The following is a 42,923-nucleotide window of genomic DNA, read 5'->3' as shown; positions in this document are numbered from 1 at the left end:
GCTTTAATATCAAGGCAGAAATACTTCAAAATTCCTTAAATTATATCTGCGAAATTCGGGAACGAATTATATACTTGTTTTTCATCGCTGTAATCATAAACTTGAAGCTCCTTTATTAGAGCTTAAGTTGTCTTGAGCCTTTAAAAATATACTTTTAAATTCAGGTTAAAATTTTTCATTCCTTGAAAAACTCTCTTAAATCATTAGCTATCTTATCGATAGCCTCAGTTGCACTTAGCTCATAGCATTTATCAAAATACAAAGCTAACTTAGCTTCAATTTCAAGATTATTCAAAATGCTTTTTTCACACCTTCTTGCAAAATGCCCCACAGGCAAAACATAGCCACTTGTGCCTATGCAAACAAAAAGCCCTGTCTCGTTTAAAGCCTCATAAAGTGTAGAGTATTCAGGGGCTTGCTCCTCAAACATAACTATGTTATGTCTTAAAAAGGGCTGCTTGCACTTAGGGCAAATTGTGCTTTCTTGCCTTTTATATCCTATGTTTTGCTTATAAGCACAATTTGTGCAATAAAGTTCAAGCAAGTAGCCATGCAAATGAATGACATCCTCACAACCAGCCCTTTCAAGCAGATCATCAACATTTTGCGTTATGATGAAAAGCCTTTCTTTAAATTCAGCCTTCAGCCTTGCTATGACCTCGTGGGCGTGATTTGGCTTTACATTTTTAAGCTGAATGCGTCTTTGGTTATAAAATTCAAGCACCTTGCTAGGATTTTTAGCAAAGCCAGAAGCAGAACAAACCTCCATCACATCATAATCTTCCCAAAGTCCTCCACTATCTCTAAAGGTTTTTAGCCCACTCTCAGCTGAAAGCCCAGCCCCGCTTAAGATCATAGCCTTTTTTATCACCCAAAGTTCCTTTTTATGAATTTCTAAGGCACAAAAGCTAGAATTAAAAGCTAAATGTGCCTCTTTAAAAATTAATTTTGTCTTAAATTTTAGCTTAAAAACAGTAATTTTTTTGAATTTACTGTAAAATTTGAAGTTTTAATTTTTACAAGTTTTAAAATCTTAAGGATTAAGCAAGACAAAGCGAACAAGACTTTAAAAGGCAAAATTTAAAGAAAAAATTCAAGCAAATTTAACTGTAAATTACTTGCAAAGAGAAAAAAATGAAAAAGGCACACAAAATGGTGAAGCCTGCATTGACATTGCAGTATTTTACAGCACGGATAGAAGAAGTTTGTATGAAGATAAAAGATACATAAAGCCCTTTAAGGATGCAGCACAAAAAGTTTGTGATTTAGGAAATCCGCAAAGCTGCTACGCATTAGCTGAGTATTTTTACTTACACGAGGACGGTAAAAACTTAAAGCTAGCAAGAGAGTATGGAAAAATGGCGTGCGAGACACTAAAAGGTATTCATCAATGCGTGCAGCTCGCCAAGCTTGAAGAGGACATTGAGGAGAAAGAATAGATTAAAACCTTGCTTTATTATCTTAAAACGGGTTGTGATTTGGGAGGTGCAAATGCGTGCAAGACACTTGCCGAGCGTTATGATAAGGGGCTTGATAGATGAAACGAGCATAGGCAAGAGTTAATCAACCACAAACAAGCCTTGCACTACTACAACAAAGCGTGCGAGCTAGGCGAAGCGGTTTGGGGCAAATCTACCTTTGGGGCGAGGATGTGGGCGACAAAAGAGCAAAGCCAAATCTCAAAAAATCAAGATGGTGCTTTGCCAAGGATTGCGAATATAACTGCAAGAAAGATTGCACAGAAAATGGGGTTTTAAACGAGGCTTGCAAGCAAGAATGCCAAGATAATATAAACGGCGACACCTTCTGCTACATAAAAAGCCTTAGTTTAAAGGATTTAGAGAATTTAGATGAGAGTATATTTAATTGATTAAGTGGATTTTTGTGGGTTTTGGGGCGTTTTGTGAATTTTTTAGAAAATACTTGAAATTTTAGAAAATCCTTGAATTTTTGGTTTAAATTCAACAAAAAATTCACACCCTTGCATAAAAAGCGTGAATTTTGGCTTTGGCATTTTGTGAATGTGGCTTTTGAGTTTTGTTTGTGAATTTTGGGCGAAAATTTGCTGAATTTGCGTGAATTTTTGGGGAAATTTTGCTGAATTTTTGGCTTAAAATTCACGCAAAACCTCCGAAATTCGTCATTCTGAGCGTAGCGAAGAATCCACAGCCTTAAAGTCGCCTTTAAATTTAGCGTAAAAAATTCAAAATGGATTCTTCGCCTGCTTTCGCAAGGCTCGCAATGACGGCAAGGCGTGAATTTTGGGCGAAAATTTGCTAAATTTGCGTGAATTTTTTGGATTTTAGATAAAAAATTTACGAAATTTAAGAATTTTTTGGCTTTTAAAGACTAAAATTTGGCGTTTAATTTTAAACATCAAATTAAGGACTAACGATGGCATTTACGACAAAATGTGAAGTTTGCGGAGAGCATATAAACAAATTTGAGACACTCTCTGTGTATCAAAGCGTTATTAGTGGTGGGATTATTGAGTGTAAACATTGCAAAACACGATATAAATCCAAATTCAAAACAACGTGGTGCAATGGGATAGTGGGCTTAGAGAGCATCGTAGCTGTGTGTGTCGCGGTGCTAGGATTTGCCCTTTATCTCTTGTGGCAGTGGATTAGCACACCTACTCCAAGAGAGATAAGCATTTGGGATAAAGCATTAAGGCGCGATGAAGATCTTATGAATATGGAGCTATTATTGCAAATGAATCGAATACAAAATGAGCTAAGTAGTATAGATCCTTTTTGGTTTGTCATTTTGGGCGCGGTTATTTTTTTGATACTTTTTCGGATTGTGATGATTTATTATATTCCACTACGCAAGATTGAAAGCAAAGATGAGAATTTTTTTGACATTAGACAAAAAGATGATTTTTAAATTTTAATGACAAAACAAATGAAAAATTTAAGCAAAATTTTAGGCTTTGTGTGGCTTGTTTTGTGTGTAAATATGTATGCAAATTCCACGCAAACAAAGCAAACAAACCAAGAAAAGAAAGAAAGCGAGCAAAGCATTATAAGTCCTAGCCTTGATTGTAAAAAAGCAAGGACAAACACCGAAAAGCTCATTTGCAGCGATGAAGAGCTTGCCGCGTTAGACAAACAAATGGCACAGACATATGGCAAGGGCTAGCCTTGATAAGGCAGGCAAAGAAAGGCTTTTGAAAGAGCAAAGGCAGTGGCTTGCAAATTTACGCCAAAAAAGCGAGCAGAATTTAGGCGAAAGAAGCATAAAAAGCGGTTTAGAGCTTATGCTCTCTTTTCGCATTTATACACTCTCACATTATGCACTAAAAGAACACACAAAAAATGCCTACTTTTAAACGCTTCGCTACGATACAAACAATCTCACAACAGACGCAGGCTCACTTCAAGTGGGCGGAAAGAAATTTATCACCGTGGTGCTTAGAAACTGGAAGGATAAAGAGGGCACTGGCTAAGGATTACAACTGCGCAAATATCTTTGATGAAAAAGGCGATTCACAAGGCTTTTGCTGGGGCAACTTAATAGGCGAAGTGAAGGATGAGTATTTTACCATCACTTCTGCCAAAGAGCCAAAGGGTGAGGGCAAAAACAGCCTTGAATACCTTAGCTTTAAGCTGATTAAGGGCAAATTTATCTGCATCAATTCAGCAAACAGCTGCTTGATGATGAGCTTGATGAAGTGGGCGAGCCGTTTATTTTTTACCGAGCCTTGCTTGATGAAAATGACAAAAAGCACAAAATCAAACTTGAAGCCGTAAATGACGCACTTTTGGAGGATTTTGTTGAAAAATATATAAAGAGACACTCTTTAGAATAAATAGATGAGTAGCCTAGTTTGATAGAAAAATCAGCAATTTTGTTTTTGAAGGTTTTGAATTTTTTGTAAAATTCAAGGACTTAATTTTTTTTAAAGTAAAATTCAAAAAAGGACAAAAGCAAATGGCAAATTTAAGCAAGCTACTGAATTTAGCAGTTTTTAGCATAGCTTTATTATTTATGTTTAACGCTTGCGAAAGTAAAGAAAAGCTTTATCAGCAGTGTTATTATAGCCTTTTTAACGATGATAATAGAACCGTTGAGCAAATACAAAAAGATGATGAGCAATGCTTTAAACTCGCACAGCTAGAGGAAAAAGATGAGAATTTTAAACAAGCGATATTTCACTATGTCAGGGCGTGTGAGATAAATACGCCCGATAATGCTTGCGAGCATTTGACTTTGAGTGCTACAAAGCTAGCAGACCGTGGTATTGGTATGGTATTTAAAGAGTGTAAAGAATATGAAAATGGTACCTTTTGTGAAAAACACGACATAGATGATTTTTTTGAAAGATTATGTCAGCAGGGCAACAAAAATGCTTGTATTGAGCTGAAAAAAGCTAAATTGAGCAAGACAAAAGAGTATTATAGTGGGGAATTTATAGATGATATGGATAAAATGTGTAAAGAAAATTTAGCCAAAGCTTGCAATGAGCGCGACAAAGAAATCGAAAAATCTATAAATGATGATTTGCAAGAGTGGAGAAAGCATAAGCAAAGCGATTTTTATTACATCGGACATTTGGATAAGTTTTGTCGCTGGGAAGGCTTAAATTCACAACTTTCACACCGTGCTTGTGCGGGGCGAGATGAGATTATAAACGCACACGAAAAATTATGCGATGAAAACAATGCCACAAGCTGCGAGGTGCTTACTTTGGCTTATTATGATTTTTTTCACAAAGATAAATTTGACAAAGACAGTTATGAAAGCGAGGATGATAAAATCTATCCACCCAAATTCAAAAAAGCAGCACAAAAGGCTTGTGATTTGGGCGAGATTACAGGCTGTGAATATCTTGCGTATTTTTATTATGATTATAAGCCAGAGTTAAATTACACACTCGCAAGGCAGTATGGCAAAAAGGTGGCTTTAATGCTTCAAAACGCCAAAAAACGAAGCGATTATCTTAACTCAAATCCCCTTGTTCTTTTTGCGTATGCAGAAGCAAGGGCTGATGATGAGCTTAGAAAACAATTCATTTTAGATTATTTTAAGCTAGCTTGTGATGAGTTGCAAATTGCTAAGCATTGTTTGAGTTTTGGACATTTTTATGATGGGGAAACGAACTTTGGTATGAGCGAGCTTATCAGCCAAAAACAAGCCTTGCATTACTATGATAAGGCTTGTGCTTTGGGTGAGGACTGTATGCACTTGGGGCAAATATATCTTTTTGGCAAGGCTGTGGGCGGAAAAAAAGTGAAAAAGGATATAGCAAAGGCAAGGCATTACTTTGCCAAGGATTGCGAAAATATAGGAGGTTTTTGCTCTGATGCGTGTAGCGACACTGATGATACAAGCTGTCATTTAAAGCAAATGAGTTTGAAAGAGTTGGGAAAGATTAAAGAAATACGAAGTAAATGGGAAGAACTTGAAAGCGGTTGGAATGGGTGGTAGTGGCGCTGAGTGTGAGCGAATCTGGCTTTTTGTTTGTGTTATAATGGCTAGACTTTGTGCGACTTTTTATTTTGTAATGTCTTGTCAAATTTCCTTAAAAGAAATACAATGTCAAAAATAAGGTTGTAAAATGAAAAAAATATTAGCCTTTCTATGTTTTAGCTTTTTGGCAGTATTGGCTGATGAAATAAGTCTAGAAAGATTAGAGCAAATCAAAAAAGAGCAAAATCAATATTGGCTGGAATTTTTAGATGATGCAAGCTCTGACTGTATTCATATTTGTGAAAGAACTAAGAGACCTTATGAGTGTTATACTCATTGTAGCGCACCTATAAAGCAACGGCATATAGCCTTTGTCAAAAAGCATTTTACGCCCATTTGGTATGAAATCACTACAAATGATAAGGGGCAAAAGCTAGCTCAATTAACTTGCTTTGATAATGAAGCCGAGAAGTTTTGCAACTACCGTTTAAAAGCTCCCATTAAGCTAAAAGGAAAGCTTACAATTAAGCCACATTATGGGGGTCTTCAAGGTTGTGATGATCTTCCTATGCAGACCTTGTTTGAAAATGAGAATTTACCGCGTTTTTTAGCTTATGTCCATTTACAGATAAAGCCAAATTCGCACAATCAAAAAGAAGTGCTTGATAAGATTCCTCAATGGGTGCTTGATGGCTTTGCTGGAAAGATAAGCTATGAGGTGGAATTTGAGGTGGCAAATATGAGTGGATATATAAGCGATGTGTGGAGTAAGCATCATCAAGATATAGCCTTGATAGCGGACTCTTCTGCGTGTAGTGCGGGAAGTTATCTTGTCGCAGATAAAATTAAGTTTATCAAAAAATTAAGCGAAAAAATGGATGAAAATGTAAAACCGTATTTGAATGAATACAGCGAGCAAGAAGTATATACATTGTCGCTTAAAACAAAAGATGATTTTGTAAATCTACGAGAATCGCCAAATGGCAACATTGTAGCACGAATCTACAAAAAAGATTTTAGTGATATTTTGGTAGTAAAAATCCAACAAACAAAATTGCTAGGATTTAATCAAAACATAAATAAAAAATGGCATAAGGTGATTTATTTCCCACCAAACACGCGTAAGACAAAGGACGCAAAGGTGGGATTTATCCATCAATCACAGCTTGATGAAAATGAAAATTGGCATTTTGCCTTTTAAAAATGCTTTGTTGGCAGGAAGGATTTTAGCTTGGTAAAAATAAAAAAGGCTATGATTTTAAGTGGGGCTGGACTAAGTGCAAAAAGCAGATTAAAAACCTTTAAAGATAGTGGCGGACCTTGGGAAAATTACGGTGTAATGGAGGTTTGCTCGGCAACAGGGTATGCCAAAAATCCTAGCAAGGTGCTTGAATTCTACAATGAAAGGCGAGTGTATGGACTTTTTACCCTTAATTTTTTGGTTCTTTTTCCTTGGTGCTGGGGCTTGGATACTTTATACACAAGGACTAAGTGCTAAAATCTTGCTTGCGATTTTTTGGAGCTTTTGGCTTTGCGTTTCTGGCTACTCACTTTTTGAGTCCGCTTCGCTTAACGGATTAAATTTAAGGGATTTACTCATCTTGCCTTTTGCTCTAACGCTTTGTGTCTTGGGTTTAGTCAGCCTCATTTTGCATAAAAAATTCCCAAATTTATGGCTTTTTTACCCCTACGCGTGCTTTTTCATAGGCACTGTCTTGTCCAATGCTTTGTGGTTGTTTGGTAACGCTACTTATGTAGATGATGAAAATTATCTTTTGTTCATTTATCTTGCCTTTCTCGTTGTGCTAGGCATAGCAGGGCTTTACACGCTTTTTAAATGTCGCAAACTCGCCTGCACGCTCATTTTCGTAGCTATTTGTTTGCCTCGGCTATGGAGTTTGTCTCATTTTATGACTTGAATTTTTGCTTGAATTTTTTGTAAAATTCACACAATTTCAATTTTTCAAAAGACAAAATTAAATTGAAAAAAGCAAAAAATCAAACACAGCCTATATAATCAGCACATCATTGACACTGCCACAAACGCAGATCTTACCTATATTTACCTCATCGCTCCAAAAAATGAGACTTACAGCAAGAAAATCCGTGCTGATAGTGAATTTATCGCTTAAAACATTGCTTTTTTGGGAGTTTTGGGTTGAATTTTGAGCTAAAATTTCGCTTAAAGTTTCGTGCGAATTTTGGCTTAAATTTGCAAAATTTTGAATTGAATTTTTGTTTGGATTTTCTCTGAAATTTAAGGTATTTTGTGAATTTTTTGTGGAATTTAATCGTTGTTTTTGGTCAAATTTTCTTGTGAATTTTTAATATAATTTCATAAAAAATTCACGCTTTTTTGTGAATTTTCTTTTAAATTGTGAGTGTTTTGTGAATTTTTGGCTGATTTTTGGTTTGAATTTTCGTGTGATTTTAAATCATTATTTTGAGTTGAATTTAAAGCATTTTAAGTGGGATTTAAATTCTCATTTTACATTAAATTTGAATTCTTATTTAAACTTAATTTAACTTTGTATTTTGCACAAAATTTAAAGTTTAACTTTTAATAGAATTTAAATTCACATTTTGTAAAGAATTCAAATTCGCACTTTGCGATAACTTTAAATTTGCGTTCTTGCTTGAATTTAAAGTCTCGCTTTGCAAAAACTGCGAAAAACTCACAATCGCCGCTCATTTGCATCCCTTAAAATACTATTGTCAAGCACCTTAAAAATTGCAAAAACTCGTTTATTTGCCCCCGTGAGCTAGTTGAATTTCTTTCATTTTTTACACCTTTTTCTTTTTGATTTAAAGCAAGTTTTTAAAATGGCTCAAGACAACTTAAGCTCAAATAAAAAAGCTTTAAGTTATTATTACATTGATGAAAAACAAGTATATCAATTGTTTCAAAATTTCAGAGGCTAAATTTAAAGAATTGTACAGTATTTTTTTACTTCGTGCTACACATTCGTAACTGCAAGCAAAAGGGGCTTTGCGAAGTTTAGACTTGTCAAATTTAAAGGCTAAGAAAGAAAATTTTATACTTTATTTAAAAGAAACAAAATTTAGATATGATACGAAAATTTTGAGACAAAATTCTTATCAAAATTTATTAAAGTTGATAAGCCAAAATCTGCTTAAGTTATCTTAAGCCTAATCTTGTATCAAATCAAAATATTTTTAGTCTTAAAATTCAAGGCATAAACTAAGAGCTAGCAAAGCCCTAAATACTCTTTAAAAAAGTATCCATTAAAATGGTCTCAAAATAAGCTCAAAAGAGCATCTCATCTGGGTTTTGATAAATACTTTTTTGAGGAAAGGGAGACTTTGGCGTGTAAAACTCGCTTGTGCCGTTATAATTACCCCTACTTACCCCCTCAGGTACCCTAAAATACCTTCTTGTATTAGGAAATTTATCTATATATCTTGTTAAAAACTCCCTAAACACAGGTGCAGCTGTCCTTGCACCGCCCTCAGTAGCCTTCATAGGTTTATTGTTGTCATTTCCAAACCAAATGATTCCTTCTATCTCAGGAGTAAGCCCTACAAACCAAGCATCCTTGCTTTCATTGCTAGTGCCTGTTTTTCCAGCCACTGCTATACCAGCTACGCTAGCATTTCGCCCTGTGCCTCTTGCTACTACATTTTCCATCATAGAAAGGGTTAGATAGATCTGTGCTGCATTTGCAACCTCAGTGGCGTTGTTTTCAAAGCTTAAAACGGTATTGCCCTTTCTATCTTTCACAGTTTTAATCAAAATAGGCTCTTTCATAACCCCATAATCACCAAACATAGTATAAAACTTAGCAAAGTCCAAAGGAGAAATGCCAAAGCTTCCAAGTACTATGGAAAGATCAGCTGGAATTTGATCGCTAAAACCAAGCTCTAAGAGCCTATTATAAACAACATCAAGCCCTATGTCTAAGGCTAGGTTTATGGTGGCTAAATTTCTTGATCGAGTGAGGGCATCTTTTAGGGTAACAAGCCCTTTTATGCCTCCTCCTAAATTCTTAGGTCTCCAGCTACCAAAGGTCCTTGAAATGTCAGCTACCTCACTCACAGGTGAATAGCCAAGATCAATGGCGATTTGATACAAAAAGGGCTTGAAAGAACTTCCTGGCTGTCTTAGACTTTGAGTGGCTCTATTGAAATTACTTTTATTATAATCCACCCCACCAACCAAGGCCAAAAGATCCCCATTTTGATGATCAACTACCACCATAGCCCCGTTTAAGGTGCTTAAATTCGCATCCTTATCCCTTTTAACTATCTCATCATAGCCAAAGCGAAGGGCTGTTTCTGCCATATTTTGCACATCAAGATCAAGGGCTAACTCCACCTTATAGCCCCCACTTTTTAAATTACTAAGCACTGGCTCTAATCTTTTAATCACCTCATCCACCACATAGGGTGCTACATTTTTTGTTAAAGTGTCATCATAAATTTGTGGCATAAATTTAACAGCTTGTATATACTCAGCCTCTGAGATCCAACCTATGCTAAACATCCTATGAAGGACATTGTTTGCCCTTGAAATGCACAAATTTAAATTTCTTGTAGGATCATAGGTGCTTGGAGCCTTAGGCATACCAACAAGCATAGCTATTTCTTTTAAATTTAACTCGTTTAATTCTTTGCGAAAATACCCCAAAGAAGCGGTTTTAATCCCGTAATATCCGTGCCCAAAAAAGATATGATTTAAATACCTTTCTAAGATCTCCTCCTTTGAGAGCTTTAATTCAAGCTGATAGGCAAGTAATACCTCTTTTATCTTGCGTGAGATGGTTTTTTCTGGGGTAAGTTCTGTGTTTTTGATTAGTTGTTGGGTTAGGGTTGATCCTCCTTCTACTGCCTTTCCAGCACGAAACATCTTAAATGCGGCTCGCATTATGGCGTCTAAATTTACTCCACTGTGCTCAAAAAAAGCGGTGTCCTCTATGGCTATTAAGGCTTCTATCAAGCGAGGTGGGATGTCTTTATACTCTACATAAAAGCGGTGTTCTTTGTCGAAGATATTGGCTACTAATTTGCCATTTCTATCAAAAATTTGAGTGCTAAGCGGAGGCTTAAATTCCTTAAAGGTGTAATTTTCAACCCCAGAATTTGAAAAAAGATAAAGCCCATAAATAACACCACTTAGCCCAACAAGAAAGATCAAAGAAAAAATAAAGCTTAAAATTCGCATAAAACAGTCCTTGATCTTGCTATATTTAAGCCTTTGTATAAAGAAAATTCAAGGCTATTTAAAGACTTGTTTTTTAAATTTGCTTTAAGCCTTGATAAAAACTGTTTGATTTTTGTATCTTTTTGTAAGCTTGTCAGTCTTAAATTTAAAAAAGCTTTTATTTTTTTAAACCTAGCTTTTATCAAATTTAAAGGCTGAATTTTTTCTCTAAGCTTAGTTAAAATATACATTATAAACTATCCTCAATGAGCTTTAAGCCAAGCATCATAGCCTCTTCAAGCTTGTTTATATCCTTACCTCCTGCTGTAGCAAAATCAGCTCGTCCGCCCCCACTGCCTCCAAGTATTAAAGCCACTTGCTTTACAAGCTCATCGGCTCTCAAAGAGGCATTTTTAACCCCACAAGCAAGGGTGATCTTTTCTTCTTTTAGCTGAAAGAGTAAGATAATAGCTTTTGCATAGGCATTTTTAAACTCATCTATTCTGGTTTTTATATCGCCCTCATCAAGCCTTGCTACACAAACTTGCACCCCATTCATATCAAGGCTTGCTAACTCGCTTTTTGAGGCATTTTTAAGCTTGTTTTTAAGCTCGACATTTTCAGCCTTGATCCTTTTTATAGAGGCTAAAAGATCGCTATTTTTTAGCTCGCTTTTCAAGGACTCAATTTGCGTCATAAAGGTCTTTGCATAAGTTAAAGCAGCCTTACTAGCAACTGCTTCAATGCGTCTAATCCCAGCACTAACCCCACCTTCTTTTACCAGATAAAAGCTTCCAATTTGAGCTGTGTTTTTCACATGGGTTCCCCCACAAAGCTCCTTGCTTTTACCAAGCGTTACAACACGCACCATATCCTTATATTTTTCATTAAAAAGGGCTATGGCTCCGCTTTTTTTAGCATCCTCTAAGCTCATAAGCTCTAAGATCAACTCATCATCCCTTGCTATGCACTCATTTACCAAATTTTCTATATTTTCAAGCTCCTCTTCATTTAAGGCCTTTGGATGAGTGAAATCAAAACGAAGCTTGTTAAACTCTACTAAGGAGCCAGCCTGAGCTATATGAGTGCCCAAAATTTCACGCAAGGCATAATGCAAAAGATGAGTGGCGCTGTGATGAGAGGATATTTCTTTTCTTTTTGCTTGATTAACAGTTGCTTTTATGTTATCTTTTACCCTTAAATCCTCGCTTATTTTTACCTCGCTTAAATTTAGCCCAAAGAATTTTTGAGTGCTTAAAACCTCATTTTGCCCTATAAGGCCTGTGTCGCCTACTTGCCCACCGCTGGTGGCGTAAAATGGGGTTTTATCTAGCATCACCCAGCCCGTTGAGCCAAATTTGAGGCTCTTTGTTGAGTTGAAATTTGCATCTAAGAGTGCTAAAACCTTGCTTTTGCTCTCTAAAAATTCATAGCCTATAAACTCATTTTCTCCAAATTCCTCTAAAAGCTCCTTAAAATCGCCATTTACAGCCTTATCCCCACTGCCTTTCCAGCTAGCCTTTGAGCGCGATTTTTGCTCACTCATACATTTTTCAAAGCCCTCTAAATCCACTTCCATTTTTACATCATCGCTGCTATAATCTCTTAACATATCCTGAGTTAGATCTAGCGGAAAGCCGTAGGTATCATAAAGCTTAAAGGCTATTTCTCCACTAAATTTCAACACTTTTTTTCCATCGCTAGATTTGAACTCTCTTTTTTTAAGCATTTTACTATGAGCCTCCTTGAAAAGCGTCATTCCAGCCTCAATGGTATCAAAAAATCTTGCCTCCTCATCTTTGCACTGTTTCATAATGGTATTTTTTCTCTCTAACAAATAGCCATAATGCCCGCCCATACTCTCGCACACAGCACCTACCACCTCGCACAAAAAGGGCTTTTTAAGCCCTAGCAAATAGCCATGTCTAACGGCTCTGCGTAAAATTCGCCTTAAAACATAGCCCCTTCCTTCTTTATCAAAGCTAAGCCCTTGTGCTAGCAAAAAAGCCACGCTTCTAGCGTGATCAGCAATTACCCTAAAATGTGCTTGATTGTTTTTAATTTCAGTTAATTTCAATCTTTTTGTATCTAAAATTTCCTCTCTTTTGCCTTTCATTTGCTTATTAAATTCAGCCTCTTTTTCTAAATAATCCTCATCGCTATAATATTTTTCCTTTGTGATCTTTTCAATGCAGCTCATAAGGGGTGCAAAAAGCGAGGTGTCAAAATTGTTAATCTTTTTTTCTTTTAGAGCATAAACCCTCTCTAAGCCCATACCTGTGTCTATTGATGGCTTTGGCAGAGGAGTTAATGTGCCATCCTTACTTCTTTCATACTGCATAAAAACAAGATTCCAAATCTCTAAAAATCTATCTCCCTCTCCTCCAAAATAATCCTCACTGCCATTAAAATACCTCTCTCCCTGATCCACATAAATTTCACTACAAGGTCCACAAGGACCAGTTTCTCCCATTTGCCAGAAATTATCCTTATCTCCCATTTTTTTAATCTTGCTAGGATTTACATATTTTTTCCAAAGCTCTAAGGCCTCATCATCGCTTTCATGCACTGTTATATAAAGTAAATCCTCATCAAATCCTAGCACCTTTGTTACAAATTCCCAGGCCAAATCAATCGCTTCTTTTTTGAAATAATCCCCAAAGCTGAAATTTCCAAGCATTTCAAAAAAGGTGTGATGCCTTGCTGTGTAGCCGACATTGTCTAAGTCGTTGTGCTTGCCACCTGCTCTTATGCAGGTTTGACAACTTGTCGCTCGTGGGGGCTTTGGGCGAGGTATTTCTCCTGTGAAGATGCTTTTAAAAGGAACCATTCCAGCATTTGTAAAAAGCAAGCTCGCATCATCGGGCACTAGCGGAGATGAGGACACTATGCTATGGGTTTTACTTGCGAAAAAATCTAAAAACTCTTTTCTTATATCCATTAAAAATCCTTTGTTTAATAATATCAAATTTATGTTTAAGGAAGAATAAACACTTCCTTATAGCTTAAGCCCTTTAAAAGCTTAATAAGATTTTACTTTAATACACTTTAACTTAATCGGCTTTTTGTTCTTAAAATTAACACAAGTAGCTTAATTAAAAGAATCTAGCTAATTTTATCTTAAATTCATATGTCAAAACAGCCTTACAAGCCCTTTTTAAGCCTTCTTATTAAAAATCTTGCAGGATGGATCTGTGAGATGAATTTTTTAGGGATAAAAAGAGGCTCATTGCAGATCAAAGCACACAAATACCTAGCCGCAATTACCGCACTAGCAAAGCCACGAGAACCATGTGCTAGGCTAAAATACAAAGGAAGAGTGCTTTTAGGATAAATTTGAGGCTTATTTTTGCTCCAAAGCAAGTCTTTGTAGGCATTCTTATAAAAGCACTCATCATAAAAGCTCCCACAAATCATAAATCTATCGCTAGAATAAGAACGAAGGCTTGCCCTTGAGCCTATTATTTCAGGCTCAGCTTGTAAAAACTCCTTTATGTTTGCTATATTTGCTAAATCATCTTTTAAGCTAGGCTCTAAGCTAGTATTTAGCCTGTCATAGCTTGCTCCTATTACTTGTAAGCTTGAAAGTGCGGGACAAATATAACCCTTAGCCAAAAGAGGATAAGGGGTTTTTAAACAAGGCTTTATGTGAGTTAGCTGTCCTCTTACCGTGCTTAATTTCATAGCCTCATAGCGCAAAAAATCCTCACTCTTAGCCCCCATAGCATAAATTAACACGCCAAAGCCCTTTTGATCAGCCTTGTCTTTGAATTTCAAACAAAATTCATTGTTTTCGTAACTGTACCTTGTAAATTCATAGTTGAAATTCAAGTTAGCATTTTTAAAGAGTGAGGATAAAATTTGCTTAGGTCTTAGATGCACGGCATCTTTTATGAAGGCTGTGTCGTCTTTGATCTCAAATAAGACACTGTCTTTTTGTGCCTTAAATCTTTCTTTAATCTCTTGAGTGTGAGCTTTTTGAATCGCACCGCTAGGCACAATGCCTAAAATTTGCCTATAAAAACGACTTGCCTCATAAAAGGCAAACTCACTAAACTCACCCAGCAAGGCTTCTTTTTTTAAGATCAAGGGGCTTAAAATGGCACTTTCATTCCCACTTGCTCCGCTTGCAAAGCTGTCGTTTTTTTCAAAAACAGTTACTTCAAAAGCTCGCAAAGAAAGCTCATAAGCAAGGCAGGCAGAGGCTATGCCTGAGCCTATGATGGCAACTTTTTTATTTGAGTAAGGGGTGCAAACCCTTGCATAATAAGCCTCTTTGTCTTTTGGATTAGCTTTAAATTCAAGCTCTTTTTTTATATTAGCCTTAAATTCAAGCCCTTCTTTACACTTAGCTTGAATTTCAGCCTTAAATTCAGGCTTTACATTTAATGTAGCTTGAATTTTAGCCTCTTCTTTGAATTTTTTTTCAGCACTTGCCTTAATTTCATCTTTATTGTTTAATGCATTTTTAAATTCAAGCTCTTCTTTACACTTAGCTTGAATTTCAGCCTTAAATTCAGGCTTTACATTTAATGTGGCTTGAATTTTAGTCTCTTCTTTGAATTTTGCATCAACACTAGCCTTAAATTCAAGCTCTTCACCAAAAACAGCCCTTATCATCTCCCTTTTTTTAAAGCCCTTGATCTTTTCAACAAAAAAGCCATTTGCTCTTAAAGCCCTTTGAAAGCTACTTGCTGAGGAAAAGCTAAGCAAACAAGCACCCTTTTTACAAAGTCTAGCTACTTCTTTTAGTATATTCTCATCAAAGAGCCTTGAATTTACGCTTGGTTTAAAGCCGTCTAAATACCACAGATCAGCCTTGAAATCAAGCTCCTTAATGCTTTTTGTAGCCTCGCCAAAGACAAGATCCAAAAAGGCATCCTCAAAATAAAAACGGTAGATCCCATCCTTACATCTTGGATATGCCTTCAAAAAAGGCTCTAAAAAAGGCTTAAACTCATCATAAAAGTCAAATTTTTTATAAAATTCAAGTAAAAGCTCTTTTTCAATGTAAAAGCCCTCTAAACTCACATAAAAAAGCCTTTTGGGTCTGTTTTTTGTGTTTAAAAAACGTTGCAGGGTGAGAAAAAAATTTAGCCCCATTCCAAAGCCAAGCTCAGCTATGATAAAATGCTCATGTTGGCTAAATTTAAAGTTCTTGCTATATGTAAAACTAGCCTCTTCTAAGCTGTCAAAATAAATATCGTTAAAATCAAGAGAATAAAGCTTCTTGTCCTTAAATTCAAGCCTTGCCTTAGTCATCTGAGTTGTTGCGGAAATAATTTTGTATGCCAAGGGCTATGCCTTTGGCTAAGAGCTCTTGATAAGCCTTGCTTTGAAGCCTTTTGCCCTCCTCAGGATGTGAAATATAGCCTATTTCTATTAGCACGGCTGGCATATCCTGAGCTCCAACTAGCACCCAAAAGGGTGCTTCTCTAACCCCACCGTCTGTAACCTTGAATTTAGCACGAACAGAGCTTAAAAGATTTTTTTGAATGTCTATGGCAAGGCGGTTTGAGGCTATGATCTTTTCTCTGCTTAAAGAGTGTAAGAAATTTTGCTTGGAAAAATAATTTGCCTCCTCTAAATCTGCCTTATTTTCAAGGGCTGCAACTTCTTTGCTTCTTTCGCTTCTAGCTGGGCTTAAAAAGAAGGTTTCAATGCCTTGCATAGTCTTTGCCTTGTTTTTATTTGGTGCTGCGTTTGCGTGGATTGAGATGAAGAGATTTGCCTTTTTGTCATTTGCAAGCTTTGTGCGATCTCTAAGATTTATATATACATCCTTTGTGCGAGTGTAAAAGACCTTATAGCCCATTTTTTTAAGCTCCTCGCCTATTTTAAGCGAGCTTGCAAGGACTATTTCCTTTTCGATCAACTTGCCATTTACAGCCCCTCCGTCCTTGCCTCCGTGTCCTGCGTCTATGACTATGATCTTATTTTTGGTATTTACCTTTTTTGTGTTGTTTTGAGGAGTTGTGGTTTGTTTTTTTGCTGGAGTTGCGGACTTTTTGTTTGCAGAACTTTGAGCTTGTTTGCTAGCTTTTTGTCCTTCTTTTTCAAAGCTTAAAATCAAGCTTTTGCCTTCATTTTCTTTGATGAGCTTGAATTTATCCTGAGAGCTAAACACCACCCTGACAACCTGTGGGGTATATTGCGTTAAAATGACAGTATCTTTTCCAAAGGAGAAGTTTTTTCTCCCACCCTCCAATGCTGCTTCAAAGCTCAAAACTATGCGGTTTAAGTTTTTATCACGCATTGAAAACTGCTTAATCTCGCTATCTTTAAGCTCAGTGCTTAGACTAAGCCTTATGCTATCATCTTCTTTTGTGCTTTTTAAAACATAAAGGGGTTCTTTTTTGGCAGTGGCTGAATTTGAGGGCTTTTGTGCTTGCTGGGTGTTTTGGGACGTTTTTGTTGGTGAATTTGTCGTTTTGGCTGAATTTGTAGTGCTTTTAGCTTGGGGGGGTTCTTGTTTTTTGCTGTTTTGAGCTACTGTTTTTGGCAGTTTAATCCTTAAACTCTTGCCTTCAATTTCAAGCTTATAAGCCATTTCTTTTGTAGAGTGAAGGACTAGGCGGGTTGTTTGGGGGTTAAACTGTGCTACTGTTATCTTAGCGTCTTTAAATTCAAAGTCCTTTCTGCCACCGTCTAAGGAGGCTTCAAAGTCAAATATATAGCGGTAATTATCCTTTTCTTTAAGCTCTATTTTTTTAAGATCCTCATTTTTTAAGCTCTCATTAAGCCTTAAAACAAGCTCATCTTCGTTTTGATGAATGCCTAAAACAAAAACCGTGTTCTTTTTTGGCTCAGTTTTTACTGAAAGCTCTTTAAGCTCGGCTACATAGCTTTTGCTGTCAAGTTTTAGGGCATCTGAGCTGATGATTAGTCTTTTTAAGGCTTCGATTTTGGCATTTGAATCTTCGTTGATTACAGTTTGTATGTATATGCTTTTAAGCTGGTGATGAAAGATTAATTTATCATCTGAGTTTGCAAAATTTTGATCAAAATTGGCAAATTCCTTCTCATAAGCACAAAAAGCAAGGCTTACAAAAAGTAAGCTTAGATAAATAGCCCTAAGACTCTTCGCCATTTACAAGTTTATCCATAAGCTCTTTTACTGATATAAGCTTATCTAGCCTATATCCGTTTGCCCCTGTAAAGAAAAGCCCTGTTTCTTTTCGTCCAAAATAGGCATCAAAGAGCCTATCTGCTATACAGTATCCTACCTCATTTGCCCCCTTGCCCCTTTCACAAGGTGCTACGCAGTTGCTAATGCAGTGAATTTTAGGACCCATTCTTTTATCTACAAGATTTAGTAAATTCGTACGAACCCCCCGTGCAGGGTAGCCAACAGGTGAGTGAATTAGCTCAATGTCTTCTTTTTTGCATCCTAAAAGCACGGATTTAAACTCATCGCTTGCATCGCATTCAAAGGTGCCTATGAAGCGAGTGCCCATTTGAACCCCACTAGCTCCTAGGCTAATCATCTTTTCAATGTCCTTTTTGTCCCACACCCCACCTGCTGCTATTAGTGGGAAATTTCCCCAATTTTTCGCCTCAGCTGCAACAGTGGGCAAAACAGCTTCAAGCTGGTAGTTTGGATCAAGGCATTGTTCATAAGTAAAGCCTTGATGTCCTCCGCTCTTTGGTCCTTCAACCACCACAGCATCAGGAAGTCTATTGTAACGGCCCTGCCATCTTTTGCATATAATCTTTAAAGCCTTTGGGGATGATACTATGGGGATTAGGGCTACTTCTGGAAAGTCTTGGGTGAATTCTGGCAAATTCGTAGGAAGCCCTGCACCTGAGATGATGACATTAAAGCCTACCTCGCAAGCATCTCTTGCTATTCTGGCATAGTCATTGCTAGCACAGAGTATGTTACAGCCAAGAGGGAGATCTCCGCATACCTTGCGAGCATTTGTTATAACGGCTTTTAAGCCCTCTTTTGAGTAGAAATTTTCGCTACCATATGGGCGGGTGTTGAATTCTTTTTTGATGTGAGAGCGGTTTTCGTAATATCCTGTGCCAACAGAGGAGATGATGCCAAGTCCGCCGTTTAAGGATACAGCAGAGGCTAAACGGTCCCAGCTAATGCCAAGTCCCATTCCACCTTGTATGATGGGATATTTAATGCTGTGTTTGCCAATTTTTAAAGACCCTAAACTCATCATCTTACCTTTAATCTAGCTTAATTTTATGCAAGCTCAAACTTGCAAAACTCAACTTTAAAACTAAAAATTGCTTTGAATTTTAGCTAAAATTTACAATGCTTTACTTACATAATGCAATTTTATAACTGTATTTTATCAAAAACTGCATAAATTTAATTTGCTTTTATAAAAAAGTGCTTATTTTTGTTCTTTTTGAAAAAGGATGAGTTGGAGTATTATTAAATTCAAATGTCAAGTTAAAAGGCTTTAAGGGTTGTTTTATAAAATGTCATCATATTAGCTCTAAAGCTTTTGATAAATTTAGCTAACCTCATCAAGGATGTTTAAAAAGCTTAAAGGCAAGATTTTAGGGCTTTGAATTTAGGCTCAATTAAACTTAAACCAAAGGGTTTTTAAGCTAAGTCCTATGAAAAACAAAGTGTCGTTTGCGAATTTCGTCAAATGTAAGGGAAATTTTGAAGTATTTTTTACTTCGTGCTACTAATCTTGCAACCACAAGCAAAAGATTTGCTAAAACGCAAGGGCTGTGTTTATATGTAAATCGTTAAACATTGCTTTGACAAAGAGTTGCCACCTATCATAAAGGACTTTGCAGGGTTTAACGAGTGCGAGATTTACAGGAAAGCTTCAAAGCCTACGGTGCCTTGGTGGATTTTTTACTTCGTTTTGTCTTGCAACTTTGCAAGAAGAAGCAAAGGCACATTACAAAGTAAAACACGCCAAATTCGAGTTTGCAAATGGACTAAACCACATAAACGAAATTGTGAATTTTTTTGCTTCGTGTTACACGTCTTGCAAGTGCAAACAGAAGAGGCTTTGCAAGGTTTCGTCTAGCTAAATTTAAAGGCTAAAAAAGAAAATTTTGTCCTTCATTTAAAGAAAACAAAATTAAGACAAAAATTTTAAGGCAATATCCTCATCAAAATTTGCTGAAATTAATAAGAGAAAATTCTATTAAGTTTAAGTGAGCTTGAATTTAATTTTTTCTAAAAGTGTTAATCTTTGTTTATTTTGAGTATTTAACATAGCTTATTTAAAAAACAAGATTTCTAAGTTAAGACTACAAAACTGTACACAAACACCCTTTAAGGCAAAAATTCACTTAAATCAGCCTTAATCTTGCAAATTTTCTCTTACCCACCTGCAAGATAAACTCACCCTTTTCAAGCTGCATTTGATCATCTTTTATTTTTTGTGAATTTACACGAACCGCACCTGCTAGAATTTGCCTTCTTGCATTGCTTGTTGAGGCTTCAAGCTTACAAAGCACCAAAGCCTTTGCTAGCCAAAGCTTGGCCTCACCTTCAAAGGAAGGCAACTCACTTGGAAGCTCGCCACTACTATGAACTCTATTAAATTCAAGCCTTGCATTTAATGCCTCTTCTTTTGAGTGAAATCTTTCTACAAGCTCTAAGGCAAGATCTTCTTTTGCAGCTTTTGGATGAGTTTTACCTAGCCTTAAATTTTCTTTTAAGCTTTCAAATTCTTTAGCTGAGATCTGGCTTAAAAGCTCGTAGTAGCGAAGCATTAATTCATCGCTAATGCTTAGAATTTTGCCGTAAATGGAGTTTGCATCCTCGCTTATTCCTATATAATTTCCAAGGCTCTTACTCATCTTTTGCACCCCATCAAGCCCCTCAAGCAAGGGCATCATAATGACAACTTGCTCCTTGCCTACCTGATAAATTCTTTGCAAATGTCTGCCCATTAGGAGATTAAACTTTTGATCGGTCCCGCCCATTTCAATGTCGCATTTTAAAGCCACGCTGTCATAGCCTTGCAAGAGAGGGTAAAGAAATTCGCACACAGAAATGGGGCTTTGCTCCTTAAATCTTTTCGCAAAATCATCCCTTTCAAGCATCCTAGCTACATTAAAATGAGAGCTAAGCTCGGCTAATCCAACACTACCTAGCTCATTTAGCCACTGTGAGTTAAATTTAAGCTGGGTTTTGTCTTTATCAAGTATGCGAAAAACCTGTTCCTCGTAGGTCTTGGCATTTTGCAAGACCTGATCCTTATCTAGCTTTTTGCGGGTAGTGCTTTTGCCACTTGGATCCCCAATTTGCCCTGTGAAATCCCCTATTAAAAACTGCACTATACCTCCGTGTTTTTGCAAAAGCGCCATTTTATTTAAAACCACTGAGTGTCCTAAGTGAAGATCTGGTGCAGTTGGATCAAAGCCAGCCTTTACAAAAAAATTTTCTCCTCTTTCATAAAAGTTTTTCACCAAAATCTCAAGCCTCTCCTCATCTATGATCTCGGCTACTCCTTGTTTTATGTCCTCAATTATCTCTTTTATATTCATACACTTTTTTCCTTAAAGGCATCATTTAATGAAGTAAAATCTAAAATTTTATACTGAGACTGTAATCTTTCTTTTACCTCATCTATCTTGATGTTATGTGGAAACTCCATACTTGCTTCAAAGTACTCTGAGTTTAATTCTTTAGATCTAGAAGAGTGTATGCTTAAAATATTAGCTTGCATCTTTGAAAGCGTGGTTAAAAATTCAGCCAAGGCTCCTTTTTTATTCTCCAAAGAAAAGATAAGCTTGTAGCCTTGTTTGGTTACATTACTCCACTCCACAAAAACAGTAGCCTTCTTTTGAGCAAGCATGGCATCAGCCTTGTTGCAAAATTTATGATGCAAGATGATGTTACCATTCTCCACAAAGGCTATGATCTCATCTCCTTTTTTTGGATGGCAGCAGTAATTAAAGTCCATATTTGCGATTTTGTGGTTGCTATGCACTGTGATATTTTCAAATCTTTGCTCTTTAAGCTCGTATTTATCAAAAAGATAGGATTTTTTGGCGTATTTTTTCAAAGCAGCTACTATTTCTTTGAAATATGTTAAATTTGTGCTAAGCGATCTTAGTTTTTTATTTAATCCTTCCCTTTCTACCCACTCTAAAACCGTGCTTTCTTCTTCTTTAAAAACCGAGCTTAATATATTAAGAGAGGCTTGTAGATTTACTTCCTTGATCTTTTGTCTGCAAAATTCTCTAATGCTAGCCTTTGCCTTTCCTGTTTTAACGCTATCTATCCAAGAACAACGGTAGATTTTTTCATTAGAGGTAACTATGCGAACTATGTCTCCGTTTTTAAGTCTTGTTAAAAGAGGAACCCTAACTCTGTTTACATAAGCAGCCTTTGCATAAAGTCCTATTCTAGTATGCACCTCGTAGGCAAAATCAAGCACGGTTGCCCCTCTTGGCAAGGTAAAGATCTCACCCTTTGGAGAATAAACAGCAATGTCTTCTATATAAAGGCTTTCTTTGGCGTATTCATAAAGCTCCACGGCGTTGTAGTTTTCTGAATTTTCTATGTTTGTTCTCATTGAGATGTCATGAAGCCAGTCAAGCTTTGGGGTGGCTAGGTTTTGATCTGATCCGTCTTTATATCTCCAATGTGCTGCCACTCCAAGCTCGGCGATCTTGTGCATATCAAAGGTGCGAATTTGAGCCTCGATGATGTTTTTAGAATCAAAAAGCGTTGTGTGTATGGTCTGATAGCCATTTTGCTTTGGCAAGGCTATGTAGTCTTTAAAGCGAGAAACTAGGGGATTGAAATTTGTGTGCAAGATACCAAGTGCCATATAGCACCTTGATACATCCTCAACCAAGATGCGAATTCCAAGCAGATCAAGCACCTCATCGATGCCAATGCCCTTTCTTTGCATTTTAAGATACACCGAGTAATTATGCTTTACCCTTTTGTGAATTTCAAAGCTAGTTCTTGTAAAGCCATTTTTTTGAAACAAAAGCTCTATTTTGTCTATGAATTCATTAAGTCCTAATTGGATCTTTTGATCATTTGAGTTAATAAATCTTTCAATTTGCATATACTCATCAGGCATCAGATGAAAAAAGCTTAGATCTTCAAGATAGTTTTTAAGGCTTGAAATTCCAAGTCTATGGGCTATGGGTGCATAAACGACTAGGGTTTCCTCGCTAATTCTTTTTCTTTTTTCTTCCATTAAGCTATCAAGGGTAAGCATATTGTGAAATCTATCGCAAAGCTTGATGATTAAAACGCTTGCATCCTCTATGCTAGCTAGTAGCATATTACGAAAGCTAAGGGCTGACTTTGTAAGCTTTTTTCCAGCCTTTTTGATAAACTCATCCTCTCTTAGCTCTGTGATCTTAGTAAGTCCTCTAACCAGCCTTGCTACCTCGCTGTCAAATTCATCCCTTAACTCATCCTCGCTGTGAGGGGTATCTTCTATGACATCGTGCAAGAGTGCTGCTAGGATCATGGCCTCATTTTGGCTTAAAAAGCCAACCAAGGAGGCTACTAGTATGGGATGAACTGAGTAGGGCTCACCGCTTTTTCTTTTTTGCCCCTCGTGTGCTTTTATACAAAAATCAACCGCCCTTTGCAAACGCTCACTTGGGGCTTGAATTTCATATAACAAAGCCTTAGCCTTGTCTAGATCCTTGCACTCTTTGATTCTTTCAATGAGCCTTTCAAGGCTTAACTCCTCTTTAAGTTCTCTCAATGCCATCATCCAAGCTAAGTTTATTTTCAGCTACTTCTATGAGTGCTATGTCGGCAAGTTTGATCCTGCTTTTATCAAGATCCACAAGAGGTGTTGCACCGTTTGCTAGTTCCTCAGCCCTCTTTGCAATGGCTAAGGAGAGCTTGTAGCGATCATTATTCATATTTGCAAGGGCTCTTGCTGCGATTTTTTCCATTCTTTCTTCCATTTAGGCTCCTTTTTGGTTCTTTGATAAAAAAATATTTTCTCTATCTTAACACAAGCAAAACATCTCAAAGCAAAATTTTTTAGTAAGGCTTTTTAAAAAATAAGCTCATTTTGTAAAGCAAGGCTTTTTTAAAAAACTAAGCTTATCCTACAAAGCTTTTTTAAAAAACGAAGTTTTTTTGCAAACTGTAAATTCTTTTATAAAAAAGATTTCTTGCTTTGATATTTTAGGACTTGCAAATTATAAAATTTTTTTGATTTCAAGCTAAAAACGATCTTTTGTGTCAAAAGATAAAACCGTGTTATAAATTCAATGCTTTTTAAAAAATAAATTCAACACTTTGTTAAAAATTTCTTTTTAATTTCTAACTTTAATTTCTAACCACAGAGCAAATGCCTGAGTTATCTTGGACTATTTTAAGTAAATTACCTGAATTAAACATATTACACACCACAATGGGTAAGGCATTATCCTTTGCAAGTGCTATGGCTGTGGCATCCATAACCTTAATATCCTCTTTTAAGGCCTCATCGTAGCTTAAAGAATTTAAGAATTTAGCATCTTTGAATTTTTTTGGATCCTTATCATAAACCCCATCAACCTTTGTCGCCTTTACTATCATCTGTGCTTGCATTTCAACTGCTCTTAAAACGGCTGAGGTGTCTGTGGTGAAGAAGGTATTGCCCGTTCCTGCGGCAAAGATTACAACCCTGCCCTTGTCAAGATGTCTTTGAGCCCTTAGCATAATGTAGGTTTCGCAAAATGCTTCCATAGTGATGGCTGATTGCACTCTGGCTTCAAGTCCTAGGCTTTCAAGGGCTTCACGCATCGCTATGGCGTTAATGACAGTAGCAAGCATACCCATATGATCCCCACTTGTTCTTTTGATAAGACCGTCCTTAGAAGCAGTAACCCCTCTAATGATATTACCCCCTCCTATGACTATGCCAACTTCTATTTCATTTTTTACTAGCTCCTTAATCTCACAGGCTATGTATTTAAGCACTGAATTTTCAATGCCAAAGCCACTATCACCTGCTAGTGCCTCGCCTGAGAATTTAACTAGTATTCTTTTATGCTCACTCATTTTGTGCCTTTATTTTCCATTTTTTAAAACTGTTGATTTTTACGCAATTTCGTTTTTTTATAAAAAGCTTATTTGTAAAAGAATTTACTGTTTTTAAAAAAAACTTCTTTTGCGGTTTTATTTCAGCTACCAAGCACACACTCATAGTGCTAAAATTCAACATTTTTTAAAGTACCTAAAAATTATATATTAAAAGTATTTAAAAATGATTAATCTAGCTTGAAAGCTGCTTAAATTTAAAAGGCTAATTTTATCAAGCCTTGTTTGAATTTTATAAAAGATCAAGTTAGCTTTTGCTTAATAAATTCAAGCCTCAATTTAAAAGGCTAATTTCATCAAATCTTTTTTGAATTCTACAAAAAGATCAGATTAAATCAACTGTAATAAATTAAAGCCTCTTAGTTTAAACTAATTAACTCCAAGGGATTTATGTGAAATTTTTCCTGGGTTACCTCAAAGCTTAGATCATTTTTAACCCTGCCTATGACCTCTCCTTTTTTGACATTTTTTCCTACCTTCACTGTGGGTGCTATTTGACTAAGATGTGCGTATATGGTGTGAAGTCCGTTTGAATGCTCTACAATGACCACCTTTTGTAATAAATTTGTCTGCTTAGCAAAGACCACCTTGCCATCAAAGACAGTTTTAACCCTAGCGTCTTGATTTTTACTTCTTAAAATGACATTTTCATTAAAGAGCTTGATATTATAAATAGGATCAGTGAAGTTTCCAAATTTTTGTTTGACAGTGAAGGCTTCAAGAGGGGCTATGGTTTTTTTGCCTAGATATTTTTTCACAGAGCTTTTTTGATAGCCTGAGCCAAGCTGCTTTACATCCTTGCTTACAGTAGCACCTTTTTCATCCTTTGACTTGCTTACTATATTTAGATCTGCTAGAGTTTTTCTTAGCTCAGCTTGTTGCTTTTGCAAATCATCAAGCTTTTTTGCATAAAGGGCTCTGTCTGCTTTTTGCTGCTTGATCTCGTTTAGCTGCCTTTGTTTTAACTCTTCAAGCTTGGTAAGCTGGGCTGTGTATTGCTTTAAATTCACATTTATGCTATCTATCTTTCCTTGCTTTTCATCTATGAGTTTTGAATTTTTTTCATAGTCCTTAGAAAGCTTGTAAAACTCCTCTTTTAAAATTCCATCCAAAGAATGCAAAACCTCAACAGCCATAAAGCTCTCATCGCTTTCTAAATACCCACTTGGCACAGTTAAATCATAAGCAAAGTCCTGAGCTATCAAAGAAACAAGCCTTGTTTCCATAAGATTTCTATCCTTTAACAAGCCTTGATTTTGCGAATTTAAAAGCCTTAATTCTTGGCTTTGAATTTTAGCACTTTGTTCTAGCTTTGAATTTTCTTGAGTTAATTTGCTTATTTGCTGGGCTAAATTTTTGAGATTCTTCTCGCTATTTGTGATGTCATTTGCTAGATCTTCAAGCTTTTTATTAAGCTGTTTGCTTAATCTTTCATTTTCTTTGAGATCTTGATTTTTTTTGTTTAGCTCATTGGCAAAAAAAAGATTAATAAACATTAAAATTAAGAAAAAAGCTCTCACTTTTTAACCTTAAACATAACAAAATGCACACAAATTAAGCTTATGGCTAGGGTGATGATAAAGATTAAACTAAGCTGGTTTAAAAAATTAATGCTAGGCAAGGAGATATTAATGAGATCTAAGCTTTTTTGTATAAAAGTTGAGGAATAAATTTGGGTAAAAAAGCCAAGCAAGAGTAAAAATGCAAGCAAGCAGTCTATAAAGACTATCCTATAAAGCATTAAGGATCTAAACCAAAAGGATGCTCCAAACAAGCACATAATCTCAACCCTTTCAGTATGCTCAAAAAGCCAAATTCTCATCTGTTTTAAAAACAAAACAAAGCTTAACAAAATAATAATAAACAAGAAAAACCAAAGCACAAATTTAATTAATCTCAAAAGATTATCTATCTGATCGTGAGTTTTCAAAAAGACCTCAACCTTGCTAACACCTGTGATCTTTAAAAGCTCTTCTTTTACCTCATTTAGCTCGCCTTGAGTAGGAAAATGATCAAGGCTTAGTCTGTAAAATTTAGGTAGATTTTTTTCTAGGGTTTTAAGATTATTGGCTGAGATATTATCTTTTAGCCTTTGAAGCATTTCCTTTGCCTCTATGTTTTCTAAGCTACTAAAACTTGGAATTTGCACCCTGACAATCTCATCAACAAGCTCCTTTGAGCTTGCTATGATGATGCTGTAATTTTCATTCACCCTTGCCTCATAATGCTTGATGGTTTGATTTATAATGAGTATAAACTCAAAGGCAAACATCATAAACAAAAGGGGCAGGATCAAAGATAGATGCATTCTAAGCCAACTCATTCATTTGTCCGTTTTCTATATTAAATCTTCTATAATTTAGCTTTAAATTTGTGGGAATTCTATGCGTTACCACGACAACACAGGTTTTAAGTAGCTCTCTTGCTGATTTTAAAAGGGTCCAAATGATGTCTGAGGAGTATTCGTCTAAATTTCCTGTGGGCTCGTCGCAAAGCAAGAGCTTGGGATTATGCGCAAGAGCCCTTGCCATAGCCGCTCTTTGTTGCTCACCGCCTGAGAGCTGATCGGGTCTTTTGTCTGCTTTAAAGCTAAGTTCTACATGCTTTAATAATTTTGTAGCCTGGCTTTCACAAACCTTTTTTCCATAGCCTTTGATTACCAAAGGTAACATTATGTTTTTTTTGATGCTGTATTCTTTTATTAGCTTGTAATCTTGAAAGATGATGCCAATTTGCTGTCTTAATCTTAAAAGCTCTAAATTTGAGATCCCATTAAGTAAGGACGCACAAACCTCAAGCCTTCCTGAAAGTGGATCTAAGTCTCCATAAAAGGACTTTAAAAGCGTGGATTTACCGCTTCCGCTTTTTCCCGTGATAAAGATAAAATCATCGTTTTCAAAGCTAAAATTAGCCTTGTTAATCACAAGCTCGTCATATCCTAGGCATAAATTTTGTGCTTGAATGATAGCCATCTTCTTCCTTGTTTTAACTTGATTTTTTTAAAAAACTTCTTTAAGGTGTTGAATTTAGCTAGCCTTCTTCTCATAAGAAACTAACAGTTTGTGAAAAAAATTCACAAAATAGGCCTTAAAATTCAAGTAAAAGTGTGAATTTTTAGCCACTTCGCTTTAATATGCTAAATTAACAACATTTTTTGCAAAAAGTTCTTTATTTTAGCTTAAAAAACTTAATATTAATCACACAAAAACTCTTGCACCCTTTGTAGTGCCTTTATGTTTTCTTTTGTTAAAAAGGGCTTTTTAAACAAAAACTTGCTTTTTTTACCTAAGAGCAAGTAGCTATGATCTGGCTTATTAAAGGCTCCAAAAGCAAGCTTTAAGAGTAGATTTTTTTCATCTATAAAATACAAGGCTTCAAAACGGTAAAAAAAATCCTCCCCCCTAAAAGGCTGATTGCAAAACTTTTTTTGAATTGTGGCTAGTTTTTGAGGCAAAAAGCTTAAATTTTCATTTAAAATTTCTAAGTTTTTATTTAAAACTTCATTTAAAAATTCACTGTTATTTAAAGCGTTTGAATTTTCAGTTTGAGGGCTTAAATTTTCATTTGAATCTTCCTCGTTAGAATTTAGCTCTTCGCAAAGCACAAAAAGATCATATATGTCTTTATTTTGTCTTTTCCATCTTGATTCATATTTGCTAACAATGTCTAAATTCTCATTTTTTGAAAGGCTAAGTTTTGAGTTTAGCTGTGAAAAAAGCGCCCAAGCTTGTTCTAAATAATCCTTGCTATCTGTTCTAAGATTAAACTCACCTCCAATTTTAAGCACCCTTAAACAGTTTTTTGCAAAGTCCTTGCTTATTACCCTTCGTCCTTCTTGTTTGTGCCAAGGAATGGGAAAATGCAAGAAGATCTTGTTTAAGCTTCTAGCAGATAAAACGGCTAAAAGTAGCCTCGCATCGCTTTTTATAAGCAAGACATTGTTTAATGTTTTTGCTAATTTTGCAACCTGTTCTATGGACGGATTATAAATTTCAACCCCAAGCATTAAAATTCTAGGATTTATCCTTGCTTGATAAAGCAAATGCCTACCAGAGCCAAAGCCTATCTCTAAAAACACCCCATCATAAGCCTTGAATTTATCCTCCAAGCCCTCAAGATCCTTTTGTATAATAGAGCTTTTAGTAATTAAGCGGTTTGATTTAAGGGCGAAGGCTTCGCTGATAATTTCCTTACAAAACTCATCCCTAAAAACAAGCAAGGCTTTTTGCAAAACTCCAATTTGCTCTGGCTTTGAGTGCTTTTCTCCTTGGATTACAAACTCGTTTTTATCATTTTTGCTAAGTTGCAAAAAAAAGCCTTGTTGATTAAAGCTTGTATAAATTAGCCAAATTTTTTCATTTTGTGCCATCCACTCAAAGCAAAGCCCCTCTTTTTCAAAGGGCAAACTTAGCTTTTTTAGGTATTTGCACTTGAAATTTGGCATATTTTAAAAGCCGCTTTGTTCTGTGAATATGATCTGAGTTATTTTGGCTGAGGGCTTTGATTCTATGCCGTTTTCATCTATGGCTATTAATTCGTAGCTGTATTTTTCCCCAAAGATCACAGAAGTATCAGTAAAGCTTGTGCCGCTTAGTTCTGTAAAGATAAGCTCTGATTTTCCTGTGTATCTTTTAAGGGTGTATTGAACCGCTCTTTCATCATTACTTATCCACTCAAGCCTAAGTCCGTTTGAGCTTAGATTGGCTGATATTATAGTGGGTGCTTTTGGAGCACCAAGGGTTCTTCCCACAACAGCATTTTTAGGCATAGGGCTTTCAAGTCCGTCCTTATCTACTATGGTTACCTTGTAGGATCTGCTTTGATTTGGGGTATCTATTAGATCCTCGTAGTGATTGTTTGGGATCTTAGCTATGACAGAGTAGGGCAAAAAAGATGAGCTATTTGCATATACCTTAAAATACGCAAAGTCCTCAAAGCTAGGAACCTCCCAGCTTAATGCTATTCTTTTTGGAAGATCCGTGCTAGCTGAAATTTGCTCTACTGTTGGCGGTAAAGCCTTTGTGGTGGCATTTAAGATCTCACTTGCTTCTGAATACACCCCGTCAAAGGTCTTAGCAAAGATGCGGTATTGAAAATTTTGATTAGGCTTTAAATTAGCGTCTATATACTCGGCATTTAATCTAGATTTAAGCTCGGCTAAGAACTTAAAATCCCCATCAGCATTTGCCCTTTCTATGACATAAGCACTAACCCTTTGATCAGGATGAGGTCTCCAAATGAGCTTGATCCTATAAGGAAGTCCTTGTATGCTTTGCACGAAGGGAAGCGGGGCTATCCTCTTAGCTGTTCTAGCCTCAACCACAAGCCCATTTTCTGAGATATAGCCAAGCTCATCATAGCTTTTCATCATATAAAAATACTTGCTGTCAGGTTCTAAATTCTTATCCACATAATGCGTTTGATACTTGTCCTTAATGGTGGCTATTAGCTTCATCTCAGGCTCATCTTCTGTGCTTCTGTACAAAAAAAAGCCCTCTATGTTTTCGCTATACTTTCTATCCCACTCAAAGGCAACAGAGCTCATATCGCTTAGCTGCTTTATGTTTTCTATTCTTGGCAAATTTTCACTTACTTGCAAGGGCTTATTAGATAGCTTGCCCATACCCCCACAAGCATTAAGAAAAAGTGTTAAAAGCGTTGAAAAGATAATCAAATGAAAGTTTTTCATCAAGTTCCTCCTTGTCAAAATCCTCTAAAAGTTGCCAAAAATCCTCAAAAAGCGGCGCCTTAATTAGCATTTGCTTTTGCGTTCTTGGATGAATAAAATACAAAAAATACGAATGAAGCATCACCCTCTCATACTCCTTGCCCTTGTAGCCATAAAGCTTATCGCCTAAGATATGGCGGTTTAGGCTTTCTAAATGAGCCCTTATTTGATGTGTCCTACCTGTGAAAAGCTTTGCTGCTATGAGGTTTATGTTTTTATCTAGGTGCTTTTTTGAGCCCTTTTTAAAACTCACAGTTTCATTGAATTCTTTGCTTGAATTTGTCCTTAAATTCAAAGTATAGTTAAGATCTTTGCTTGAATTTAATCTTAAACTCACAGTTTCATTGAATTCTTTGTTTGAATTTAGCCTTGAATTCACAGCTTCATTAACTTTTTTATTTAAATCTAACTTTAAATTTACAGTCTCGTCAACTTCTTTACTTGAATTTTGTTGCACATTCACAGCTTCGCTCACAGCAAAAGCCTTGTTTGAATTTTTTTGTGAATTTTCCTTTAAATTCACGGCGTTTGAATTTTTTTGTGAGTCTTTGTTTAAATTCAAAGCCTCATTTTTCACAAAAGCCTTGTCTAGCTCTTCTTTGGAGCGTTCTTTTGAATTTAAACCATCATCAGTCCTTGTGCTTGAGTTTTCCTTTAAATTCAAAGTTTCTTCTAAAATAAAAGCCTTGCTTGAATTTTGGCTTAAGCAAGGATTAATATTTAAGCTTTGTTTTAGAGTAGGGCTTGAATTTTCTTTTAAACTCTTTTCTAAATCTGTGTTTGAATTTAAGCTTGAATTTTCTTTTGAATTTAAGTCGTTTTTTAAAACTGTGTCATCATTTAAAGCTTCTTTTAAACTATCCTTTAAGCCTTGTTTTAAATTCAAATCCTTGCTTAAATGGCTATTTAAATTCACAGCCTCAAAATCCTTGCTTAATTTTGTTTGAGGGCTTGAATTTAAATCCTTGCTTAAAAGTTTTTGAGAACTTGAATTTAAGCCCTCGTTAAAATTTGTTTTTGAATTTAAACTTACACTCATACCACTCACATAGGGGCTTGAATTTTCTTTTGCATCCTTACCCAAGCTTTCTTTGCAAGGTATATTTATAAAGGCACTCTTTGCCTTTCTTGCACCCTTAACCATCTCATCAACAGCCATTTTTTTAAGACGGTTTCTAGGACAACGAATGATAGCCTTTTCGTTTATAAGCTTATCATCTTTCAGTGGCAGATCGGTTAAGGCTAGATAAAATCTACCCAAGCTCTTAGTTGCAAGTTGTTTGCTTAAAAGCTCGTGGGTGTGGTTGTTTTTAGCTATGATGATAGCCCCACTTGTCCCCTTATCAAGTCTGTGCACAAGCCCAGCTCTAAGCTCTCCTCCAAGGCTTGAAAGCGCGTAGCCCTTTTCTAAGAGCCAATCCACAACCGTAGCCTCCTTCACACTTGAAGCACTATGCATCACAATGCCAGAAGGCTTGTTTAAAACAAGCAGATCCTCATCCTCGTAAAGCACCTCTATGTCAAAGCTTATAGGGTATTTTTGAGTAAGGCTTTTAGGCAAGAGCTTTATAATTTCTAGCTCATCTCCTATTTTTACCCTAAATGAGGCCTTCAAACAAGGCTGATCATTACATCTTACCCCTCCATTTTTAATGAGGCTTGTGATTTGAGATCTAGTTGTTTTTAGGTATTTAGCCAAAAAAAGATCAAGCCTTAAAGACTGATCTACTAAAATTTTTTGCATCTTATGCTCTTTGTAAAAGCTTTTTTAAAACTGTTAATCTTAGCGTAAAATTTTGTCATTTTATTCGATAAATTTTATTTTAAACTTCTCTAAAAAGTGATTCACTTGGCTTTAATTATTCCTCGCAAAACATTTTTTTAAGAAAAACTTCGTTTTTTAAAGCCACATTTTAAGCTCTTAAAAGAAAACAACCACTTGCAAATGCTAAAACAAAAATTCTCTTTTTATCAAAAAAGATAATTTTGCCAAAAAAACAAGGTTTTAATAGCTAAACTTTCTTTGCCAAAAAAAGCAAGGCTTACTAGCTAAGTTTATTTGCCAAAGAAACTATGCTTTGTTAGATAAACTTTCTTTGCCAAAGAAGCTCCTCCTTACTAGATAGGTTTTCTTTGTCAAAGAAACTACTTTAAAACACTCAGCACTCACTCTTACAAGAAGGATCAAGTTTTTTATAAAAGCACTTTGTAAAATTAACATTTTAGCATATAATAACACAGTTAATCAAGCTTTTACAAGGACTATCTTGCTTAGTATAGACAAAAGAGTATTCATTCATTTTGACTTTATCCAGCCCATACTTGTTTTTCCTATAATCTTAATTTCTTTGATCTTAGTTTGGGAGGTGAGCGATTTTTTGGGTGAAAAACAGCTTATTTATACCCTTGTTGGCTTTGGTGCCTTTGTTTTGTTTTTCATCTTGCCTCTAAGACGGTTAGCCTGGCTTATACCCTTTGCTTACTGGGTTAATATACTCTTGCTTTTAAGCACGGATTTATTTGGGGTTGAGAAATTAGGAGCAAAAAGATGGCTTGAAGTGCCCTTTACTCACTTTACCTTGCAACCTAGCGAGATCTTTAAGCCCTCTTTTATACTAATGCTTGCCTATCTCATCTACTCTAAACCCCCACCTAAGACCGGATACGGGCTAAAAGACTTTTTAAAACTTAGCTTTTACATACTCTTGCCCTTTGTTTTAATAGCAAGTGAGCCAGATCTAGGCACAGCAACAGTGCTTTTCATAGTTGGCTTTGGCACGCTTTTTATCATAGGGGTAAATTATAAAATTTGGCTTAGTATATTTTTGATTCTAGGACTTTCCTCTCCTTTGATTTATACTTATGGACTAAGGCCTTATCAAAAGCAAAGAATTCACGATTTCATAGCTGAAAAGCCAAGCTATCAGGTGCAGCAGTCCATCATAGCCATTGGAAATGGAGGATTAGTGGGCAAAACAGCCCAAGAAGCCACTCAAACGCATTTTAAGTTCTTACCCATCTCAACAAGCGATTTCATCTTTGCTTACACTATAGAGAGATTTGGCTTTGTGGGAGGTGCCTTTGTGATCTTTTTGTATATGCTTTTGATCTTTCATTTATTAAGCTTAAATCAAAAATTAAAGGATGATTATTTTGCAAGGGTTGCCATAAACTGCGTAGCCTTGTTTATTTTTATTTATACAGCTGTAAATATCTCAATGACCATAGGCTTTGCACCTGTTGTTGGCATACCTATGCCCTTTTTTAGCCACGGAGGAAGCTCCTTTGCTACCTTTATGATCTTTTTTGGAATTTTACAGCATCTAATTACCTTTAGATTTTTTTCAGTGAAAGAAAGCATAAAATTTACCGACAAATAAAACTAAATTTAAGGAAAGATTTATTACAATTTTATTTTTAAATGGATTCATAGCTCAGCTTGGTTAGAGCAACCGGCTCATAACCGGTTGGTCGCAGGTTCAAATCCTGCTGAATCCACCACTTAAATTCAACTTCAATCTTCTTTTATTTAAATCCTTTACCCCTTTTGACAAATATGGCATTAAATGAAGCTTCTAGCTTGAATTTTTGCTATTTTTTTCTTGCAACTTGACAATATTTTAAAAACATTTTCCCTTTAAATTTAAGCAAGGCTTTTAACGCAAAGTTAAAGGCAATAAATAAGCACAGTTAGAAATGAAACTGTGAAATATTTTGCTATAATTTAGTCTTTTAAAGGGATACAAATGCCAAAGGTTTCAGCACTAATGCCTGTGTATAACAGCAATCTAGCCTATTTAAAAGACACCATTGAAAGTGTTTTAAATCAAAGTTTTGAGGACTTTGAGTTTTTAATTTTAAATGATTCACCCCAAAATTTAGAGCTTGAAAGCTTCATTTTAGAGTATGCAAAAAAAGATAAAAGAATCAAATACTTCAAAAACGAAAGAAATTTAGGCATTTCGCCCTCTCGCAACAAGCTTGTTGAGTTAGCGCAAGGCGAGTTTTTAGCCGTTATAGACCACGATGATATAAGCGTAAAAGAGCGCTTTGAAAAGCAGGTGGCATTTTTAGAGGCTAATGAGGATGTGGGGGTTGTGGGAGCTTTTGCAAGATTGCTTTCAAATGGCAAGACCGTGAGTTTTCCTACAAACGATAGACAAATTCGCTTACAGCTTATGTTTGTGATGGGAATGTTTCATCCCACCACAATGCTTCGTTCAAGTGTGTTACGCTCAACAAATGTTCGCTATAACGAGCTTTACAGTCCGGGCGAGGACTCAAAGCTTTGGCTTGATTTGATTTCTTACACCAAATTTGCGAATTTAGAGGATATACTCATTTTTTATAGAGATAGCGAAAATACCACAGCAAGAAGCCTACATACACTTCAAGCTGTGTGGTTAGCGTTAATAAAATATAATCAAACAAACCACAGTGAGCTTTTTGAGCTAGCCAAACAGCACACAAAAAAGATTACAAGGATAAGAATTTTAGGCATTTCTTTGATAAAAATTATAGAGCATTTTGACAAAAAAACAATTTTACTTTTCTCTCGTTTGCCAATATACACGGTAAAAACACATAGAATGTTTTAAAGGACAAAAGGTGATTTTTGCTTATGAAAAGATATAAAATTGCAAGTTTTTAAACAAAAGATGATAAGGCGATATAGATTACAGAATACAGATTACAGAAAACAGATTATGGAAATTCGCATAGAATGCGAATTTTTTGAGCGACAAGAAATGTGAAATTGCAAGTCGAACAAAAGTAGATAAGGCGAAGTATTGCGAGACAATTTTTGGGGTTGTGTAGCTTTGAGCGAGCGTAGCGGGCTTGTCGCCCGTAAGCGTTGCGAAAAGCAAACTCCCCAAAAAGTGTCCGCAAGACAAGCCGTTACAACAACAAAGGACAAAAAATGAAAGGCATAATTTTAGCTGGTGGCTCTGGCACCCGCCTTTACCCCATCACAAAGGGCATTAGCAAGCAGCTCTTGCCTGTTTTTGACAAGCCTATGATTTATTATCCGCTCTCAACCCTAATGCTAGCAGGCATTCGAGAGATTTTAATCATCACCACCCCCCAAGACGCTGTAAATTTCAAGGCACTTTTAGGAGATGGCAAGGACTTTGGCGTGAATTTTAGCTATGTAGCACAGCCTAGCCCTGACGGACTTGCACAAGCTTTCATTTTGGGCGAGGAATTTTTGGGGGATAGCCCATCTTGTCTGGTTTTGGGCGATAATATCTTTTATGGAAACGGCTTTACTCCACTTTTAGAAAGCAGCATAAAAAGCGCAAAGCAAGGAGTAGCAACTATCTTTGGCTACAAGGTGAGAGACCCTCAAAGATATGGCATAGCTGAGTTTAACGAAAAAGGCGAGGTTGTGGGCTTAGAGGAAAAGCCAAGCGTACCAAAGAGTGATTATGCAGTAACTGGGCTTTATTTTTATCCAAGTGGGGTAAGCGAGCTAGCCAAAAAAATCCGCCCAAGTGCGAGGGGGGAGCTTGAAATTACTACTTTAAATGAGATGTATTTAAAGCAGAGCAAACTTCGCTGTGAGCTTATGGGGCGAGGCTTTGCCTGGCTTGATACAGGCACGCACGATTCACTTTTAGAGGCAAGCAGTTTCATTCAAACCCTGCAAAAAAGGCAAAATCTCAAAATCGCTTGTTTGGAGGAAATCGCCTTTGAGAAAGGCTGGATAAACGCGGATAAGTTGCAAGAGCTTGGAGAAAAGATGAGTAAGAATGAGTATGGAAAATATCTTTTGAATTTGCTTGAGTGATTTTAAATTTGGAAAGGTTTGAATTTTAGTTTGTGAGATTTAAATGAGGTGTTAATTTGAGCTTTATTTTAAATGAGTGTGAAATTTGGCTTTGTTAAAAATTTTACAAGGCTGGCTCGGCTTTTGGCGATAAATTTAATTTATGGGGCTTGACAGACCGCTACTTCTAGTCTAGTCTGCGCCCCATAAATTAAATTTCTCATCCAAAATTCTGTGCCTTTAACTAAATTTAACGGAAAATCCACGCTTTGTGTGAATTTTCACTTTAGGTGTTTTGAAAGGTGGAGTTTTTGACTTAGCCATATAACTTCACGCTTTGCGTGAATTTTCAATGCGTGTTGTCATTCTTGGCACAGCAAAGAAACTAAAATTCACATTTTGCGTGAATTTTCACTTTAATTTTGAGCTTTTTGATGTGGAAGTTTGTAAAAAATTCAAGCTTTAAGTTTGTGAAACTAAGCTTAAAAGGTGTGAATTTTAATTTTGGCATTTTAAAATGAGATTTTGTGAATTTTTGTTAAAATTCACAAAAAATTTGCAAAACTTGTAAGTTTTTAGAGCTTTTAAAAGGAAGAATTTAATGAATTTTATCAAAACAAAATTAGAAGGCGTTGTGATTTGCGAGCCTAAAATTCACGCTGATGAAAGAGGCTATTTTGTAGAAACCTTCCGGCTTGATGAGCTTGAAAAATTCACGCAAAAAAAATGGAATTTCGTGCAGGATAATGAAAGCCTTTCACAAAAGGGCGTTTTGCGTGGGCTTCATTTTCAATTGCCCCCTTTTGCTCAAAGCAAGCTTTTGCGGGTGATTAAGGGGCGAGTGCTGGATGTGGCTTTGGATATTCGCAAAAACTCGCCCACTTTTGGCGAGTTTGTAGCCGTAGAATTAAGCGGAGAAAATAAAAGGCAAATACTCTTGCCTCAAGGCTTTGCCCACGGCTTTTTGGTGCTTGAAAATGACACCATTTTTGCCTACAAGGTGGATAATTACTACTCAAAAGAATGCGATAGGGGCATTTTGTGGAATGACTCAAAAATCGCTATAAATTGGGGGGATTTTTATGATTTAAACAAAATCATTTTAAGCCAAAAGGACAAAACTCAACCGCTTTTAAGTGAAGTAAAAGAGTTGTTGTAGGGGCGTTTGTGTGAGAGTTTTAATAACAGGTGCAAAAGGGCAATTAGGCAGAGAATTTGAATTTTTACAAAATGAGTTTAAGGATATAAACTTTGAGTTTGTGGGCAAGGATGAGCTTGATATTTGCGATGAAAAAGCCGTGCAAAAGGCAGTGCAAGATAAAGGCTTTGACACGCTAATTAACTGTGCTGCCTACACGGCTGTGGATAAGGCTGAAAGTGAGCAAGACAAGGCTTTTGTCATAAATGAAAGGGGTGTTTTAAATTTAGCCAAGGCTTGCAAACAAAGCGGCACAAAGCTAGTTCATATCTCAACGGATTATGTATTTGATGGCAAATTTTATAGTCCCATAGCTGAAAATGCCCCCACAGCACCGCTTGGAGTGTATGGAGCTAGTAAATTAGCTGGTGAAAAGGCTATTTTAAACGTGAATTTAAGGCATTCTTGCATCATCCGCACAAGCTGGCTTTATGGCGAATTTGGAAGTAATTTTGTCAAAACCATAGCTCGTTTAGCAAGTGAGCGTGATGAACTATCAGTGGTAAGCGATCAAATAGGCTCTCCCACAAATGCAAGGGACTTAGCAAGGGCTATTTGTAAGCTTTTGCCAAGCCTTGATAAAATTAAAGGCACGGAAATTTTTCACTATGCAAATGAGGGCGTGGCAAGTTGGTTTGATTTTGCCTGTGAAATCGTGCGTTTAAGCGGGGCAAAATGCCTTGTCAAGCCCATTAACACGGATGATTATAAGGCTATGAATGAGGGCAAGATAATAGCCCCACGACCCTTTTATTCTGTGTTTGATAAGAGCAAGATAAGGGCATTTTTTGACATAGAAATTATGCAGTGGAAAGAAAGTTTAAGCCTATTTTTTGATACCTTTAATGCAAATTTATCAAAATGAAAGTGTTATATGATATATTTATGGCTAAATTTTACAAAATTATGTACTGTAAAGAATGAAAATTCACGCAAAGCGTGAATTTTTTTGAATGAAAGATGATAAGGCGTTGTCTCTTGGCTGAATTCGTGGGTTGTGCAGAAAAAATCGCACGAGGCTAGGTAAATGAAACCTGCCGAAGTGCGATTTTTGCAAACTCCCGCGAAGACAGCCAAGAGACAACGTCGTAAAAAAGAAAAGGTTAATTGTGAAAAGCGTTTTAATCACCGGAGGAGCTGGCTTTATAGGCAGCAATTTCATAGAGCATTTTTTAAGAAAAAACGAGGATTTTTTTGTTGTGAATTTAGACCTTTTAAGCTATGCTGGAGACCTTGCAAATTTAAGCGAGATTACTCAGGATAAAAGCCTTGCTAAACGCTACAAATTCATAAAAGGCGACATTTGTAATGCCGGGCTTTTAAGCTACATATTTGAAAGCTTTGAGATAAAAGCCGTGATACACTTTGCTGCTGAATCTCACGTGGATAATTCCATCTTAAATCCAGCCATCTTCACTCAAACAAATGTCCTTGGCACACAAAATTTGCTTGAAAGTGCCAAAAAGGCTTGGCTAGCTGCACCAAATGAGCCAAAAAAGGATTACGAGGAGGCAAGATTTCATCATATCTCAACAGATGAGGTTTATGGCTCACTTGGAAAAACAGGACTTTTCACAGAAAAAACCCCTTACGCTCCAAATTCTCCATACTCTGCAAGCAAGGCAGGAAGTGATTTTTTGGTTCGTGCTTATCACAAAACCTTTGGGCTAAACACGGTTATAACAAATTGCTCAAACAACTACGGACCCAAGCAACACGCCGAAAAGCTAATCCCTACAATCATCCGCAACGCCTTGCAAAAAAAGCAAATTCCAATTTATGCAGACGGACAAAATATCCGCGACTGGCTTTATGTCAAAGATCACTGCGAGGGCATAGAACTTGCTTTTTTCAAGGGACAAAGCGGACAAAGCTATAATATAGGAGGGCGAAACGAGAGGACAAATTTGCAAATTGCTACAAAAATTTGTGAGATTTTAGACAGCTTAAAGCCCCTTGCAGGTGGGGGAAAATACGCCGATTTAATAGGCTTTGTTGAGGATAGAGCAGGACACGACAAGCGTTATGCCATAGATGCAAGCAAGATTGAAGCTGAGCTTGGCTGGAAAGCAAAAGAAGATTTTGAAAGCGGGATTTTAAAAACGGTTGAGTGGTATTTGGCTTTAAATTAAGTTAGAATAATTAGCCCCTTGTATGGTATTACTGGATAGATCTAGCTTAATGTTAGGTATTTTAAAAACTGTTAAAATTTCAAAAATAAGCTTATTTTAAAAAAGCTAGGAATTTTAGCAAAAGCATTGCAAAAGGTTAAGATTTTGTGTTATTGCGTGAATTTTTACCCTATTTGCAACAAAATGATGAATTTGACAAGGTAACATTATTTATAAAATAGCTTTGTCTTAGAATTTTTACTCGCAAATAAATTTACTCTTTTGTGGCTTGATTTTGCAAAAAAAAAGAAAGATTATTAAATTTTTATGCTAAAATGCCTTTTTGTCTTGTTTTTAAGATAAAGCATTAAAATGTGCTTACAAGCTAGTTTTTGACTTTTTTAACCGTAGGGTTAAATTTTATTTGAGTTTTTGTTAAATTCAAAAAGGGCCCATTCGTCTAGTGGTTAGGACGCCAGCCTCTCACGTTGGCAACACGAGTTCGAGTCTCGTATGGGTCACCACAGCTTAAAATACACCTACCTTAAATTCACACAAAATACACCCAGCTTAAATTCACGCATCACTTCTTTGTCAGCTTTAAAATACTTAGTTTAAAGCTTGATTTCAAACTCTCAATTTTAATTTACTTGTTTTAAGAGTTTAAATGTGGTTAGGCAATTGTTTTTCAAAAACTTCGTTTTATATGTCATAGTTTTAAACTTACAAGACTTAGCACTGTTTAAAAACTAAGCCCTTGAATTTAAAAGGCTCAAAGCCTTAGTTGGCTCAGTCTTTAACGGTTTATTGCCTAATTTTTGCTAAAATGAGGCAAAAAAGGCAAGATTATGAAAAAAGATAGCGAGATTAAAATCTTAAGAACTCAAAGCATACTCAAAGAGCTTATTCCTCAGGCTTTGGCAAGCTTAGATGATGAGAGTTTGAGAAATCTTTGCATAAGCGATGTTGAGTGCAAAAGGGGTCGTTATGATGCCTTTGTTTATGTGGATAAGATGTTTTTTAATGCCTACGAGCAAGAGCAAATTTTAGCTAAATTAGCCAAGGTAGCCTCAGTGCTACAAAGCTTTTGTGCAAATGAGCAAGGCTGGTACCGCTGCCCTAAGTTTCATTTTAAATTCGACAATTCTCTGGAATATCAAAATCATATGGACGCACTGTTTGAGAAGATCAAAAAAAGAGAAAAACCCTTAAAGTGAGGCTAGGATGCAAATTGACTTAGAAAAACTTTGCGAACAAGCAGGGGTAGCACTTTATGATGAGGAGCTAGTAAGCGAAAATGGACGCAAAATTTATAGAATTTACATAGCCAAAAAAGGAGGCGTTAGCCTTGATGATTGCCAAAATTTAAGTGAGCTTTTATCCCCCATACTTGATGCTTATCCACCTTGTGCTGGTGAGTATAGCTTTGAGGTAAGTAGCCCTGGGCTTGAAAGAAAACTTACAAAGGCTAGGCATTTTTCATTAAGCCTTGGTGAGAAGATCGAGCTAAACTTAAATGATAAAACCAAATTTATAGGCGAGCTTTTAGACTGCGTGGATGAAAAAAGCATAGTTTTGCTTTTAGAAGATGGGACAAAAAAAGAAGTTGATCTCAAAGAGATCAAAAAGGCAAGAACCTATGTGGTGTTTTAGATGAGCCCTGAATTTTATATGGACTTAGCCCTAAAAGAGGCTTGGAAATATCAGTTTTTGACCTATCCAAATCCTGCTGTGGGCTGTCTTTTGCTAGATAAAAATGGCAAGATCTTAGCAATTTGTGCTCACAAAGAAGCAGGATCTGCTCACGCTGAGCTAAATGCTATTTTAGAAGCCTTGCAAGGCTTTGATCCTAGCTTAAAGCCTCCAAGCGAGGTAAATTCAGCCTATGAGTTTGCCTTAAAGCAACACAAGGGCTTATTTAAGGGAGGCTTTGCCTTTGTTAGTCTTGAACCTTGTGCTCATTTTGGAAGAACCCCTCCTTGTGCTAGCCTTTTGAGTGAGCTTGGCTTTAAAAAAGTTTTTATAAGCGTAGCAGATACCAGCGAAAAAGCGCGTGGAGGGGGTGAGCTTTTGCGTAAAAAGGGTGTTGAGGTAGAATTTGGGGTGTGCGAAAAAGCGGGGCTAAATTTAATTAAGCCCTTTTTGAAATGGCAAAAAAATGAGCCTTACAAGCTTTTTAAACTAGCTTTAAGCCTTAATGGCTCTTCTTTTGGAAAGATCACAAACAACACAAGCGATCTTTACACACATAAGATCAGATCAAAAATAGACTGCTTGGTTGTAGGAGGTAGCACAGTAAGAAAGGATAGACCCACCCTTGATGCAAGGCTTGTGGGGGGAAAAGCGCCTGATCTTTGCATTATTTCAAGGCAAAATTTGGACGAATTTGACAAAAGCATTCCGCTTTTTTCTGTGCCAAACCGTCAAATTCAAAGTCAAATTCCAAAAGAGGCTAAATTTATGATGTTTGAGGGCGGAAACGCCTTTTTGCAAGCTTTTAAGGAGGAAATGGACGCCTTTTTGATTTTTTATAATGCAAAATTTGAAGATAGTGAAAATGTGCGTTTAAAGGCTGAATTTAAGCCACTTTTTAGGGGTGTTTTTGGGGAGGATAGCTATGGCATTTATGAACTTTGAATGCTTTTTGTATGCAAGAAGCAAACTTAGTTTTGTGCTTATTAGCGATCTTAGTGTGAAAAAAAGTGGGAAGTATTTTGTTTACGAGTTTTACGCAAAGATTTTAAAAAACAAGCACAGCATAAAAGAAGACATTTTAAAAGAAAAAAATTCAGCCACAAACACTCTCAAGCACTCAACAAAACAAGATTTAAAAGAAACTACAAAGCCTAAAAGCTCTTTGTTAAATTCAGATCAAGACTCACAAAAGCTTGGTGAGCTAGGGCAGGATTTACAAAAATCTTTAAGCTTAGAAAACTCACAAGAAACTCAAGGCTTGTTGCAAAAAAAATTTAGCTATACAGCTCTAAACGAGGGGCTTTTTAGCAAGAATGACGAATTAATTCTTATGCTTTTAAAAGAAAAAATCATCTTGTTTCGCAATCTTACAAAGGACATTGATAATTTCAAAGAAGCAAGGCTTAGACATATGGTTCTTAGTTTGCTCTTTTTTTGTGCAAGTGCTGTTTTTGGGGTGTTTTGCTTTCAAAATGATTTTTTATTAATTGATCTTGCTTTTTTTAGCCTCTTTTTTCTTGGCTTTCTTGCCTTACTTGTGAATTTTAACGCACTTAAAAGGCAAATTAGTATTTTAAATAAGATTGATAAAAAAGAATTTACAAGTTATGCACAAGAAGCTTGAATTTTTATATTAAAACCTTTGCTAGTTATTTTAAGTTTTTCTAAAAGAGATCTTGTTACATAAGTTTGTCATTTTACCAAAACATCTTCATTTTCCCAAAAAGCTTTTTTGGGATACTTCTCTTAGAAGTATAAAAATTTCCTATTTAAAAAAGCCCTTCTTTATTTAGTTTTAGGATTTTTGCTACTCTTTAATAGGGGGGGGCAAAGACCC

The 42,923-nt window shown here is 36.2% G+C and carries 42 protein-coding genes, 2 tRNA genes and 3 pseudogenes; 27 read left to right on the top strand and 20 right to left on the bottom strand.

Translation table 11 applies throughout. The features are described 5' to 3' along the window. Positions 1–175 precede the first annotated feature (175 nt). Entirely contained in the window at positions 176–868 is a 693-nt protein-coding gene (locus DMC01_RS06180; protein WP_142693401.1) for an SIR2 family NAD-dependent protein deacylase, read from the bottom strand. 250 nt (positions 869–1,118) lie between these two features. Between DMC01_RS06180 and DMC01_RS06175 the strand changes: the two genes are divergently transcribed. Genes DMC01_RS06175 through DMC01_RS06170 form a run of 3 tightly spaced genes read left to right on the top strand, consistent with a single transcriptional unit; the run spans position 1,119 to position 1,870 of the window. Further along, the gene (locus tag DMC01_RS06175) at positions 1,119–1,439 is read left to right on the top strand and encodes a hypothetical protein (RefSeq protein ID WP_142693397.1); all 321 of its coding nucleotides are present in this window, start codon (positions 1,119–1,121) and stop codon (positions 1,437–1,439) included. Next, positions 1,423–1,563, top strand: coding sequence for a hypothetical protein (locus DMC01_RS13385; RefSeq protein ID WP_185908778.1), 141 nt, complete (start codon positions 1,423–1,425; stop codon positions 1,561–1,563). Before DMC01_RS06175 ends, DMC01_RS13385 begins: the two co-directional genes overlap by 17 nt. 58 nt (positions 1,564–1,621) lie before the next feature. Beyond that, positions 1,622–1,870, top strand: a complete 249-nt coding sequence (locus DMC01_RS06170) for a hypothetical protein (protein ID WP_142693396.1) — start codon at positions 1,622–1,624, stop codon at positions 1,868–1,870. Here DMC01_RS06170 and DMC01_RS06165 read toward each other — a convergent pair. Beyond that, positions 1,810–2,121 (bottom strand): hypothetical protein, encoded by a 312-nt coding sequence (locus tag DMC01_RS06165; protein ID WP_142693395.1) that lies wholly within the window; start codon positions 2,119–2,121, stop codon positions 1,810–1,812. The genes DMC01_RS06170 and DMC01_RS06165 overlap by 61 nt on opposite strands. 273 nt (positions 2,122–2,394) lie before the next feature. On the opposite strand from DMC01_RS06165, the gene DMC01_RS06160 reads away from it, so the two are divergent. The 10 genes and pseudogenes from DMC01_RS06160 to DMC01_RS16545 all read left to right on the top strand — a co-directional run bounded on the left by DMC01_RS06160 (position 2,395) and on the right by DMC01_RS16545 (position 7,584). After that, entirely contained in the window at positions 2,395–2,889 is a 495-nt protein-coding gene (locus DMC01_RS06160; protein WP_142693394.1) for a hypothetical protein, read from the top strand. 18 nt (positions 2,890–2,907) lie between these two features. Further along, positions 2,908–3,144, top strand: a complete 237-nt coding sequence (locus DMC01_RS06155) for a lysozyme inhibitor LprI family protein (protein ID WP_142693393.1) — start codon at positions 2,908–2,910, stop codon at positions 3,142–3,144. Beyond that, positions 3,131–3,334 (top strand): hypothetical protein, encoded by a 204-nt coding sequence (locus tag DMC01_RS06150; protein ID WP_142693392.1) that lies wholly within the window; start codon positions 3,131–3,133, stop codon positions 3,332–3,334. The genes DMC01_RS06155 and DMC01_RS06150 overlap by 14 nt, the downstream gene beginning before the upstream one ends. Further along, the gene (locus DMC01_RS06145) at positions 3,321–3,755 is read left to right on the top strand and encodes a hypothetical protein (RefSeq protein ID WP_142693391.1); all 435 of its coding nucleotides are present in this window, start codon (positions 3,321–3,323) and stop codon (positions 3,753–3,755) included. The genes DMC01_RS06150 and DMC01_RS06145 overlap by 14 nt, the downstream gene beginning before the upstream one ends. Before the next feature lie 181 nt (positions 3,756–3,936). Continuing rightward, positions 3,937–5,433 carry a sel1 repeat family protein gene (locus DMC01_RS06140; protein WP_142693390.1) on the top strand — a complete coding sequence of 499 codons (1,497 nt, stop codon included), beginning with the start codon at positions 3,937–3,939 and terminating at the stop codon, positions 5,431–5,433. Next, on the top strand, positions 5,423–5,554 hold the full coding sequence (locus DMC01_RS15895) for a hypothetical protein (RefSeq protein ID WP_282432268.1): 132 nt from the start codon (positions 5,423–5,425) through the stop codon (positions 5,552–5,554). The genes DMC01_RS06140 and DMC01_RS15895 overlap by 11 nt, the downstream gene beginning before the upstream one ends. 9 nt (positions 5,555–5,563) lie before the next feature. Beyond that, the gene (locus DMC01_RS14995; RefSeq protein WP_246059058.1) at positions 5,564–6,616 is read left to right on the top strand and encodes a hypothetical protein; all 1,053 of its coding nucleotides are present in this window, start codon (positions 5,564–5,566) and stop codon (positions 6,614–6,616) included. A gap of 39 nt (positions 6,617–6,655) precedes the next feature. After that, positions 6,656–6,826 (top strand): annotated as a pseudogene (locus DMC01_RS06125) (NAD-dependent deacetylase); the annotation flags it as partial. A 4-nt stretch (positions 6,827–6,830) separates the two neighbouring features. Continuing rightward, positions 6,831–7,334 carry a hypothetical protein gene (locus tag DMC01_RS06120; protein WP_185908776.1) on the top strand — a complete coding sequence of 168 codons (504 nt, stop codon included), beginning with the start codon at positions 6,831–6,833 and terminating at the stop codon, positions 7,332–7,334. A gap of 109 nt (positions 7,335–7,443) precedes the next feature. Further along, on the top strand, positions 7,444–7,584 hold the full coding sequence (locus tag DMC01_RS16545; RefSeq protein WP_185908774.1) for a hypothetical protein: 141 nt from the start codon (positions 7,444–7,446) through the stop codon (positions 7,582–7,584). Positions 7,585–7,975: 391 nt separating this feature from the next. On the opposite strand, the gene DMC01_RS15890 is transcribed toward DMC01_RS16545, so the two are convergent. The 7 genes from DMC01_RS15890 to DMC01_RS06090 form a co-directional block, all read right to left on the bottom strand. After that, positions 7,976–8,107, bottom strand: coding sequence for a hypothetical protein (locus tag DMC01_RS15890; RefSeq protein ID WP_282432267.1), 132 nt, complete (start codon positions 8,105–8,107; stop codon positions 7,976–7,978). Between the two features lie 576 nt (positions 8,108–8,683). Next, complete coding sequence (locus tag DMC01_RS06115) at positions 8,684–10,597, bottom strand: penicillin-binding protein 1A (RefSeq protein ID WP_142693388.1); 1,914 nt, start codon at positions 10,595–10,597, stop codon at positions 8,684–8,686. After that, the gene (locus DMC01_RS06110) at positions 10,585–10,827 is read right to left on the bottom strand and encodes a hypothetical protein (RefSeq protein ID WP_142693387.1); all 243 of its coding nucleotides are present in this window, start codon (positions 10,825–10,827) and stop codon (positions 10,585–10,587) included. Before DMC01_RS06110 ends, DMC01_RS06115 begins: the two co-directional genes overlap by 13 nt. Beyond that, entirely contained in the window at positions 10,827–13,517 is a 2,691-nt protein-coding gene (gene alaS / locus DMC01_RS06105) for an alanine--tRNA ligase (RefSeq protein WP_142693386.1), read from the bottom strand. The genes DMC01_RS06110 and alaS overlap by 1 nt, the downstream gene beginning before the upstream one ends. A 203-nt stretch (positions 13,518–13,720) precedes the next feature. Next, entirely contained in the window at positions 13,721–15,871 is a 2,151-nt protein-coding gene (mnmC1, locus tag DMC01_RS13375) for an FAD-dependent 5-carboxymethylaminomethyl-2-thiouridine(34) oxidoreductase MnmC1 (protein ID WP_185908772.1), read from the bottom strand. Beyond that, entirely contained in the window at positions 15,831–17,666 is a 1,836-nt protein-coding gene (locus tag DMC01_RS06095; RefSeq protein ID WP_142693385.1) for an N-acetylmuramoyl-L-alanine amidase, read from the bottom strand. Before DMC01_RS06095 ends, mnmC1 begins: the two co-directional genes overlap by 41 nt. Then, on the bottom strand, positions 17,650–18,747 hold the full coding sequence (locus DMC01_RS06090) for a nitronate monooxygenase (RefSeq protein WP_142693384.1): 1,098 nt from the start codon (positions 18,745–18,747) through the stop codon (positions 17,650–17,652). The genes DMC01_RS06095 and DMC01_RS06090 overlap by 17 nt, the downstream gene beginning before the upstream one ends. 592 nt (positions 18,748–19,339) lie before the next feature. Between DMC01_RS06090 and DMC01_RS06085 the strand changes: the two genes are divergently transcribed. After that, a complete protein-coding gene (locus tag DMC01_RS06085; protein WP_142693383.1) occupies positions 19,340–19,588 on the top strand; it encodes a hypothetical protein in 249 nt (82 codons plus the stop codon). Between the two features lie 264 nt (positions 19,589–19,852). Here the strand turns inward: DMC01_RS06085 and tyrS are convergent, their stop codons facing one another. From tyrS to DMC01_RS14975, 11 genes and pseudogenes are all read right to left on the bottom strand, one after another. After that, positions 19,853–21,055, bottom strand: coding sequence for a tyrosine--tRNA ligase (gene tyrS, locus DMC01_RS06080; RefSeq protein ID WP_142693382.1), 1,203 nt, complete (start codon positions 21,053–21,055; stop codon positions 19,853–19,855). Further along, positions 21,052–23,250, bottom strand: a complete 2,199-nt coding sequence (locus DMC01_RS06075; protein WP_142693399.1) for a RelA/SpoT family protein — start codon at positions 23,248–23,250, stop codon at positions 21,052–21,054. Before DMC01_RS06075 ends, tyrS begins: the two co-directional genes overlap by 4 nt. Continuing rightward, entirely contained in the window at positions 23,237–23,458 is a 222-nt protein-coding gene (locus DMC01_RS06070) for a DNA-directed RNA polymerase subunit omega (protein WP_142693381.1), read from the bottom strand. Before DMC01_RS06070 ends, DMC01_RS06075 begins: the two co-directional genes overlap by 14 nt. A gap of 370 nt (positions 23,459–23,828) precedes the next feature. After that, positions 23,829–24,545 carry a UMP kinase gene (gene pyrH, locus DMC01_RS06065; protein ID WP_142693380.1) on the bottom strand — a complete coding sequence of 239 codons (717 nt, stop codon included), beginning with the start codon at positions 24,543–24,545 and terminating at the stop codon, positions 23,829–23,831. 398 nt (positions 24,546–24,943) lie between these two features. Continuing rightward, positions 24,944–26,080: a murein hydrolase activator EnvC family protein gene (locus DMC01_RS06060; RefSeq protein WP_142693398.1), complete on the bottom strand. Its 1,137-nt coding sequence runs from the start codon at positions 26,078–26,080 to the stop codon at positions 24,944–24,946. 20 nt (positions 26,081–26,100) lie between these two features. Further along, positions 26,101–26,907 carry an FtsX-like permease family protein gene (locus tag DMC01_RS06055; protein ID WP_142693379.1) on the bottom strand — a complete coding sequence of 269 codons (807 nt, stop codon included), beginning with the start codon at positions 26,905–26,907 and terminating at the stop codon, positions 26,101–26,103. After that, positions 26,894–27,556 (bottom strand): cell division ATP-binding protein FtsE, encoded by a 663-nt coding sequence (locus tag DMC01_RS06050; protein ID WP_142693378.1) that lies wholly within the window; start codon positions 27,554–27,556, stop codon positions 26,894–26,896. Before DMC01_RS06050 ends, DMC01_RS06055 begins: the two co-directional genes overlap by 14 nt. A gap of 221 nt (positions 27,557–27,777) precedes the next feature. Beyond that, positions 27,778–29,028 (bottom strand): tRNA (guanosine(46)-N7)-methyltransferase TrmB, encoded by a 1,251-nt coding sequence (gene trmB, locus DMC01_RS06045; protein ID WP_142693377.1) that lies wholly within the window; start codon positions 29,026–29,028, stop codon positions 27,778–27,780. Positions 29,029–29,031: 3 nt separating this feature from the next. After that, positions 29,032–30,273 (bottom strand): fibronectin type III domain-containing protein, encoded by a 1,242-nt coding sequence (locus tag DMC01_RS06040; protein WP_142693376.1) that lies wholly within the window; start codon positions 30,271–30,273, stop codon positions 29,032–29,034. Next, positions 30,221–30,529: pseudogene (locus tag DMC01_RS14980) on the bottom strand (RluA family pseudouridine synthase); the annotation flags it as partial. The pseudogene DMC01_RS14980 and the gene DMC01_RS06040, both read right to left, overlap by 53 nt. A 903-nt stretch (positions 30,530–31,432) precedes the next feature. Continuing rightward, positions 31,433–32,056 (bottom strand): annotated as a pseudogene (locus tag DMC01_RS14975) (RluA family pseudouridine synthase); the annotation flags it as partial. Positions 32,057–32,579: 523 nt separating this feature from the next. On the opposite strand from DMC01_RS14975, the gene DMC01_RS06030 reads away from it, so the two are divergent. The 13 genes from DMC01_RS06030 (at position 32,580) to DMC01_RS05975 (ending at position 42,710) form a co-directional block, all read left to right on the top strand. Further along, positions 32,580–33,692: an FtsW/RodA/SpoVE family cell cycle protein gene (locus tag DMC01_RS06030; RefSeq protein ID WP_142693374.1), complete on the top strand. Its 1,113-nt coding sequence runs from the start codon at positions 32,580–32,582 to the stop codon at positions 33,690–33,692. A 43-nt stretch (positions 33,693–33,735) separates the two neighbouring features. Continuing rightward, a tRNA-Ile gene (locus DMC01_RS06025) sits at positions 33,736–33,813 on the top strand. A 245-nt stretch (positions 33,814–34,058) separates the two neighbouring features. After that, positions 34,059–34,910, top strand: coding sequence for a glycosyltransferase family 2 protein (locus tag DMC01_RS06020; RefSeq protein ID WP_142693373.1), 852 nt, complete (start codon positions 34,059–34,061; stop codon positions 34,908–34,910). Between the two features lie 192 nt (positions 34,911–35,102). Beyond that, positions 35,103–35,237: a hypothetical protein gene (locus DMC01_RS15885; RefSeq protein WP_282432264.1), complete on the top strand. Its 135-nt coding sequence runs from the start codon at positions 35,103–35,105 to the stop codon at positions 35,235–35,237. After that, positions 35,234–36,103, top strand: coding sequence for a glucose-1-phosphate thymidylyltransferase RfbA (gene rfbA, locus DMC01_RS06015; RefSeq protein WP_142693372.1), 870 nt, complete (start codon positions 35,234–35,236; stop codon positions 36,101–36,103). Before DMC01_RS15885 ends, rfbA begins: the two co-directional genes overlap by 4 nt. A 580-nt stretch (positions 36,104–36,683) precedes the next feature. Next, complete coding sequence (rfbC, locus tag DMC01_RS06010; RefSeq protein ID WP_142693371.1) at positions 36,684–37,241, top strand: dTDP-4-dehydrorhamnose 3,5-epimerase; 558 nt, start codon at positions 36,684–36,686, stop codon at positions 37,239–37,241. Positions 37,242–37,251: 10 nt separating this feature from the next. Next, positions 37,252–38,145: a dTDP-4-dehydrorhamnose reductase gene (gene rfbD / locus DMC01_RS06005; RefSeq protein WP_142693370.1), complete on the top strand. Its 894-nt coding sequence runs from the start codon at positions 37,252–37,254 to the stop codon at positions 38,143–38,145. Positions 38,146–38,389: 244 nt separating this feature from the next. Then, entirely contained in the window at positions 38,390–39,412 is a 1,023-nt protein-coding gene (gene rfbB / locus DMC01_RS06000) for a dTDP-glucose 4,6-dehydratase (protein WP_142693369.1), read from the top strand. 428 nt (positions 39,413–39,840) lie between these two features. Continuing rightward, positions 39,841–39,915, top strand: a tRNA-Glu gene (locus DMC01_RS05995). A gap of 324 nt (positions 39,916–40,239) precedes the next feature. Further along, positions 40,240–40,608: a 30S ribosome-binding factor RbfA gene (gene rbfA, locus DMC01_RS05990; RefSeq protein WP_142693368.1), complete on the top strand. Its 369-nt coding sequence runs from the start codon at positions 40,240–40,242 to the stop codon at positions 40,606–40,608. 13 nt (positions 40,609–40,621) lie between these two features. Continuing rightward, positions 40,622–41,044 (top strand): LSm family protein, encoded by a 423-nt coding sequence (locus DMC01_RS05985; RefSeq protein ID WP_246059061.1) that lies wholly within the window; start codon positions 40,622–40,624, stop codon positions 41,042–41,044. Then, complete coding sequence (ribD, locus tag DMC01_RS05980) at positions 41,045–42,028, top strand: bifunctional diaminohydroxyphosphoribosylaminopyrimidine deaminase/5-amino-6-(5-phosphoribosylamino)uracil reductase RibD (RefSeq protein WP_142693366.1); 984 nt, start codon at positions 41,045–41,047, stop codon at positions 42,026–42,028. After that, entirely contained in the window at positions 41,994–42,710 is a 717-nt protein-coding gene (locus DMC01_RS05975; RefSeq protein WP_142693365.1) for a hypothetical protein, read from the top strand. The genes ribD and DMC01_RS05975 overlap by 35 nt, the downstream gene beginning before the upstream one ends. The last annotated feature ends 213 nt before the right edge of the window (positions 42,711–42,923 follow it).

Source organism: Campylobacter troglodytis, assembly GCF_006864425.1.
GTDB classification, from domain to species: domain Bacteria; phylum Campylobacterota; class Campylobacteria; order Campylobacterales; family Campylobacteraceae; genus Campylobacter_D; species Campylobacter_D troglodytis.
The sequence above is the reverse complement of the archived record's forward strand: the minus strand, read 5'-3'. Positions and strand labels throughout refer to the sequence as shown.

Bases quoted from the DNA above. Each gene is read 5' to 3' on its own strand.
- pyrH (WP_142693380.1), bottom strand. From the start codon at position 24,545: ATGAGTGAGCATAAAAGAATACTAGTTAAATTCTCAGGCGAGGCACTA.
- ribD (WP_142693366.1), top strand. From the start codon at position 41,045: ATGAGCCCTGAATTTTATATGGACTTAGCCCTAAAAGAGGCTTGGAAA.
- DMC01_RS06050 (WP_142693378.1), bottom strand. From the start codon at position 27,556: ATGGCTATCATTCAAGCACAAAATTTATGCCTAGGATATGACGAGCTT.
- DMC01_RS15890 (WP_282432267.1), bottom strand. From the start codon at position 8,107: ATGAGCGGCGATTGTGAGTTTTTCGCAGTTTTTGCAAAGCGAGACTTT.
- DMC01_RS06070 (WP_142693381.1), bottom strand. From the start codon at position 23,458: ATGGAAGAAAGAATGGAAAAAATCGCAGCAAGAGCCCTTGCAAATATG.
- DMC01_RS06055 (WP_142693379.1), bottom strand. From the start codon at position 26,907: ATGAGTTGGCTTAGAATGCATCTATCTTTGATCCTGCCCCTTTTGTTT.
- DMC01_RS15895 (WP_282432268.1), top strand. From the start codon at position 5,423: ATGGGTGGTAGTGGCGCTGAGTGTGAGCGAATCTGGCTTTTTGTTTGT.
- DMC01_RS06115 (WP_142693388.1), bottom strand. From the start codon at position 10,597: ATGCGAATTTTAAGCTTTATTTTTTCTTTGATCTTTCTTGTTGGGCTA.
- rfbC (WP_142693371.1), top strand. From the start codon at position 36,684: ATGAATTTTATCAAAACAAAATTAGAAGGCGTTGTGATTTGCGAGCCT.
- DMC01_RS14995 (WP_246059058.1), top strand. From the start codon at position 5,564: ATGAAAAAAATATTAGCCTTTCTATGTTTTAGCTTTTTGGCAGTATTG.
- DMC01_RS06095 (WP_142693385.1), bottom strand. From the start codon at position 17,666: ATGGCGAAGAGTCTTAGGGCTATTTATCTAAGCTTACTTTTTGTAAGC.
- DMC01_RS06150 (WP_142693392.1), top strand. From the start codon at position 3,131: ATGGCAAGGGCTAGCCTTGATAAGGCAGGCAAAGAAAGGCTTTTGAAA.
- DMC01_RS06120 (WP_185908776.1), top strand. From the start codon at position 6,831: ATGGACTTTTTACCCTTAATTTTTTGGTTCTTTTTCCTTGGTGCTGGG.
- DMC01_RS06110 (WP_142693387.1), bottom strand. From the start codon at position 10,827: ATGTATATTTTAACTAAGCTTAGAGAAAAAATTCAGCCTTTAAATTTG.
- DMC01_RS06145 (WP_142693391.1), top strand. From the start codon at position 3,321: ATGCCTACTTTTAAACGCTTCGCTACGATACAAACAATCTCACAACAG.
- DMC01_RS06160 (WP_142693394.1), top strand. From the start codon at position 2,395: ATGGCATTTACGACAAAATGTGAAGTTTGCGGAGAGCATATAAACAAA.
- DMC01_RS06020 (WP_142693373.1), top strand. From the start codon at position 34,059: ATGCCAAAGGTTTCAGCACTAATGCCTGTGTATAACAGCAATCTAGCC.
- tyrS (WP_142693382.1), bottom strand. From the start codon at position 21,055: ATGAATATAAAAGAGATAATTGAGGACATAAAACAAGGAGTAGCCGAG.
- rfbA (WP_142693372.1), top strand. From the start codon at position 35,234: ATGAAAGGCATAATTTTAGCTGGTGGCTCTGGCACCCGCCTTTACCCC.
- DMC01_RS06040 (WP_142693376.1), bottom strand. From the start codon at position 30,273: ATGAAAAACTTTCATTTGATTATCTTTTCAACGCTTTTAACACTTTTT.
- DMC01_RS06060 (WP_142693398.1), bottom strand. From the start codon at position 26,080: ATGTTTATTAATCTTTTTTTTGCCAATGAGCTAAACAAAAAAAATCAA.
- DMC01_RS06155 (WP_142693393.1), top strand. From the start codon at position 2,908: ATGAAAAATTTAAGCAAAATTTTAGGCTTTGTGTGGCTTGTTTTGTGT.
- DMC01_RS06140 (WP_142693390.1), top strand. From the start codon at position 3,937: ATGGCAAATTTAAGCAAGCTACTGAATTTAGCAGTTTTTAGCATAGCT.
- trmB (WP_142693377.1), bottom strand. From the start codon at position 29,028: ATGCCAAATTTCAAGTGCAAATACCTAAAAAAGCTAAGTTTGCCCTTT.
- DMC01_RS06090 (WP_142693384.1), bottom strand. From the start codon at position 18,747: ATGAGTTTAGGGTCTTTAAAAATTGGCAAACACAGCATTAAATATCCC.
- rbfA (WP_142693368.1), top strand. From the start codon at position 40,240: ATGAAAAAAGATAGCGAGATTAAAATCTTAAGAACTCAAAGCATACTC.
- alaS (WP_142693386.1), bottom strand. From the start codon at position 13,517: ATGGATATAAGAAAAGAGTTTTTAGATTTTTTCGCAAGTAAAACCCAT.